Origin of the sequence: Anoxybacillus sp. MB8, assembly GCF_011006755.1 — a bacterium.
GTDB lineage: Bacteria > Bacillota > Bacilli > Bacillales > Anoxybacillaceae > Anoxybacillus > Anoxybacillus gonensis.
Map to the genome: position 1 here is coordinate 1 of NZ_RXXX01000003.1, position 57,671 is coordinate 57,671.

The 57,671-nt window shown below is 42.4% G+C and carries 57 protein-coding genes, 1 tRNA gene and 3 other annotated features (1 of these 61 running past the window's edge); of the genes, 55 read left to right on the top strand and 3 right to left on the bottom strand.

Going from position 1 to position 57,671, the window contains the following annotated elements:
- The 6 genes from EKC99_RS01705 to EKC99_RS01730 all read left to right on the top strand — a co-directional run.
- Nucleotides 1-593: UPF0236 family transposase-like protein (locus EKC99_RS01705; protein WP_205597784.1), on the top strand; the 593-nt coding region annotated here is incomplete at its 5' end.
- Between the two features lie 205 nt (nt 594-798).
- Nucleotides 799-922: a sequence feature (ribosomal protein L20 leader region), on the top strand.
- 25 nt (nt 923-947) lie between these two features.
- Nucleotides 948-1,490 (top strand): translation initiation factor IF-3, encoded by a 543-nt coding sequence (gene infC / locus EKC99_RS01710; protein WP_006323512.1) that lies wholly within the window; start codon nt 948-950, stop codon nt 1,488-1,490.
- A 19-nt stretch (nt 1,491-1,509) separates the two neighbouring features.
- The gene (gene rpmI, locus EKC99_RS01715; protein WP_003397838.1) at nt 1,510-1,710 is read left to right on the top strand and encodes a 50S ribosomal protein L35; all 201 of its coding nucleotides are present in this window, start codon (nt 1,510-1,512) and stop codon (nt 1,708-1,710) included.
- Between the two features lie 18 nt (nt 1,711-1,728).
- Complete coding sequence (gene rplT / locus EKC99_RS01720) at nt 1,729-2,088, top strand: 50S ribosomal protein L20 (protein WP_003397837.1); 360 nt, start codon at nt 1,729-1,731, stop codon at nt 2,086-2,088.
- A 61-nt stretch (nt 2,089-2,149) separates the two neighbouring features.
- A complete protein-coding gene (locus EKC99_RS01725; RefSeq protein WP_042534776.1) occupies nt 2,150-2,638 on the top strand; it encodes a dUTP diphosphatase in 489 nt (162 codons plus the stop codon).
- 55 nt (nt 2,639-2,693) lie between these two features.
- A complete protein-coding gene (locus EKC99_RS01730) occupies nt 2,694-3,779 on the top strand; it encodes a M42 family metallopeptidase (RefSeq protein ID WP_009361818.1) in 1,086 nt (361 codons plus the stop codon).
- A gap of 21 nt (nt 3,780-3,800) precedes the next feature.
- Here the strand turns inward: EKC99_RS01730 and sspI are convergent, their stop codons facing one another.
- Nucleotides 3,801-4,010, bottom strand: coding sequence for a small acid-soluble spore protein SspI (gene sspI, locus EKC99_RS01735; RefSeq protein ID WP_019416728.1), 210 nt, complete (start codon nt 4,008-4,010; stop codon nt 3,801-3,803).
- Nucleotides 4,011-4,094: 84 nt separating this feature from the next.
- Here sspI and msrA point away from each other — a divergent pair, with 84 nt between their 5' ends.
- The 20 genes from msrA to EKC99_RS01835 all read left to right on the top strand — a co-directional run bounded on the left by msrA (nt 4,095) and on the right by EKC99_RS01835 (nt 27,895).
- Nucleotides 4,095-4,619, top strand: coding sequence for a peptide-methionine (S)-S-oxide reductase MsrA (msrA, locus tag EKC99_RS01740; protein WP_026011504.1), 525 nt, complete (start codon nt 4,095-4,097; stop codon nt 4,617-4,619).
- Nucleotides 4,616-5,368: a TrmH family RNA methyltransferase gene (locus EKC99_RS01745; RefSeq protein WP_163150194.1), complete on the top strand. Its 753-nt coding sequence runs from the start codon at nt 4,616-4,618 to the stop codon at nt 5,366-5,368. The genes msrA and EKC99_RS01745 overlap by 4 nt, the downstream gene beginning before the upstream one ends.
- A 69-nt stretch (nt 5,369-5,437) precedes the next feature.
- Nucleotides 5,438-5,673 (top strand) — a binding site (T-box leader).
- Nucleotides 5,674-5,720: 47 nt separating this feature from the next.
- On the top strand, nt 5,721-6,755 hold the full coding sequence (gene pheS, locus EKC99_RS01750; RefSeq protein ID WP_163150197.1) for a phenylalanine--tRNA ligase subunit alpha: 1,035 nt from the start codon (nt 5,721-5,723) through the stop codon (nt 6,753-6,755).
- 15 nt (nt 6,756-6,770) lie between these two features.
- Nucleotides 6,771-9,185, top strand: coding sequence for a phenylalanine--tRNA ligase subunit beta (pheT, locus tag EKC99_RS01755; protein WP_163150305.1), 2,415 nt, complete (start codon nt 6,771-6,773; stop codon nt 9,183-9,185).
- Nucleotides 9,186-9,752: 567 nt separating this feature from the next.
- The gene (locus tag EKC99_RS01760) at nt 9,753-10,199 is read left to right on the top strand and encodes a MarR family winged helix-turn-helix transcriptional regulator (RefSeq protein ID WP_305147653.1); all 447 of its coding nucleotides are present in this window, start codon (nt 9,753-9,755) and stop codon (nt 10,197-10,199) included.
- Nucleotides 10,196-13,318, top strand: coding sequence for an efflux RND transporter permease subunit (locus tag EKC99_RS01765; protein ID WP_163150203.1), 3,123 nt, complete (start codon nt 10,196-10,198; stop codon nt 13,316-13,318). The genes EKC99_RS01760 and EKC99_RS01765 overlap by 4 nt, the downstream gene beginning before the upstream one ends.
- A gap of 365 nt (nt 13,319-13,683) precedes the next feature.
- Nucleotides 13,684-13,959: a cell division protein ZapA gene (gene zapA, locus EKC99_RS01770; RefSeq protein WP_026011506.1), complete on the top strand. Its 276-nt coding sequence runs from the start codon at nt 13,684-13,686 to the stop codon at nt 13,957-13,959.
- A complete protein-coding gene (locus tag EKC99_RS01775) occupies nt 13,952-14,491 on the top strand; it encodes a CvpA family protein (RefSeq protein WP_163150206.1) in 540 nt (179 codons plus the stop codon). The genes zapA and EKC99_RS01775 overlap by 8 nt, the downstream gene beginning before the upstream one ends.
- A gap of 49 nt (nt 14,492-14,540) precedes the next feature.
- Nucleotides 14,541-16,250, top strand: coding sequence for a DNA polymerase/3'-5' exonuclease PolX (polX, locus tag EKC99_RS01780; protein ID WP_163150209.1), 1,710 nt, complete (start codon nt 14,541-14,543; stop codon nt 16,248-16,250).
- A 19-nt stretch (nt 16,251-16,269) separates the two neighbouring features.
- On the top strand, nt 16,270-18,615 hold the full coding sequence (locus EKC99_RS01785) for an endonuclease MutS2 (protein WP_026011507.1): 2,346 nt from the start codon (nt 16,270-16,272) through the stop codon (nt 18,613-18,615).
- Nucleotides 18,616-18,626: 11 nt separating this feature from the next.
- Nucleotides 18,627-19,034, top strand: a complete 408-nt coding sequence (locus EKC99_RS01790; protein ID WP_009361806.1) for a DUF350 domain-containing protein — start codon at nt 18,627-18,629, stop codon at nt 19,032-19,034.
- A gap of 190 nt (nt 19,035-19,224) precedes the next feature.
- Complete coding sequence (locus EKC99_RS01795) at nt 19,225-20,901, top strand: long-chain-fatty-acid--CoA ligase (RefSeq protein WP_163150212.1); 1,677 nt, start codon at nt 19,225-19,227, stop codon at nt 20,899-20,901.
- 96 nt (nt 20,902-20,997) lie between these two features.
- Nucleotides 20,998-21,579, top strand: coding sequence for a fatty acid metabolism transcriptional regulator FadR (locus tag EKC99_RS01800; protein WP_009361804.1), 582 nt, complete (start codon nt 20,998-21,000; stop codon nt 21,577-21,579).
- Nucleotides 21,580-21,615: 36 nt separating this feature from the next.
- Nucleotides 21,616-22,383, top strand: a complete 768-nt coding sequence (locus EKC99_RS01805; protein ID WP_009361803.1) for an enoyl-CoA hydratase — start codon at nt 21,616-21,618, stop codon at nt 22,381-22,383.
- A gap of 15 nt (nt 22,384-22,398) precedes the next feature.
- Nucleotides 22,399-23,172, top strand: a complete 774-nt coding sequence (locus EKC99_RS01810; RefSeq protein WP_009361802.1) for an electron transfer flavoprotein subunit beta/FixA family protein — start codon at nt 22,399-22,401, stop codon at nt 23,170-23,172.
- 16 nt (nt 23,173-23,188) lie between these two features.
- Complete coding sequence (locus EKC99_RS01815) at nt 23,189-24,166, top strand: electron transfer flavoprotein subunit alpha/FixB family protein (protein WP_026011508.1); 978 nt, start codon at nt 23,189-23,191, stop codon at nt 24,164-24,166.
- Between the two features lie 146 nt (nt 24,167-24,312).
- Nucleotides 24,313-24,627: a thioredoxin gene (gene trxA, locus EKC99_RS01820; protein ID WP_009361800.1), complete on the top strand. Its 315-nt coding sequence runs from the start codon at nt 24,313-24,315 to the stop codon at nt 24,625-24,627.
- A 126-nt stretch (nt 24,628-24,753) separates the two neighbouring features.
- A complete protein-coding gene (locus EKC99_RS01825; protein WP_163150215.1) occupies nt 24,754-25,959 on the top strand; it encodes a hypothetical protein in 1,206 nt (401 codons plus the stop codon).
- A gap of 78 nt (nt 25,960-26,037) precedes the next feature.
- Nucleotides 26,038-26,985, top strand: coding sequence for an NAD-dependent epimerase/dehydratase family protein (locus EKC99_RS01830; protein ID WP_163150218.1), 948 nt, complete (start codon nt 26,038-26,040; stop codon nt 26,983-26,985).
- Entirely contained in the window at nt 26,975-27,895 is a 921-nt protein-coding gene (locus tag EKC99_RS01835; RefSeq protein ID WP_163150221.1) for a lysylphosphatidylglycerol synthase transmembrane domain-containing protein, read from the top strand. The genes EKC99_RS01830 and EKC99_RS01835 overlap by 11 nt, the downstream gene beginning before the upstream one ends.
- 51 nt (nt 27,896-27,946) lie before the next feature.
- On the opposite strand, the gene EKC99_RS01840 is transcribed toward EKC99_RS01835, so the two are convergent.
- Nucleotides 27,947-28,114 carry a ribbon-helix-helix domain-containing protein gene (locus EKC99_RS01840; RefSeq protein ID WP_163150224.1) on the bottom strand — a complete coding sequence of 56 codons (168 nt, stop codon included), beginning with the start codon at nt 28,112-28,114 and terminating at the stop codon, nt 27,947-27,949.
- Nucleotides 28,115-28,205: 91 nt separating this feature from the next.
- Between EKC99_RS01840 and EKC99_RS01845 the strand changes: the two genes are divergently transcribed.
- The 7 genes from EKC99_RS01845 (at nt 28,206) to uvrC (ending at nt 36,702) form a co-directional block, all read left to right on the top strand.
- On the top strand, nt 28,206-29,396 hold the full coding sequence (locus tag EKC99_RS01845) for an RNA-guided endonuclease InsQ/TnpB family protein (RefSeq protein WP_163150227.1): 1,191 nt from the start codon (nt 28,206-28,208) through the stop codon (nt 29,394-29,396).
- A 168-nt stretch (nt 29,397-29,564) separates the two neighbouring features.
- On the top strand, nt 29,565-31,007 hold the full coding sequence (locus EKC99_RS01850) for an alkaline phosphatase family protein (protein ID WP_163150230.1): 1,443 nt from the start codon (nt 29,565-29,567) through the stop codon (nt 31,005-31,007).
- Nucleotides 31,004-31,726, top strand: coding sequence for a glycosyltransferase family 2 protein (locus tag EKC99_RS01855; RefSeq protein ID WP_163150232.1), 723 nt, complete (start codon nt 31,004-31,006; stop codon nt 31,724-31,726). The genes EKC99_RS01850 and EKC99_RS01855 overlap by 4 nt, the downstream gene beginning before the upstream one ends.
- Before the next feature lie 76 nt (nt 31,727-31,802).
- Nucleotides 31,803-32,549: a hypothetical protein gene (locus EKC99_RS01860; protein WP_021093824.1), complete on the top strand. Its 747-nt coding sequence runs from the start codon at nt 31,803-31,805 to the stop codon at nt 32,547-32,549.
- Nucleotides 32,550-32,567: 18 nt separating this feature from the next.
- Nucleotides 32,568-33,482 carry an FTR1 family iron permease gene (locus EKC99_RS01865; protein WP_021093825.1) on the top strand — a complete coding sequence of 305 codons (915 nt, stop codon included), beginning with the start codon at nt 32,568-32,570 and terminating at the stop codon, nt 33,480-33,482.
- Between the two features lie 45 nt (nt 33,483-33,527).
- Nucleotides 33,528-34,928 (top strand): glycosyltransferase family protein, encoded by a 1,401-nt coding sequence (locus EKC99_RS01870; RefSeq protein WP_163150234.1) that lies wholly within the window; start codon nt 33,528-33,530, stop codon nt 34,926-34,928.
- Nucleotides 34,921-36,702, top strand: a complete 1,782-nt coding sequence (gene uvrC / locus EKC99_RS01875) for an excinuclease ABC subunit UvrC (protein WP_163150236.1) — start codon at nt 34,921-34,923, stop codon at nt 36,700-36,702. The genes EKC99_RS01870 and uvrC overlap by 8 nt, the downstream gene beginning before the upstream one ends.
- A gap of 3 nt (nt 36,703-36,705) precedes the next feature.
- Here uvrC and EKC99_RS01880 read toward each other — a convergent pair whose 3' ends face one another.
- A complete protein-coding gene (locus tag EKC99_RS01880; RefSeq protein ID WP_021093828.1) occupies nt 36,706-37,143 on the bottom strand; it encodes a YslB family protein in 438 nt (145 codons plus the stop codon).
- 286 nt (nt 37,144-37,429) lie between these two features.
- On the opposite strand from EKC99_RS01880, the gene EKC99_RS01885 reads away from it, so the two are divergent.
- The 22 genes from EKC99_RS01885 to clpX all read left to right on the top strand — a co-directional run.
- Nucleotides 37,430-38,038, top strand: coding sequence for a succinate dehydrogenase cytochrome b558 subunit (locus EKC99_RS01885; RefSeq protein ID WP_006320322.1), 609 nt, complete (start codon nt 37,430-37,432; stop codon nt 38,036-38,038).
- A 27-nt stretch (nt 38,039-38,065) separates the two neighbouring features.
- Nucleotides 38,066-39,826, top strand: a complete 1,761-nt coding sequence (sdhA, locus tag EKC99_RS01890; RefSeq protein ID WP_021093829.1) for a succinate dehydrogenase flavoprotein subunit — start codon at nt 38,066-38,068, stop codon at nt 39,824-39,826.
- On the top strand, nt 39,823-40,584 hold the full coding sequence (gene sdhB / locus EKC99_RS01895) for a succinate dehydrogenase iron-sulfur subunit (RefSeq protein WP_009361787.1): 762 nt from the start codon (nt 39,823-39,825) through the stop codon (nt 40,582-40,584). Before sdhA ends, sdhB begins: the two co-directional genes overlap by 4 nt.
- A gap of 76 nt (nt 40,585-40,660) precedes the next feature.
- A complete protein-coding gene (locus EKC99_RS01900) occupies nt 40,661-41,110 on the top strand; it encodes an acyl-CoA thioesterase (protein WP_021093830.1) in 450 nt (149 codons plus the stop codon).
- Between the two features lie 80 nt (nt 41,111-41,190).
- The gene (locus tag EKC99_RS01905; RefSeq protein WP_032100525.1) at nt 41,191-41,406 is read left to right on the top strand and encodes a helix-turn-helix domain-containing protein; all 216 of its coding nucleotides are present in this window, start codon (nt 41,191-41,193) and stop codon (nt 41,404-41,406) included.
- A gap of 110 nt (nt 41,407-41,516) precedes the next feature.
- Nucleotides 41,517-42,314, top strand: a complete 798-nt coding sequence (gene racE, locus EKC99_RS01910; protein WP_021093831.1) for a glutamate racemase — start codon at nt 41,517-41,519, stop codon at nt 42,312-42,314.
- A 90-nt stretch (nt 42,315-42,404) separates the two neighbouring features.
- Nucleotides 42,405-43,451 carry a GerMN domain-containing protein gene (locus EKC99_RS01915; RefSeq protein ID WP_021093832.1) on the top strand — a complete coding sequence of 349 codons (1,047 nt, stop codon included), beginning with the start codon at nt 42,405-42,407 and terminating at the stop codon, nt 43,449-43,451.
- 93 nt (nt 43,452-43,544) lie between these two features.
- Nucleotides 43,545-44,312, top strand: coding sequence for a ribonuclease PH (gene rph, locus EKC99_RS01920; RefSeq protein WP_021093833.1), 768 nt, complete (start codon nt 43,545-43,547; stop codon nt 44,310-44,312).
- Entirely contained in the window at nt 44,309-44,920 is a 612-nt protein-coding gene (locus EKC99_RS01925; RefSeq protein WP_021093834.1) for an XTP/dITP diphosphatase, read from the top strand. The genes rph and EKC99_RS01925 overlap by 4 nt, the downstream gene beginning before the upstream one ends.
- Entirely contained in the window at nt 44,917-45,429 is a 513-nt protein-coding gene (locus EKC99_RS01930; RefSeq protein WP_163150238.1) for a metallophosphoesterase family protein, read from the top strand. The genes EKC99_RS01925 and EKC99_RS01930 overlap by 4 nt, the downstream gene beginning before the upstream one ends.
- A gap of 80 nt (nt 45,430-45,509) precedes the next feature.
- Nucleotides 45,510-45,583, top strand: a tRNA-Arg gene (locus EKC99_RS01935).
- Nucleotides 45,584-45,846: 263 nt separating this feature from the next.
- Complete coding sequence (gene ilvE / locus EKC99_RS01940; RefSeq protein WP_009361780.1) at nt 45,847-46,749, top strand: branched-chain-amino-acid transaminase; 903 nt, start codon at nt 45,847-45,849, stop codon at nt 46,747-46,749.
- 12 nt (nt 46,750-46,761) lie between these two features.
- Nucleotides 46,762-47,019 (top strand) — a binding site (T-box leader).
- A 66-nt stretch (nt 47,020-47,085) separates the two neighbouring features.
- Nucleotides 47,086-48,804 (top strand): acetolactate synthase large subunit, encoded by a 1,719-nt coding sequence (gene ilvB, locus EKC99_RS01945; protein WP_009361779.1) that lies wholly within the window; start codon nt 47,086-47,088, stop codon nt 48,802-48,804.
- A complete protein-coding gene (ilvN, locus tag EKC99_RS01950) occupies nt 48,801-49,319 on the top strand; it encodes an acetolactate synthase small subunit (protein ID WP_035062890.1) in 519 nt (172 codons plus the stop codon). The genes ilvB and ilvN overlap by 4 nt, the downstream gene beginning before the upstream one ends.
- Before the next feature lie 21 nt (nt 49,320-49,340).
- Nucleotides 49,341-50,366: a ketol-acid reductoisomerase gene (gene ilvC, locus EKC99_RS01955; protein ID WP_021093837.1), complete on the top strand. Its 1,026-nt coding sequence runs from the start codon at nt 49,341-49,343 to the stop codon at nt 50,364-50,366.
- On the top strand, nt 50,353-51,897 hold the full coding sequence (locus EKC99_RS01960; RefSeq protein WP_021093838.1) for a 2-isopropylmalate synthase: 1,545 nt from the start codon (nt 50,353-50,355) through the stop codon (nt 51,895-51,897). Before ilvC ends, EKC99_RS01960 begins: the two co-directional genes overlap by 14 nt.
- 16 nt (nt 51,898-51,913) lie before the next feature.
- The gene (leuB, locus tag EKC99_RS01965) at nt 51,914-53,023 is read left to right on the top strand and encodes a 3-isopropylmalate dehydrogenase (protein WP_021093839.1); all 1,110 of its coding nucleotides are present in this window, start codon (nt 51,914-51,916) and stop codon (nt 53,021-53,023) included.
- 11 nt (nt 53,024-53,034) lie between these two features.
- Nucleotides 53,035-54,450 (top strand): 3-isopropylmalate dehydratase large subunit, encoded by a 1,416-nt coding sequence (gene leuC / locus EKC99_RS01970; protein ID WP_021093840.1) that lies wholly within the window; start codon nt 53,035-53,037, stop codon nt 54,448-54,450.
- A 12-nt stretch (nt 54,451-54,462) separates the two neighbouring features.
- Entirely contained in the window at nt 54,463-55,047 is a 585-nt protein-coding gene (leuD, locus tag EKC99_RS01975) for a 3-isopropylmalate dehydratase small subunit (RefSeq protein ID WP_021093841.1), read from the top strand.
- A gap of 83 nt (nt 55,048-55,130) precedes the next feature.
- The gene (locus EKC99_RS01980) at nt 55,131-56,051 is read left to right on the top strand and encodes a DUF3196 family protein (protein WP_021093842.1); all 921 of its coding nucleotides are present in this window, start codon (nt 55,131-55,133) and stop codon (nt 56,049-56,051) included.
- A 101-nt stretch (nt 56,052-56,152) separates the two neighbouring features.
- Nucleotides 56,153-57,439, top strand: coding sequence for a trigger factor (gene tig, locus EKC99_RS01985; RefSeq protein ID WP_021093843.1), 1,287 nt, complete (start codon nt 56,153-56,155; stop codon nt 57,437-57,439).
- Nucleotides 57,440-57,634: 195 nt separating this feature from the next.
- Nucleotides 57,635-57,671: the 5' end (the start) of an ATP-dependent protease ATP-binding subunit ClpX gene (gene clpX / locus EKC99_RS01990; RefSeq protein ID WP_163150241.1), read on the top strand. 1,226 nt of this gene lie beyond the right edge of the window; the window shows 37 of its 1,263 coding nt (coding positions 1-37); the start codon lies at nt 57,635-57,637; its stop codon lies off the right edge, out of view.

Consider the following 57,671-nt stretch of genomic DNA (forward strand, 5'->3'; position numbering starts at 1 on the left):
GAGGGTACTTTCAACTCGATCGGTTCCATGTGGCGAGAGAGATTCGTCAATTGTTCCGAGGTCATGCAAGATATCGGGTGATTCGAAAGAAATTCGCATCATGGGATGAAGAGGGTGTGTTGCGAGAACTCACAAGTGCCATCGGTACGCTAGAACATGAGGAGAAGGAAAAGCAACTCGAGGCGCTTGTTCGTCGAATCGAGGAGATGCCAGGATGTTTGCGTGACTATCGCATATGGCTGAAGGAAAAAGGGATCGACACGACAAACATGAGAGCGATGGGGAGTGCGGAAGGAACGATGCATGTGTTTGCGAAACGAAGTAAAAACGGTCGAAGTTGGAAAGATGCAGGGATTGAAGCAATGTTGCGAGCGATCGCCGCGATAAAAGATACGTTACTCATTCGGACACGCCGTGGGGTGATGTATGGCGTGGAAGAACGAGAAGAAACGAAACGAGAAACGATCGTGAAAAAGGCAATGAAACGCGTCTCATCTCGAATGAAGGAAGTGATTCGGGACAACATTCCGTATTTCCGTCAGTCTTCAGGAACACCGATTTACGAGGTATTACAAGCATTGAAAGGTTTTTAAAAACACAGATATAGGCACATACCTACAGGATAAGAGAGGATAAAAGCGCTTACATGAAACAAGCCTATAAAACCATATATAACCAATAAAATCGGTCGAGAAAAAAATCTCCCACAAAGTCTTGACTCAAACGATCAATTGACATCAGTTGACAATGTGTTTTGATATATGGTATATATGTTAGAGTAAAAGTAAATACTTGTTTGAACACAAGCAGAAGCACCCGCTTCTCACCTGATCGACGCCGCATGGCTGTTAGCAGGTTTCATGACAAAGAAATGTTGTGAGCGAGACGTGTGGGTGTATTATGCCCACACGTTTTTTGTTATGTGCGTTCTGCTTTAACAAACAAGTTTGAAAAAACCGTGGAGGTGGCTAGTTATTAGCAAAGATTTTATTATTAATGAAAACATTCGGGCACGTGAAGTTCGTTTAGTCGATCCAAATGGCGAGCAGCTTGGGATTAAGACGAAGCAAGAAGCGTTAGAAATTGCAGCGCGTTTAAATTTAGATTTAGTGATGGTTGCGCCAAATGCGAAACCGCCAGTATGCCGCATTATGGACTATGGCAAATTCCGCTTCGAGCAACAAAAGAAAGAAAAAGAAGCGCGCAAAAAGCAAAAAGTAATTAACGTAAAAGAAATTCGCTTAAGCCCAACGATCGAAGAACATGACTTCAACACAAAATTGCGCAACGCACGGAAGTTCCTTGAAAAAGGAGATAAAGTAAAAGCGACGATTCGCTTTAAAGGACGTGCGATTACGCATAAAGAAATTGGTCAGCGCGTGCTTGATCGATTTGCTGAGGCGTGCGCGGATATTGGTACGGTTGAGACGGCTCCGAAAATGGACGGCCGCAGCATGTTTTTAGTGCTAGCACCGAAAAACGACAAATAACAAAAGGGAGGAACACCTTATGCCAAAAATGAAAACTCACAAAGGCTCAGCGAAGCGTTTCAAAAAGACAGGAACAGGTCAATTAAAACGTTCACACGCATTCACTAGCCACTTATTTGCAAACAAAACACAAAAACAAAAGCGTAAACTTCGTAAAGCAACGCTTGTATCAAAAGGCGATTTCAAACGCATTCGTCAATTGTTAGATAACGTAAAATAATTTTAGGAGGGAAATGTTATGCCACGTGTAAAAGGCGGTACAGTCACACGCAGACGTCGTAAAAAAATTCTTAAACTTGCAAAAGGATATTTCGGTTCAAAACATCGTTTATATAAAGTTGCAAATCAACAAGTAATGAAATCGTTAATGTATGCGTATCGCGATCGTCGCCAACGCAAACGCGACTTCCGCAAACTTTGGATTACGCGCATTAACGCTGCAGCGCGCATGAACGGTCTTTCTTACAGCCGTTTAATGCACGGATTAAAGCTTGCAGGAATCGAAGTAAACCGCAAAATGCTTGCTGATTTAGCAGTAAACGATGCAGCAGCATTCACACAACTTGCCAACATCGCAAAAGAAAACTTAAACAAATAATAAAGGAAATGACCATTCTCCCTTGAGGGGATGGTCATTTTTTATAAGAGGGGGAGAAAAAATGGATATAAAAAAATTATTTTCTATGCAACGGCAATTAGATGAGCGAATTGAAACGGAGCGTGGTTTGCGCGGTGAACGTTTAGTGGAGCGCAAGTTGTTAGCTCTTCTTGTTGAAATTGGAGAACTTGCGAACGAAACGCGTTGCTTTAAATTTTGGAGTTCGAAGCCGAAAGCGGCAGAAGAAACAATTTTAGAGGAATATGTAGACGGCCTTCATTTTATTTTATCGCTCGGGCTTGATCTTTCGCTTCATGAGCATGTAAAATGGCCGCATGTGCAAGAAAGTCATCCGCTCGTTGAACAGTTTTTACACGTATTTGAAGCCGTTCAGACGTTTCGCGAAAAGATGGATGAACAAGCATACGATCAATTAGTGTATGCGTATGCACAGCTCGGTCATGCGCTTCAATTTAATGCTGAACAAATTGAGAGAGCGTATGTCGCAAAAAACGAAGTGAACCATGAGCGACAAAGTCACAATTATTAACAACTGTCAAAATGTTTAGTATAATGAATGTTGTACATAGAGAGGAGTGACATACGTGAAGAAATTAGATGAAACGTTAACGATGTTGAAAGCGTTAACGGATGCAAAAGGTGTTCCGGGCAATGAACGGGAAGTACGTGAAGTAATGAAATCGTACATCGCTCCATATGCAGATGAAGTCACGACGGATCGTCTCGGTAGCTTAATTGCAAAAAAAGTAGGAAAAGAAAACGGACCAAAAGTGATGATTGCGGGTCACTTAGATGAAGTCGGTTTTATGGTCACCCAAATTGATGAAAAAGGTTTTATTCGTTTCCAACCGCTTGGCGGGTGGTGGGGCCAAGTGATGCTCGCTCAACGCGTGACAATCGTCACAAAACAAGGTGATATTACAGGCATCATCGGCTCAAAACCGCCACATATTTTACCTGCTGAAGCGCGAAGAAAACCGGTGGAAATAAAAGATATGTTTATCGACATCGGAGCTTCTAGCCGTGACGAAGCGCTTGCTTGGGGCGTGCGCCCTGGCGATGCGATTGTGCCATATTTTGAATTTACAGTGATGAACAATGAAAAAATGTTGCTTGCGAAAGCATGGGATAACCGCATCGGTTGTGCGATTGCGATCGATGTGTTGAAACAATTAAAAGACGTCGAGCATCCAAACGTTGTATACGGCGTTGGCACAGTACAAGAAGAAGTCGGCTTGCGCGGTGCACGAACATCTGCTTTTGCGATTGAACCAGATATTGCATTTGCGGTTGATGTTGGTATCGCGGGCGATACGCCGGGCGTGTCAGAAAAAGAGGCGATGGGGAAACTTGGCGCTGGCCCGCATATCGTTTTATACGATGCAACGCTCGTTTCACATAAAGGATTGCGCGAATTTGTCATTCATGTTGCGGAAGAAATGAACATTCCATATCGCTTTGATGTGATGCCAGGTGGCGGAACAGACGCAGGTGCGATCCATATGACAATGCGTGGCGTTCCAGCATTGACAATCTCCATCCCAACACGGTACATTCACTCCCATGCAGCGCTTCTTCATCGTGATGACTACGAACAAACAGTAAAACTATTAGTCGAAGTCATTAAGCGACTGGATGAAGAGAAAGTAAAAGAAATTACGTTTGATTAAAAATAGCCTTCGCATGGAAGGCTATTTTTTTACTGCTTCTTCTAATGTGGCAAGCATCGATTGTTTTTGTTCATCTGTTGCATGATTCCATAATGCTTCAAACAAGACACCAAGACCAGGCAAATATTTTTCTTCCCCTTGTTGAATCGCATCGACGATCGTATGTTCTAACTGGTCTTTTGAGCTGTTTGCGACGTTTGCCATCACGGCACCACGTAAGTTGAAGTCCATTGTTTTCACTCCATTCTTTATGTATTGCGTACGTAGTTTTTGCTATAATGGTAACTACTATTCATTAAAAGAGGAGAGAGAAAGATGGAAAAAGCAACATTTGCTGGAGGTTGTTTTTGGTGCATGGTCACTCCGTTTGAAGAGCTTGATGGCATTTATGGCATCGTTTCTGGATACACCGGCGGTGATGTGGAAAATCCGACATATGAACAAGTGAAAACAGGGACGACAGGGCATTATGAAGCGGTGCAAATTACGTTTGATCCGAGTGTGTTTCCGTACGAAAAATTGTTAGAGTTATATTGGTGTCAAATTGATCCGACGGATGATGGCGGGCAATTTCATGACCGCGGTCCGCAATATCGAACAGCTATTTTTTATCATAATGAGCGACAAAAAACATTAGCGGAGCAATCGAAAAAACAACTAGAAGAAAGTGGACGTTTTTCCAAACCGATTGTCACCAAAATCTTACCTGCGACAACGTTTTATCCAGCAGAAGACTATCATCAAAATTACCATAAAAAAAATCCGAAGCACTATAAAGAAGACCGTGCTGCTTCAGGTCGCGATGAATTTATTGCGAAACATTGGGGGAACAACGAGTGAAACGAATTGAATCACCGAAAAATGAGCGAGTGAAGCAATGGAAAAAACTTTTAACGAAAAAAGAGCGCGACAAAACCGGGCTGTTTCTCATTGAAGGATTTCATTTAGTAGAAGAGGCGGTCAAAAGTGGTGTTCATATCGAAGAACTGATTGTTGCGGAGCATGCGGTCATCCCAGCAAGCTGGGACATTGCCCATATTCCGATGACGATCGTGACCGATGATGTGATGAAAGCAATTAGCGACACGGAAACACCGCAAGGCATCGCAGCGGTATGCAAACAATTGCATTGGAACGTCGACGATGTGCAAACAGCATTGTTCATTGATGCCGTTCAAGATCCAGGGAATGTAGGGACGATCATTCGCACCGCAGATGCCGCAGGAGTAGACGTCGTTGTTGTTGGTGAAGGGAGCGCAGACGTATACAATGCAAAAGTCATTCGTGCGACGCAAGGCTCACTGTTTCATTTTCCTGTTATAAAAGGAGACATCGGACAATGGATGGCTCGCTTTCAAAATGAACATATTCCGATTTATGGCACATCGCTTCAAAATGGGGTAGACTATCGTTCTGTCGCTCCTTCGTCATCATTTGCATTAATTGTTGGCAATGAAGGAAGCGGAGTGAGTGAGCAATGGCTAAAACAGACGACAGCGAATTTATATGTGCCGATTTATGGAAAAGCGGAATCATTAAACGTCGCCATTGCGACAGGCATTTTACTGTATCATTTACAGAAAAAATAAACGTATGTTTGCATGATTACCTTGCACCTGATGGCACATTTGCTTATAATAAATGAAGAATTTCATGATGAAAAGACGATGATCGAGAAGAGTAGCTTGCCGATCGCCATTCAGGGAGAAAACGCCATAGACTGCGAGCGTTTTTATGGTAGAAGCAAGTGAATTCACCTCGGGAGTTGGCGCTTGGACCATTTTGCACATGCAAAATGTAAAGGCGTTCCGGTGGAAGCCGTTATCTGAATGAAGTGAGCTATGCGAACGGCATAGCTAACAAGGGTGGTACCGCGAGTGCACTCGTCCCTTATGTGAGGGGCGAGTTTTTTTTATTTATATAGATCAGAGGAGGGTTTTTATGAAGGAGCGGTTACAACAGCTTCAACAAGAAGCACTTGAAAAAATTGAACAGGCAAACGATTTAAAAGCGCTCAATGACGTGCGCGTCGCATATCTCGGCAAAAAAGGCCCAATTACAGAAGTGCTGCGCGGCATGGGGGCATTGTCTCCTGAAGAGCGTCCTGTGATGGGAGCGCTTGTGAACGAAGTGCGCGAAGCGATTCAAACAGCGCTTGAAGCAAAGCAAACAACGCTTGAACAAGCAGAAGTCGAGAAAAAACTAGCAGCGGAAGCGATTGATGTGACACTTCCAGGACGCCCGATTAGACGCGGGAATCATCATCCGTTGACGCGCGTTATTGAAGAAATTGAAGATTTATTTATCGGCATGGGCTATACGATTGCCGAAGGACCGGAAGTCGAAAAAGACTATTACAACTTTGAAGCGCTCAATTTGCCAAAAGGTCATCCTGCGCGCGATATGCAAGATTCCTTTTATATTACAGAGGAAATTTTATTGCGTACGCATACGTCACCTGTGCAAGCGCGCACGATGGAAAAGCATCAAGGACGCGGTCCGGTAAAAATCATTTGCCCAGGAAAAGTGTATCGCCGCGACAACGACGATGCGACACATTCGCATCAATTTACGCAAATTGAAGGGCTTGTCGTTGATGAACATATTCGCATGAGCGACCTAAAAGGAACGTTGCGCGAGTTTGCTCGCAAAATGTTTGGTGAAGACCGCGACATTCGTTTCCGCCCGAGCTTTTTCCCATTTACTGAGCCGTCGGTCGAAGTTGATGTGTCATGTTTTAATTGCGGCGGACACGGATGCGGAGTATGTAAAGGTACTGGCTGGATTGAAATTTTAGGTGCTGGGATGGTTCATCCGAACGTGCTGGAGATGGCAGGATTTGATTCAAAAAAATATACAGGCTTTGCGTTCGGGATGGGGCCAGAGCGTATTGCGATGTTGAAGTACGGCATTGATGATATTCGTCATTTTTATCAAAACGATGTTCGTTTCTTGCAACAATTTCATCGGGTGTAAAAGGAGGTTGGCATGATGTTTGTTTCATATAAATGGCTACAACAATATGTTGATTTAACAAATATTACGGCAAAAGAATTGGCTGATCGCATCACAAAAGCAGGCATTGAAGTGGAAAGTGTTGAGGTGCGCAATAAAGGAATACAAGGTGTCGTCATCGGACATGTACTTGAGCGCGAACAACATCCGAATGCTGATAAATTAAGCAAATGTTTCGTTGATATCGGTGAAGGAGAGCCGGTGCAAATTATTTGTGGGGCACCGAACGTCGCAAAAGGACAAAAGGTTGCCGTTGCGAAAGTTGGTGCGGTATTGCCTGGCAATTTCAAAATTAAACGCGCCAAATTGCGCGGTGAGGAATCGAACGGCATGATTTGTTCGTTACAAGAACTTGGCGTGGAATCAAAATTAGTGCCGAAAGAATACGCTGATGGCATTTTCGTTTTCCCAAGCGATGCACCGGTCGGAGCTGATGCGTTAGAACTACTTTACTTGGATGACGAAGTGTTAGAACTTAGTTTAACCCCAAACCGTGCCGATTGTTTAAGTATGATTGGCGTTGCTTATGAAGTAGCGGCTATTTTAGGACGGAGCGTGAAGTTGCCGGCAATCGAACTTCACGAAAACAGCGAAAGCGTTTATGATTACATTTCCGTACGCGTCGACGCGCCAGAAGACAATCCGTTATATGCGGGACGTATTGTGAAAAACGTGAAAATTGGTCCATCTCCGCTTTGGATGCAAGCGCGTTTAATGGCAGCCGGCATTCGACCGCATAATAACGTCGTTGATATTACGAACTATATTTTACTTGAGTACGGCCAGCCGCTTCATGCGTTTGATTACGACCGCCTCGGTTCAAAAGAAATTGTCGTTCGCCGCGCGAAAGCAGGTGAAACGATTGTGACGCTCGACGATGTAGAGCGGACGCTGACAGAAGAGCATCTTGTCATTACAAACGGCAAAGAGCCTGTCGCTTTAGCCGGTGTGATGGGCGGCGCGAACTCGGAAGTAAAAAATGACACAACGACCGTGTTTATTGAATCCGCGTATTTCGCAAGCTCGATTGTTCGCCAAGCGGTCAAAGATCATGGGTTGCGCAGCGAGTCGAGCACACGTTTTGAAAAAGGCATCGACCCAGCGCGGACAAAAGAAGCGCTTGACCGCGCGGCGATGTTAATGGCGGAATATGCTGGCGGTGAAGTCGTTGGCGGCGTGGTGGAAGTGAACACACTGCAACGAAAAGAGGTCGTTGTCACGATTACACTAGACCGTATCAATAACGTGCTTGGCACAACCATTACGAAAGAAGAAGTGGCAGGCATTTTAACGAACTTGCAATTTACGTTCACAGAAGATAACGGAACGTTTACGATTGCTGTTCCATCGCGCCGCCGCGATATTGCGATTGAAGAAGACATCATTGAAGAAGTGGCGCGTCTTTATGGCTATGACAACTTGCCAGCAACTCTTCCAGTCGGGGAAGCAAACCCAGGCAAGCTCACACCATACCAAGCAAAGCGTCGTAAAGTACGCCGTTATTTAGAAGATGCGGGCTTGTTCCAAGCAATTACGTACTCGCTCACAAACGAGGCGAAAGCGACGATGTTTGCGCTTGAAACGGCGGAACCGATCCGTCTTGCTCTTCCAATGAGTGAAGAACGAAGCGTCTTACGGCAAAGTTTAGTGCCACACTTGCTAGAAGCTGCAAGCTACAACCGCGCTCGCCAAGTCGAAAACGTAGCGCTATACGAAATCGGTTCGGTATATTTAGCAACGAATGCAAACGAGTTGCCAAACGAAAAAGAGCGGTTAGCCGGCGTCTTGACAGGAGTATGGCATGCGCATGTATGGCAAGGAGAGAAAAAAGCGGTCGACTTCTACGTTGCAAAAGGCATTTTAGACGGTTTATTTGCGCTGCTAGGATTAGAGAACCGCGTGGAATACAAGCAAGCCAAACGCGAGCACCTTCACCCAGGGCGTACAGCAGAAATTTTATTAGATCATAAGACAATCGGTTTTGTCGGTCAGCTTCATCCGGTCGTACAAAAAGAATTTGATTTAAAAGAAACGTATGTGTTTGAACTGGACATTGAAGCGTTACTGAAAGCGGAAGTAGATGACATTCGCTATACAGCGATTCCGCGCTTCCCATCCATTACGCGCGATATTGCGCTCGTCGTCGATGAGCATATTGTTGCGGGTGAGTTGCAAAAAGCAATTATTGCCGCGGGCGGAGAACTATTAAAAGACGTATCGATTTTCGACGTCTATAAAGGAGACCGCCTTCCTGAAGGCAAAAAATCAATTGCCTTTGCACTCCGTTACTACGACCCAGCGCGGACATTAACAGATGAAGAAGTAACAAACGTTCATGAACAAGTGATCAAAGCGGTCGAACAACAATTCGGCGCCACATTGCGCGGATAAAACGAATCCCCCATCTGATGCATAAGCATAGGATGGGGGTTTTTATGTCCTCATCGAATGGATGAGGGCGTTTTTGGCTAGTCCGCCAAAATTGGCGGGGTTCCGACACAAGTTGGCGGTGAAAGAGAGAGAAAATGGAGGTATAATGAGGTTGAATAGGTAAAATATATAAGGATGGTTAAAATGGAGTTTCTATACCTAATTACTCTACCGATAATTGGTTCTTTGTGGTTTTTAAATTTCACGATTTTTTTTAAAAGATTAAACAGCAATGGAAATACACGCAATCAAACAATATTAGGTGTTCTGTTAACCTTTATTTTTATTTTTGTATTTGCGTACGGTTACTTGGCAACACATTACTGAATAGTTACTTTTAATTCATTAACCCGTGGTGTTAGTTGAAGCAACACGGGAATTTTATTGAAATTTTTTAATATATTTTTACGATTGAATTAAAAAACAGAACCATATCATCGATCCCTTCATCATTGACTGTTTTGTATTTCATAGTTATATTATTAAATAGTTAAACAGTTGAACTATTTTGACAGGAGGCATGAAGTGTTGGAGAGAAGCATACAACAATTGATTGAGCGCTATTTGTCCGTTTCGTTTCTCGTGAATAAACGAGGGGCGGCGCTGATGAAATGTGAGTTAGATGATGTGACGCCCGATCAATATTATTTATTGCGCTACATATATAAGCGAGGAGTGTGCACATCAACGGAATTGGCGGACGTGTTTGCGGTGAATAAAAGCGCCATTACTGCGATGACAAATCGTCTTGTTGAAAAAGGAATGATTGAACGAGGGAGAGGGGGAGACGACCGTCGTGTTATTGCGCTTTCGCTGACGGAAAAGGGAAGGAAATGGCTTGAAGAAACAGAACAAAACGTGTATGAACTTGTGGAAGCAATTATGACGAAACTTTCACATGAAGAAATTGAACAGTTTATTCAAACGTATGAAAAGCTAGCGATGATTTTACAAGAAATGGGGGAAAGCAAATGAAAGCGATCATTCGCGGAAAGTGGGCCGTTTTGCTTCTTTGGATGTTAGCAGCCGTCGTACTGATGATGACTGCACCGAATATGGGGGAACTTGTGCGCGAAAAGGGGCAAATTACCGTTCCAGACGGCTACTCGTCTTCGCTTGCTAGCGAGCTACTAAAAGAAGTACAAAAACAAGAAAAGAAAGAAGGGGAAATGAGCGCTGTTCTCGTATTTCATCGAAAAGATCGCTTGCAAGATGAAGATTGGAAAGAAATCGAGAAAGCTGTAGAGCAACTGAAGGCGAAAAAAGAATCGCTCGGTTTAATGCAAATCGTTTCGCCACTTGATGATCGCACGCTAAAAGAAAAGCTCGTTTCAAAAGATGAAACAACGGCACTCATTTCGCTTCAATTAGAACGAAACAAACGTACAGCAAAAGAAATAAGCACAGCGCTTTATGAGGCGATCGAGCATATTGATGTGCCGCACTATTACACAGGTAGTTGGATGATTGATGAAGATGTTGTACAAAGTTCACAAGAAGGGTTGAAAAAAACAGAAGGCATTACTGTTGTTTTTATTTTAGTTGTGTTATTTCTCGTATTCCGTTCGCTCGTCGCTCCATTTGTGCCGTTGTTAACGGTCGGATTGACGTATGTTGTGTCGCAATCGATTGTCGCTTTTCTCGTCGACCGCGTCGATTTTCCGCTTTCTACATTTACCCAAACGTTTTTAGTCGCCGTTTTATTCGGGATTGGCACAGACTATTGCATTTTATTGCTTAGCCGTTTTAAAGAAGAACTAGCGAAACGAGAAGACCGGACAGAAGCGATTATTGCGACATATAAAACAGCAGGAAAAACGGTTATTTTTAGCGGATTGGCGGTGATGATCGGCTTCGCATCGATTGGATTATCGACGTTTAAATTGTATCAGTCCGCCTCCGCCGTTGCGGTTGGTGTCGTTGTGTTACTTGTTGCGCTTGTTACGCTTGTGCCGTTTTTTATGACTACACTTGGCGAAAAGCTGTTTTGGCCAATGAAAGGTGCACTTGAACATAAGCCGAGCAAATTATGGGATGTGGCAGGTCGCTTTTCTTTCGCACGACCACTATGGGCGCTCGTGATCGTAGCTATCATTACGTTGCCGATTTTATTTACGTATGACAGCAAACTTTCTTTTAACTCGATGGCGGAAATTGGAGATCGTTATCCTTCCGTCAAAGCGTTCAACATCATTTCTTCTCACTTTAGCGAAGGGGAAGCGATGCCTACGAAAATCGTCATGAAAAACGACGAAGCGATGAATGACGAGCAATATTACTACTTAATTGAAAAAATTAGCCGTGAAGTTGTAAATATTGATGGTGTGGACGCTGTTCGTTCGGTGACGCGCCCACTTGGAGAGCCGATCGATCAATTGTTTGTGACAAAGCAAGCGGAACAGTTAAAAGATGGATTAGGAAAAGGAGCAGACGGCATCGGACAAATTCGTTCCGGTTTAAGCGAAGCGAGCAGTGAAATGGCCAAGTCAGCCCCGAAACTAGAGCAGGCAACGGGCGGCATTCGTGAACTCGTCAACGGAACGACGAAGTTGAAAACGGGAATGAACGATTTACAACAAGCATTGAAGCAATTAGAAGATGGCGTGCGAAGTGGAGCGCTCGGTGCGGCTGATTTAGAAAAAGGATTGCAGACGATACAAATGAATATGAAAAAGCTGCATGATGGAGCGAATGAGTTACGAAACGGATATGAGCAAGCAACGAGCGGATTGCGTCAACTAAGCGAACAATATAAACAAATGGAAGCAGGACTTACTGCGATTGCCAAACAATTGCCTCTTCTTTCTCAGTCGCTGAATCGTATGGAAGAACGGCATGCGAGTTTGCGTGAAGACGCGGAGTATGCACATGTGAAGCAAGCGATTGAGCAAATCAGTGTGCAAATGAATACACTCTCTTATACGTTTGTTCAAGTGAATGATGCGCTACAACGAATTCAACTCGGTTTGCAACAAGCGAATGAATCGTTTGCGACAGTAACAAATGGACAACAGGCGCTCGTGAATGGAATGGATGAAGTCATCGTTGGACTCGGAAAGCTTCGATTAGGATTAGAGCAAGCGGCAGATGGCCAAGGACAAATTGTTCAACGACTGCCAGAAGTGACAAATGGACTAGCGAAAGTAAATGAAGGACAACAGCAATTGCTTACAGGTTTTTCACAACTCAATGGTCAAATGGATCAACTCATCTCGGGATTAAATCAAAGCGTCGATGGATTGCGACAAGTAGAAAATGGACTACAGTCTGCAAAGCAGTACGTTTCTGACTTAGCGAATGCACCAGATGAAGAAATGGCAGGGTGGTATATGCCGCCACAATTGTTAACGAGCGAGGAATTTGCTCAAGCAAAGGAAGCGTATATGTCGAAAGACGGAAAAGTAGTGACGTTCGACGTTGTTTTTTCGTCCAATCCATATGAAACAGAAACGATGGAAAAAATCGCAGAAGTGAAAGAAGCGATCGCTCGGGCAGTGAACGGTACGAAACTTGAACATGCGAAAGTAGGCGTTGGTGGCGTGACAAGCATATACTCAGATTTACGCGACGTTTCTGCCGACGATTATGCGCGCACGTCATTATTTATGCTTATAGGGATTGCGATTATTTTAATTGTTCTCCTTCGTTCGTTCATTATGCCGGCGTACTTAATGTTATCGCTTATTTTAACGTATTATACGTCGATGGCATTCACCGAACTTGTATTTGTCAATATGCTTGGATATGAAGGAGTGAACTGGGCTGTTCCGTTTTTTGCGTTCGTTATTTTAATGGCGCTTGGCATTGACTATAGCATTTTCTTAATGGATCGCTTTAATGAATATCGCGACAAAACTGTTCAAGAAGCGATGCTTGAAGCGATGCGTCACATGGGAACAGTCATTATTTCCGCAGCGGTCATTTTAGGAGGAACGTTTGCGGCGATGTATCCATCAGGTGTGCTATCATTATTGCAAATTGCGACGATTATTTTAACAGGCCTTTTCTTATATGCGCTGATCGTTTTGCCGTTATTTATTCCGGTGATGGCGAAAACGTTTGGACGGGCGAATTGGTGGCCATTTATGAAGTAAGAGCGGGTGTCGATGCCCGCTTTTTTTGTGATATAATGTAAAAAATAGTTTCTGCAGTGAAACGAAGTGAGAAAAATGAATATGTCTGAACTAAACGATTGGATTTTTTCACGCAAAGGAAATGTGGAACGAGATATGTTACATCGTTGAAGAAACAACAAAAGCATGACTTTTGTTGTTGGGTAGCTGTCAACCTGCCCGGATGCAACCCAAAATGAAGGAAGGAGGATGCTGTCCGCTTGCACTTCTGGGGAGTTGCAAGCCCACGATTTTAGTCGTTGGGTAGTTGATATATCTGCAAGTCGTGGTAAGATAAAAGGTAGAATTTTGCCGAAACGGGAGATCGGATGAATGGGGGAAACGGTTTGAAGGAGCAGCAAAAAACGCGCATTACAGTAGATATATACGGGCAACAATATTCGATCGTCGGAACAGAAAGTTCAAGTCACATTCGTCTCGTTGCGTCAATTGTTGATGACAAAATGCGTGAAATTAGTGCGAAAAATCCGACGCTTGATACGAGTAAGCTCGCCGTACTAACGGCTGTCAATATCGTTCATGAATATATTAAACTAAAAGATGAATACGATCGTCTTTTGCGAAAAATGAATAAAGAAAAGGATGATGACAGCGATGATTGATTTGCTCATTTGTTTCATCCTTCTCATGGGTCTAATGATTGGATTGAAACGAGGATTTATTTTGCAATTTATTCATATGACAGGTTTTTTTATCGCGTTTATCGTTGCGTATAAATATTACGACCAACTAGCGCCACGGCTGAAGTTGTGGGTGCCGTATCCGAGCTTCGGCGATGGTGAGGCGATGAAATTGCTCATTGAAAGCACCAATTTAGATGAAGCATATTATCGTGCGATTGCCTTTGCTGTTTTGTTTTTTGTTACGAAAATCGTGATGCAAGTGATCGGTTCAATGTTAGACTTCGTCGCACAGTTGCCGCTTTTAAAAAGCGTAAACTGTTGGGCAGGCGGGGCGCTTGGATTTATGGAAGTGTATTTGCTTTTATTCGTGCTTTTATACGTGAGTGCCCTTGTTCCTGTGGCTGCGATTCAACAACCGCTCCACGACTCATTTATCGCTAGTTTAATCGTCAAGCATACACCGATTTTATCCGACTTTGTGAAGCATATGCTCGTGCAATATATGGCGTAAAAACTTCTCCGTTTGAGAGAAGTTTTTTCGTCGAAAGGAAGGGAATAAAATGGAAAAAAGTAAAAAAGAAGCGATTCGTTTGCTTGAAACAATCGCTTTATATATGGAGATCAAAGGAGAAAATCCGTTTAAAGTGTCCGCCTTTCGCAAAGCAGCTTCAGCGTTAGAACGGGATGAACGTGCCTTAACAGATATTGCTGATTTTACATCGATTGCAGGCATTGGGAAAGGAACAGCAGCCGTTTTACAACAATGGTTACAGACAGGAACGAGCGATGTGCTTGAACAGTTAAAAAAAGAAATTCCTGAAGGATTGTTTCCGCTTTTAAAATTGCCGGGACTTGGCGGGAAAAAAATTGCTAAGCTGTATCATGAGTTACGCGTGACCGATATCGAAACATTAAAAGAGGCATGTTTAGCTCAACGCGTGCGACAATTAAGCGGTTTTGGCGCAAAAACAGAAGAAAACATTTTAGCTGCGCTCGCTAATCTCCATGCGCGCCCTGAGCGGTTGCCGATTGCGTTTATGCTTGAAGTGGCTTTAGATGTCGAACGTCAGCTTGCGAAGATGGAAGGGATTGTTCAGCTTTCGCGGGCGGGCAGTTTGCGCCGTGTATGCGAGACGATAAAAGATTTAGATTTTATTATTGCAACAAACGATGATTCGCTTGTTCGTGAGCAGTTGTTGCAACTTGAACATATTCATGACGTTGTTGCAAACGGTGAAACGAAAGTATCGTTGCAGTTAACGTATGAGTATGTTGTCAATGTTGATTTCCGCATCGTTTCTCCTGAACATTTTGCTACGACGCTTCATCATTTTACTGGTTCAAAAGATCATAATGTGCGCATGCGTCAGTTAGCGAAAGAACGTGGTGAAAAAATTAGCGAGTACGGCGTCGAGCATATACAAACAGGTGAAGTGAAAACATTTGCGACAGAAGAGCAATTTTTTGCTCATTTTCATTTGCCGTTTATTCCTCCAGAACTGCGTGAAAGTGGACAAGAAGTCGATGCATATGATGGGACGCCGCTCCTTTCTTTATCCGATATACGCGGCGATTTACATATGCATACGACATGGAGCGACGGTGCGTTTTCGATTCAACAAATGGCGGAAGCATGCCGTAAAAAAGGGTATCGTTATATGGCGATTACCGATCATTCGCAGTTTTTAAAAGTAGCAAATGGGTTAACTGTCGAACGATTAAAACGGCAACAAGAAGAAATTGCTCGCCTGAACGAACAATACGATGACTTTGTTATTTTATCTGGCATTGAAATGGATATTTTACCAGATGGAACGTTAGATTTTTCTGATGATATATTACAAACTGTTGATTTTGTTATCGCTTCCATTCATTCCGCTTTTTCACAACCAGAAGAAACGATAATGAAACGTCTAAAAGAAGCGCTAATGAATCCATACGTTCATATGATTGCTCATCCGACTGGACGGTTAATTGGCGAGCGAAGCGGATACGCTGTAAACATAGAACAATTGTTACAGCTTGCGAAAGAAACAAATACGGTGCTAGAACTAAATGCTAATCCACATCGCCTCGATTTAACGTACACCTATTTACAAAAAGCGCAACAGCTTGGTGTCAAAATTGCGATTAACACGGATGCACACAATATTCGTATGTTGGATGATATGGAACTCGGTGTTGCATTCGCACGTAAAGGGTGGATTCGCAAAGAAACGGTCATAAATACATGGGATGTCGACCAACTCATGTCTTTTTTGCGAAAATAAACAGCAGGAGGGTTACTTTGTGCACGTAAAAACGTTACACATTGTTGAGTTTGATAAAGTAAAAGCACAACTTGCGGAATATGCGTCTTCCTCGTTAGGAAAAGAAAAAGTTGTGGCGCTTATGCCGTCATCATCTGTTGAGGAAGTTGTGCGTTGGCAAGAAGAAACAGATGAAGCAGCAACGGTTCTTCGTTTGCGCGGTCACGTGCCGCTAGGTGGCATATTTGATGTACGTCCACAAACGAAGCGTGCAAGCATCGGGGGAACGCTTAGCCCACATGAACTTCTTGATATCGCAAGCACGATGCGAGCAGCACGGCAGTTGAAAAAATTTTTAGAAGGGACCGAGGCAGAGCTTCCGCATATGATGGCATATGCCGAGCAAATCGTTCCGCTTGTTGAGCTTGAGCAACATATATATCGTTGTATTGATGAAAGCGGGGAAGTGCTTGATGAAGCAAGCGATCGGCTTCGTTCGTTGCGCCACCAACTACGCACGATTGAAGGGCGAGTGCGCGATAAGTTAGAAAGTATTATTCGCTCATCATCGGCTCAAAAAACATTGTCTGATGCGATAATTACGATTCGTAACGATCGGTACGTCATTCCGGTCAAACAAGAATATCGCCATACGTATGGCGGCATTGTACACGATCAGTCCTCATCGGGCGCGACGTTATTTATTGAACCGCAATCGGTTGTAGAATTAAACAATGAACTGCAACAATTGCGTGTCAAAGAAAAACAAGAAATTGAACGGATTTTAAGTGAATTATCTGCCTCTGTGGGAGAGCAGGCGACAACGATTGTTGAAAACGTGGCATTGCTCGCACAGCTTGACTTTTTGTTCGCTAAGGCAAAATACGCTAAAGCGATCAAAGCAACGAAGCCAGCGATCAATGAGCGTGGATATATTCGCCTCATTCAAGCTCGTCATCCGCTTATTCCACCTGATCAAGTCGTTCCAAACGATATTGAACTAGGGAGCGACTATACGACAATGGTAATTACAGGACCGAATACAGGAGGAAAAACGGTCACGTTAAAAACGATTGGCTTGTTTACTGTCATGGCGCAAGCTGGATTGCAAGTACCCGCTTTAGACGGATCGCAGCTGGCCGTATTTCGTTCGGTGTATGCCGATATTGGAGATGAGCAATCGATTGAACAAAGTTTAAGTACGTTTTCTTCTCATATGGTCAATATTGTTGAGATTTTAAAACAGGTGGACGAGCATAGCCTCGTTTTATTTGATGAGCTTGGTGCAGGAACGGATCCACAAGAAGGTGCAGCGTTAGCCATTGCTATTTTAGATGAAGTGCATAACCGTGGTGCGCGAGTGGTAGCGACAACGCACTACCCTGAATTAAAAGCATATGGCTATAATCGTCGTGGTGTGATAAATGCAAGTGTTGAATTTGACATCGAAACGTTAAGTCCGACGTATAAACTATTGATCGGTATTCCTGGTCGAAGCAATGCGCTTGATATTTCTCGACGGCTCGGATTAGATGAACATATTATTGCGCGCGCACGAACGTATATTAGTGCGGAAAACAATGAAGTCGAAAATATGATTGCTTCTCTAGAGCAAAGCAAAAAGCGGGCAGAAGAAGAGTGGGAGCAAGCAGAAAAACTTCGTCAAGAAGCGGAACAGCTGCGAAACGAATTACAACAGCAGTGGAACGAATGGCATGAACAACGCGATCATTTGCTAGAAAAAGCGAAAGAAGAAGCAGAATTCATTGTGAAAAAAGCGATGAAAACCGCAGAAGAAGTCATTCAAAACCTTCGCGAGATGCAAAAACAACAAGCGATCGCGATGAAAGAACATGAACTCATCGCTGCGCGTAAAAAGCTAGAAGAAGCTATACCGCAAATCGACACGAAAAAGAAAAAGCGAGTGCAAAAAGAAAAGCAACCTTTACAACCTGGTGATGAAGTGAAAGTCACTCATCTCAATCAAAAAGGGCAGTTAATTGAGAAAGTATCCGATAAAGAGTGGCTTGTGCAAATCGGTATTTTAAAAATGAAAGTGGATGAAGAAAATTTGCAGTATGTAAGCAGTCCAACACCAATGGAGACAAAGCCGATTGCGACGGTGAAAGGACGCGATTATCACGTTCCGCTTGAGCTAGATTTGCGTGGTGAACGATATGAAGATGCGTTGCTTCGCGTTGAAAAATATATTGATGACGCAGTATTAGCAGGATACCCACGCGTGTCCATTATTCACGGAAAAGGAACAGGCGCACTTCGAAAAGGAGTGCAACAATATTTGCAAAATCATCGTTCGGTGAAAAGCATTCGGTTTGGTGAAGCGACCGAAGGGGGAACAGGCGTCACCATTGTCGAATTACAGTGACGGGAGGAACTATGAGCGCTTTTTGGGAAAATGAGATGATTCATATTGCTGCCAATTTTAGTGTCGTCATTTTATGTTTAGTTTTATTTTTAGCCATTTTTGAGCTTGTGACGAAATATAAAAATTGGGAAGAAATTAAAAAAGGAAATATGGCGGTAGCGATGGCGACAGGCGGAAAAATATTTGGTATTGCGAATATTTTTCGTTATTCAATCGATCATCACGATTCACTGTTAACGATGATCGGTTGGGGGATTTATGGCTTTGTCTTGTTGTTAGTCGGTTATTTTATTTATGAGTTTTTAACACCGAAGTTTAACATTGACGACGAAATTGCCAACGATAATCGCGCGGTAGGATTTATTTCGATGGTCATTTCTATCGGTTTGTCGTTTGTCATCGGAGCAAGTATACGGTGAGAGGAGAAAGAAATGGAAACGTTAGCGAAAGTATTGCTTGTATTGTGCGGTGTGTTTTTGCTTATAGGTGTCATATACCTCACATTTTTTGCATAAAAGGTGTCAGTAGGCACCTTTTTATTTTTTGATACAAAAATTTCAGAAAATATTATAAAATATAAATAATCTTATAGAAAAAGGGGGAAACAAAATGGAGAAGCCATGGCTAGCGTTATATCCTCAGCAAGTTCCTCATTCGATTGATTATCCGCGCAAGCCGTTGCAACAATTTTTGCAAGAAGCAGCGGAGCAGTTTCCGCACAAAACAGCGATTCACTTTTTAGGAAAGGAGTTGACGTACAAAGAAATATATGAGCAAGCATTGAAGTTGGCGTCGTATTTACAGCAGCTCGGTTTAGAAAAAGGCGATCGCGTATCGATTATGTTGCCAAACTGCCCTCAAGCGGTCATTAGCTATTATGCCGTTTTGTTTGCAGGTGGCATTGTTGTACAAACAAATCCGCTATACACCGAACGGGAGTTGCAATATCAGTTAAATGACAGCGGTGCAAAAATCATTATTGCTCTTGATTTACTTTATCCGAGAATCATAAAAGTGAAAGCGCATACAAATGTTGAACATATGATCATTACAAGCATAAAAGATTATTTGCCGTTTCCGAAAAACGTATTATATCCGTTTGTACAAAAGAAACAAACAGGAATGATTGTGCGCGTCAAACATGAAGGGGATTGCCATTTATTTACGAAAGCATTATCGCTAGCAAGTGGAAAAGTACAAAAAGTGGATGTTCATCCGATCGAAGATGTTGCGCTGCTTCAATATACAGGGGGGACGACAGGATTTCCGAAAGCAGCGATGCTTACACATTATAATTTAACAGCGAATACGCTCATGTGCGCGAAATGGATGTATAAATGTGAACGTGGCAACGAATCGATTCTCGGAGTGCTTCCGTTTTTCCACGTATACGGGATGACTGCGGTCATGAACTTATCCATTATGGAAGGATATAAAATGATTTTATTGCCAAAGTTTGATGTCGAAACGACGTTAAAAACGATCGAAAAACAGCGACCAACGCTATTTCCGGGCGCGCCAACGATTTACATCGCGCTACTGAACCACCCGAGTTTGGAAAAATATGACTTATCATCGATTAAAATATGCATTAGCGGTTCAGCTCCACTTCCAGTTGAAGTGCAAGAACAATTCGAAACGGTAACAGGCGGAAAAATTATTGAAGGATACGGTTTAACAGAAGCCTCTCCGGTGACGCATTCTAATTTTATTTGGGATGGAAAACGAATCAAAGGAAGTATCGGTGTGCCTTGGCCAGATACAGAGGCGATGATCGTTTCATTGGAAACGGGCGAACGAGCAAATGTGAATGAAATCGGAGAAATTGTTGTTCGTGGACCGCAAGTGATGAAAGGATATTGGAATCGTCCAGAAGAAACGGCTGCGACGCTTCGGGACGGATGGTTATATACAGGTGACTTAGGCTATATGAACGATGAAGGATATTTCTTTGTTGTAGACCGGAAAAAAGATATGATTATTGCAAGCGGTTATAACGTATATCCGCGCGAAGTAGAAGAAGTGTTGTATGAACATCCGAAAGTGCAAGAAGCGGTCGTCATTGGTGTACCTGATGCTTATCGCGGTGAAACGGTAAAAGCGTTTATTGTGCTGAAAGAAGGGGAACAGTGCACGGAAGAAGAGCTTGACCAATTTATGAGAAGTAAATTGGCGGCATATAAAGTGCCACGCATTTATGAATTTAGAAAAGAATTGCCAAAAACAGCAGTCGGGAAAATATTGCGCCGTGCGCTTGTTGAAGAAGAAAAAGAAAAGCAAAAATAACCTTTGTACGTTTTTTCTTGACACGCTTTTGGCCTCTCTTTAAAATAAAAATATGAATGATTGTTCATTCATATTTTTGAAAGGGAGAATGCAAAGTTGAAACGCGATAAACCGAAGTTTAAACAAATTATTGATGCAGCTGTGATCGTCATTGCTGAAAACGGCTACCATCAAGCTCAAGTCTCAAAAATTGCGAAACAAGCAGGTGTAGCGGATGGTACAATCTACTTGTATTTTAAAAATAAAGAAGATATTTTAATTTCGTTGTTTCAAGAAAAAATGGGCTATTTCATTGAAAAAATTGAAGAAGAAATAGAAGGAATTTCGAGTCCGTCGGAGAAATTGTTCTTGTTGATTCAAAAACATTTTCAAATGTTAGCGGCAGATCCGCATTTAGCAATCGTTACCCAATTGGAACTTCGCCAATCGAATAAATCGTTACGTCTGAAAATTAATGAAATTTTGAAAGGATATTTAAAAGTAGTTGATCGCATTGTACAAGAAGGGATTGACAAAGGGGAATTTCGTTCAGATTTAGACGTACGCCTTACGCGTCAAATGATTTTCGGAACCATTGACGAAATGGTGACAACGTGGGTAATGAATGAGCAAAAATATGATCTTGTCGCATTAGCAAAGCCGGTTCATCAATTGGTAACGAAAGGTTGTTGTGTATAAACAACAACCTTCCGATATATACGAAGGAGGGGGAACATGTTTTCCGTTCAACAAGAGGGGTATGTGACGATTTTGACATTTCATCGCCCGCCAGCCAATGCCTTAGCCTCTTCTGTTTTGAAAGAGCTTTCAGAACGGCTTGATGCATTAAAAGAAGATGATCAAGTACGCGTGATTGTTCTTCATGGGGAAGGAAGATTTTTCTCAGCTGGTGCGGATATTAAAGAATTTACAGCGATTGATGCGAGCGAACAAGCAGCTGAACTCGCTCGTGCAGGGCAACAAGTGATGGAGAAGATTGAACAGTTTCCGAAACCGATTATTGCGGCCATTCACGGTGCTGCACTTGGTGGAGGGTTAGAGTTGGCTATGAGTTGCCATCTGCGCATCGTATCTGAAACGGCCAAACTTGGTTTGCCAGAATTACAGCTTGGCATTATTCCTGGATTTGCAGGTACGCAGCGTTTGTTACGCCATGTCGGTATGGCAAAAGCGTTAGAAATGATGTGGACAAGCGAACCGATGACAGGAGTAGAAGCGGTTCAATGGGGGCTAGCAAATCAAGCGGTGCCAGAAGAACAGTTGCTTCATACAGCAAAGCAACTTGCACAAAAAATTGCACAAAAGAGCCCGATTTCTGTTCAAGCGGTATTGCAGCTTGTTAATGAGGCAAGAACAAAAACGTTCCACGAATGTGTGGAAAAAGAGGCGCAGCTTTTTGGGCAAGTATTTGTCACGGAAGATGCGAAAGAAGGCATTTCTGCATTTATTGAGAAACGGACACCACAGTTCCGAGGAAAATAAGAGGGGGAGAGAAACATGAATATTTTCGTATTAATGAAACGTACGTTTGATACGGAAGAAAAAATTGTGATTCAAAATGGGAAAGTAAGTGAAGAAGGTGCGGAATTTATCATTAATCCGTACGATGAATATGCAATTGAAGAAGCTATTCAAGTACGCGATCAACACGGTGGAGAAGTGACAGTCGTTACAGTTGGAAACGAAGATGCGGAAAAAGAGCTTCGCACAGCGCTTGCGATGGGAGCAGATAAAGCGGTGCTTATTAACATTGAAGATGATGTAGAAAACCGCGATCAATATACAACGGCAAAAGTGCTTGCGGAATATTTAAAAGATAAAGAAGCTGATTTAATTTTAGCAGGAAATGTAGCGATTGACGGTGGTTCCGGTCAAGTTGGCCCACGCGTTGCGGAATTGTTAGGCATTCCTTATGTAACAACAATTACGAAATTAGAAATTGATGGAAGTAATGTGAAAGTGGTGCGCGATGTTGAAGGGGACGAAGAAGTGATTGAAACATCGTTACCGTTATTAGTGACGGCACAACAAGGTTTAAATGAACCACGTTATCCATCATTGCCGGGGATTATGAAAGCGAAAAAGAAACCGCTTGAGGAATTAGAGCTTGATGATTTGGATTTAGAAGAAGATGATGTCGAAGCGAAAACGAAAACAATTGAAATCTTTTTGCCGCCGAAAAAAGAAGCGGGGAAAATTTTACAAGGGGACATTTCGGAGCAAGTAAAAGAACTCGTTTCACTTCTTCATACAGAAGCAAAAGTTATTTAATAGGGGGATGGGGATTATGGCAAGAAAAGTGTTAACATTAGCAGAAGTGCGCGACGGAGCGTTGCGCAACGTATCGTTTGAAGCAATTGCTGCGGCGAAAACGATCGCGGAAGGCGGAGAGGTTGTTTCTGTCGTTGTCGGAGCGAGCGTTCGCTCATTAGCGAATGAACTCATTGCTTACGGTGCAGACCGTGTCATTGTTGTCGAGCATGAAAAATTAGCGGCTTATACACCAGACGGGTATGCTCAAGCATTGCAAGCGGTTGTCGAGCAAGAGAAGCCAGAAGGAATTGTATTCGGACATACAGCGCTTGGAAAAGATTTATCGCCAAAACTTGCTGCAAAATGGCAGTCTGGGCTTGTGTCCGATGTTGTTGCTGTTGAAGAAACGGGAGGAAATATCGTCTTTACGAGACCAATTTATTCTGGTAAAGCGTTCGAAAAGAAAATTGTTACAGACGGTTTCATGTTTGTTACCGTTCGTCCGAATAACATTGCTCCACTTGAGAAAGATGAAACGCGCACAGGTGCAGTTGTTGACGTGCAAGTAGATATAAAAGATTTACGCACAATCGTTCGTGATGTTGTACGAAAAACAGCGGAAGGTGTCGATTTGTCAGAAGCGAAGGTGATTGTTGCTGGGGGCCGTGGCGTCAAAAGTGCCGAAGGATTCGAGCCGTTGAAAGAGTTAGCCAACTTGCTTGGCGGTGCGGTTGGGGCATCGCGTGGAGCATGCGATGCAGGATATTGCGATTATTCTCTTCAAATCGGTCAAACGGGAAAAGTCGTTACGCCAGACTTATATATTGCATGCGGCATTTCTGGGGCTATCCAACATTTAGCAGGTATGTCTAACTCGAAAGTAATCGTAGCGATTAATAAAGATCCAGAAGCAAATATTTTCAAAGTAGCAGACTACGGCATCGTCGGTGACTTATTTGAAGTCGTTCCGCTTTTAATTGAGGAGTTTAAAAAATTAAAAGTACATTCATAAGGCAGAGCATGATGCTTTGCCTTTTCTTTTCAGCATATTTTTTGACGACAAGGAAATAGTAGAAGCGAAGCAAAAGATTGGCGTAATGAATACGTTCAATGGTATACTATGTGCATGGAACTGAAATGTTTAAGGAGGAATGAAACATGGCAATTGTAAATGCAACAGATCAAACGTTTGTGAATGAAGTAAAAGAAGGAGTTGTGCTCGTTGACTTTTGGGCACCTTGGTGCGGACCTTGCAAAATGATTGCACCTGTATTAGAAGAAGTAGACCGCGAACTTGGCGGCAAAGTGAAGGTCGTGAAAGTAAACGTCGATGACAACCCAGAAACAGCTGGTAAATTTGGCGTTATGAGCATCCCAACGTTATTTGTCTTTAAAAACGGCGAAGTTGTCGACAAAACGGTTGGTTTCCAACCAAAAGAAGCGCTTGTTGGTCTTTTAAGCAAACATTTATAATCGACACGCCTCGGAGAAATCCGAGGCATTTTTTTTGAAATTTTATATTGACATTGAAAATCGTTCTCTACTATAATGATAACGGTTAATGATAATCGTTATCAAAAAAAGGGGGATACATACGAAATGAAAAAACGTCAATTAAAAGCTGTATTTGCCATGTTTTTATTAGCAGGTGGAGTGCTTGCAGGTTGCGGACAACAAAAAACAGAAACGACAGAGAAAAAGGAAGAAACAAAAGTAGAGGAAAAACAAGAAGAGCAACAAGCTGAAACCGAGCAAGCAGAAGAGCAAGTAAACGTTCAAACGTTCATTGATGCTTATAAAGCGATCAAAGCTGAAACAGAAAAGGCGAAAGAAGGACAACCAGTTGATTGGAGCCTTGTAGAAAAAACATATACAGAGCAACTGCAAAAGCCAATTAACGAACTAGATGGTACATTTGCTCAAACGATTGAAGCAGCGATTCAAGGTGGAAAAAGTGGAGAGCTAAATGTACATCCAGCGCGCCAAATTGTAGATAAAGTGACGCAGTCATATTTTTATCAGTTGCAAAAGAAATTGCAAAAAGACGTTGTAGCTGCACTTGAAGCTGGCGACCAACAAAAAGCGACAACATTGTTCGAACAAATTAAGTTGCTAGCAGCGGAAATTTTCGTCCCAACAGCGATGAAACGTGATGAATATTATCAATTAACAGGAGAATCTAGCCTTGAACAAAGCATTAACGCTGGTTTAGCAGCACAAGAAGAAGCGTTAAAAGCAAACAACGTAGATGATTTTAAAGTGTACATTCAGTTAACGGATAAGTCGATTTATCGTAGCTACTATTTAGCATCAAAATCATATGCTGAAAAAATTGAAGCTGGTGTCAAAGAAGGAAAGGCAGAAGATGAGCTAAAAGGTCAACAAGCTGAAGCATGGGGCTTTTTACAAGCGATCAAAGGCTCTTTAGCTGAAGGAGATGAAGCTGCGACAACTCGCTTAGATGAAATTTTATCATTAAATAATGACTACAAAAACATTAAAGCAGAAGAAGTAGGTGCATTATATGCAAAAGCGTTGTTTGGCAAAATGAAAGGCTATCATGAAAAAGCACCGGCACAGTTAGACGAAAATAACGTTGTCGAAGCAAAAGCAAAAGCGTTAGAAGGAAACATGTTCTTAAAAGCGATTGAATTAGATGTGAAAGCAAAATTAGGTGAACAAAAAGCTGCAGAAGTGTTTGCTACGGCAGAAAAATGGTACAACGCTATTGCAGAGAACAAAAAAGATGAGGCAGCTCAACATAGCAAAGCTGTGCTTGATGCTGTTGGTGCGATCATTGAATAAATAAAAGAGCCGCGCATACCACGCGGCTTTTTTATTGTGATACAATAGTAGCGCATAAACGATGAGGGAGTCGAACAAATGGCAAAAGTATGTATCACAGGTGGAGCAGGATTTATCGGTAGTCATCTCGGAAAAAAAATACTTGAACTTGGACATGAACTCGTTGTCATCGACAACTTCCACCCATATTACTCAACGTGTCGGAAACAGAGCCAGCTTCAACAAATAAAAGACGTCGGTTTTTTTCATTTTTATCATGTAGATATTTTACAGTCAGATGCACTCAAGCAAATTTTTTTACATCATCGCCCGAATGTTGTGTTTCATTTAGCGGCGTTGCCTGGTGTGCAGCCTTCATTAGCAGCGCCTCTCACGTACATTGATTATGATGTAAAAGGAACGGTAAACGTATTACAAGCAGCAGGAGAGGCGGAGGTTGAACATGTGTTATTCGCCTCTTCTTCGTCTGTGTATGGTGACCGGGCATTTCAGCCATTAAAAGAAGAGATGGCGAATGGACAAGTCGTTTCCCCGTATGCAGCGGCAAAATATAGTGCGGAATCGTTTTGTCATGCGTACGCACATATGTATGGGTACACGATGACGATTTTTCGTTATTTTACTGTATACGGACCGTGGGGACGGCCGGATATGGCGATTAGTAAATTTATTCGTCAATTGTTGCGCCACGAGCCGATTACCGTTTACGGTGAACATACCGCTCGCGATTATACGTTTATTGATGACATTGTTGACGGAATGATTCGAGCGCTAGAGCGAAAAGGAACAAGTGATGTGTTTAATCTTGGAGCTGGTCAACCGGTGACGATGAATGAGTTGCTTGCGGAGTTGCGCATCCATTTTCCACATATGCGCATTCATTACGAACCTTCTCGGCTTGGCGATGTCGTCGCTACATGGGCAGATATTACGAAAGCGAAAGAACAGCTCGGATATAAGCCGCATGTATCGTTACGAGAAGGCTTAGCAAAGACGATTGAATGGGCGAAGCAATATGAAAAATAAACAAATCGACATCGTTATACGGCTCATTAGTTTTGTATGTATAGCCATATTTATATGGATGACCGTTCAACATTTTAATGCACAACTGTTGCTTAATCTTATGCATAAGCTTGTTTCGCAACCGGGGCACGCAAGTTATATGTTCATGATGTATGGGCTTGCCTTCGTTTTGCGTGCAATGGCATGGAAATGGTATTTGCCTCAGGCTCGCTTTCAAACGTGTGTCGATGGATTATTTGCTAGTTTATTTATTAATCACATTTTTCCGATTAAAGTGGGCGATGTTGCCCGCATTGGGATATGTGCAAGGAGAGATCGCATTCCTTTTACGATTGTTGCCGAATCTGTTATTATATTACGCCTTCTCGACTTGATCGTTTTGTTTTTCTTTGCTTTTTTTGGTGCAATCGTTTATATGCACACCGTTATCCGTTCCGCCATGATTTTCCCCCTCATTTTTGGCGGGCTCGTTGTTTTGTTTTTTGTCCTTCGACGCATCGATTTGTCATGGTTACAAAAACATAAACAACATTGGAACATGATATGGAAAAGCCGTCGCTTTGTGCCAATTGTTGTTGCTATTGTGTTCAGTTGGATATGTGAAGCTGTCGTTTTGTTTGAAATGGCGAAAATGGTTGCCTTTCCACTTTCATTTGCTCAATCGTTATGGGTAAATAGTATGACCGTTGGAGGACAAATATTTCAAATGACTCCAGGAGGATTAGCTACGTATGAAGCCGTTATGGCATTTGCGTTAACGCGCATTCATCCGTATTGGGAACAGGCATACGCCCTTGCGTTAGTGACACATTTGTTTAAATTTTCATTTTCTTATGTCGTCGGACTATATGTATGGTTTCGCACCCCGACATTATGGACATTCGTTCGAAAGGAGGGTGTAAACAGTTAATGAAATTTTATAAATTTTTATAAAACATATACAACATTTATAAAGTCCCACCTATTTGGTAGAACTTGTGTATTTGATAATCAAATCTTGTAACGCTTCATCAAGCAATTTCGATTTAGGAATTTTCGTTTCTTTGCTTAACTTTTCAAACGCTTCATAGATTTTTACATCTACTGCGTTTGAAATAGGTTTTCTGTTTTTAAGACCACGATTATTCATAACATCACCTCCTAAAGTATTATATAACTACATTCAAATACTTGCAACTACTTGTAGTTTGCAGTAAAGTAATATGTAGGAGGTGATATTTGTGATTAAAACCTACAAAGTCATGCTTCTGCCCAACAATAAGCAACAGACAAAACTTTTTCAATGTGCAGGCGTTGCCAGATGGGCGTACAATTTTGCATTAGCGCAACAGCAAGAGAATTACAAACAAGGCGGAAAGTTTTTGAAAGACGGTGAAATCAGAAAAAAGCTAACGAAGTTGAAACAAACGAAAGAGTATCATTGGCTCAATCTATTCTCAAACAACATTACGAAACAAGCGATTAAAGATGCGTGTATTGCCTACAAAAACTTTTTTGAAGGACGGACGAAATTCCCGAAATTTAAAACGAAAAAACGAACACGCCCGAGTTTTTATCAAGACACCGCTAAAATCAAAGTGACCGACACACACGTAAAATTAGAAAAACTCACCCCGTCCAAGAAGAAAAACAAACAAAAGTTCAATTGGATTCGTTTGGCGGAACGAGGACGTATTCCATATGGAAAACAGGTGAAATACGTCAATCCACGAATCGTGTTTGATGGACTTCATTGGTTTTTGACAATTGGTGTAGAAGAAGTCGAACAGAAACATGACGCATACACCGAAGGCATTGGGGTGGATGTAGGAATTAAATCTCTTGCAACTGTCAGCAACGGTATGACGTTTTCTAATATCCATCACATGCCTAAAGTTAAAAAGCTTGAAAAACAAATCAAAAGACTACAAAGAAAGCTGTCACGAAAATACGAAATGAACAAAGTTCAAACCGAAGGAGGTGAATTCCGTTACAGCAAAACGGAAAACATCAAGAAACTTGAATTCCTTCTTCTGAAAAGGCGACGAAGGCTAAAGAACATACAGCTAAACTATACCCATTACATCACAACAACGTTGGTGAAAACCAAGCCAGCGTATGTCGTGATGGAGGATTTGAATACAAGTGGGATGTTGAAAAACAAAAAGTTATCAAAAGCGATTCAACAACAAACATTCCACGAGTTCAAACGACAAATGGCGTACAAATGTGCATGGCATGGAATCCAGTTTATACTCGCAGACCGATTTTATCCTTCAAGTAAAACGTGTAGTCGATGCGGTCATGTAAAAGAGAAACTTTCTCTATCCGAACGAATGTACCGATGTGAAACTTGTGGGATAGAAATAGATCGGGATTTCAATGCAAGTATAAACCTTAAAAACTATGTTCAATCCATCGCACAGCACTAAACGCTAGCTATGGATATGTACCCATACGTTAGTGGGGAATTTAAGCCTTCGGAGCGTCAAACAAACGAGAGTAGCTTTGGCGAAATCGGACGTGATGAACAAGGAAGGAAACATAGATTTTTATAAGTTTCTTATAAAGTCTTATAAGTTTTCTGTAACGGACGCAGCATGAAAAAAGCATCGAAGTTTGAAAAAATAGCGGCAAGATGCTGGAACTTATTAAATGAAGGAAAACCATTTACTCCGATTTTTGTCATCGGAACGATGGTTCTTTTCCATTTATTTGATGGCATCACGTTGGAAGAAGGGGAAAAGTTATTTTATAGTTTCTTGCTTACCATTCCTCTTTTCGTTTTGTACTACGTATATGACTATCCGTTATTTTTACGTAACTATTTATGGATTCCGTACGTCATGTTTTTAATGATTTGGTCTTTCGTTCCGACGAGCTTACTTTTGCTTGCTGTCAGTCTCTACTTCTTTTTTACCGTCTTCTTTTGGGGGACGTTATATTATCATTTACGCATTGGAACAACGTGGTTGAATTTCACTCGTTTTTGGAAACTCGTATTAAAAAATAGTGACTCTACGAGCGGAAATGCGCAAGAGCAATTACCGAAAGTGTTGCTTCTTCTTTCGATGTGGGAATACGGGATGCAACATGATGTACATGTTCCGTCATTCATTGCTTTTTACGCATTTGTTTTTATATGGTCATTTATTTTACATCGCTATTTATTTGACTGGAAGCCGAAAGTGATCGGTCATTATACGAACAATGTGCCTCCAAATGATAAGCCGTTGAGCGATCGCGTCATCGTCCTCGTGATTGATGGAATGAGAAAAGATCGTTTTGAACAAGCAAACGCTCCATTTTTAAAATCGCTCCGTGCCAATGGAACAGATTTTACACAAATGGAAACAGTATATCCTGCTCGGACGGTCGTTTGTTTTACGTCGATGCTTACAGGAACGTATCCGTTTGAACACGGTATTCGTTCAAATATGGTATGGAAGCTAGGTATTCGAGTAGAAAGCATTTTTGATTCACTTCGAAAAGTAGGGAAAAAAGGAAAAGTGCTCGGTATCGCTCATCTTGTCGATTCCCTAGGAAATGATGTCGAAACAGTTACAGCTGTCATGCATAACGATGTGGCAGATCGTAACATTATGGAGCGGGCGAAACAAATCATGGCCGAACAAGATTTACATTTATTCGTCGTTCAATTCATTGGAACGGATCAAACCGGTCATAGTCGCGGTGTACATTATGATGAGTATGTGCAAAAAATTGAAGAAGTTGATCGGTTCATTCAACAATTTGTTGAGTGGTTGCATGAGCAAGGGAAAATGGACAACACGACGCTCATCGTTTGTGCAGATCATGGACAAGCAGATGGCATTGGTGGACATGGCCATTTAGATGAAGGAGAACGATACGTTCCATTTTTTATGTACGGTCCGATGATCGAAAAAGGAAAGCGGATTGATGAAAAACATAGCCTCGTTTCCCTTGCCCCAACGATTGCTTATTTGTTAGGGGCTCCATATCCGAGCCATAGCCGTGGCCCTGTGTTAGTCGAAGCGCTGAAGAAAGAGGGAAAAAGATGAAAGTCGTTGTATTTTTGCCTGCACATAACGAGGAGGAAGCGATTGGAGAAGTCATTCGTCGTATTCCGAGACAAATTCAACCGAATATAAACGTATACGTATTAGTGATTGACGACGGCTCAACGGATCGTACGGTTGACGTCGCTAAGCAGGCGGGAGCTGATTTCATTTATCGACACGAACGAAATCGTGGGTTAGGGGCAGCTGTACGTACCGGTTTACAACAATGCATCGAACTTGAAGCCGACATCGGTGTCATGATTGATGCAGATAATGAATATCCACCAGAGCAAATCCCAGATCTCATCATGCCTATTTTATGTGGAGAAGCGGATTATACGATGGGTTCTCGCTTTCTAGGAACGATTCATGGGATGAAATGGCATCGCCGCATCGGAAATTATATGTTTACGTTGCTTCAATCCATTTTATTAAAAACATGGATTTACGATGGTCAATCAGGCATGCGGGCTTTTTCACGTGAGGCGATGGAAGAAGCGGAAATTATTCATGATTACAACTACGCTCAAGTATTGACGTTAAATTTAGTTCGCAAAGGATTCCGCTTAAAAGAAGTGCCGATTGTATATCAAGTGAGGACAACAGGTCAGTCGTTTATTAAGTTTACAGCTTACTTAAAACACGTTCTTCCTGCGATCGTGAAAGAAATGTGCCGTCCGGTAAAACGAAAGTATATGCGCTCTGTTCAACAACGCTAGAGAGAGATTCTCTAGCATTTTTTCTTGACAACAATCATGATAATTATTATCATTATCATCGAAGGAGGAGATCGGAGTGAAAAAGTTTTTATTTTTTTGTTTATCAATGATATTAATTTTTACTTCAGCCCCTATGTCTTCGTTCGCTTACTCATACGGTGATCCGAACGAAGAAGCGGTTGCTGAAGCGTATAAAGAGATGGTCGCGAAAGCGCAAGAGGGAAAGTTCGATGAAGTGAAGGCAATTTATGAAACGGTGCAAAAAGAAATTGATATGCATATGGGTCCAGAACCGTCTGCGATTATTTTAGAGGCGATTGAAAATAAAGATGAGGATACGATCGTTTCAGCAATGCAAAAAGTGCTTGTGTTAAACGTTGCTCGTCGTTTAGAAAATGTAGAAAAAAACTTTGATAATTACGATACGAGCAAACGTTTATTAGCGAAAGCATTTGCTACATATAAAGCTCTTTCCCCGATTGTACAACAAAACGATGCCGAGTTAGATGAAAAATTAAAACAACAGTTCGATGTTGCCCTTCAATCGCTCGGAAATCCGGGATTGTTTGGAGTAGGAAAGAAAGAATCGAACATCAATCAATTTAAAGAAAGCAAGCAAACGATTTTGAAAGCGTTGCAAGATCAATTTGAATTAGAAAATATTGAAACGGGTCATTTTACTGAAGAAGATTTAGATCGATTAGCAGCGGCAAAAAAGACGGAATGGACGGATTTGTCGGATGTGAAAAACTGGATTCCGATTATTGCTATTATCGCTGTTATTGTTGCGGTTGTCGTGTATGCCGCGAGAAAACGGAAGTAAAGAAAGGGGGCGCGTGCGTTGGAAGTTCAAGCACTGCTCATTACGTTTCGTGAAGCGTTAGAAGCGCTATTAATTGTTGGAATTATTACATCGTATTTGAAGCGCATTGATCAATCACGTTATGTGAAATATGTTTGGCTTGGCGCAGGGCTAGCTGTGTTTGCAAGCGCGATTGTCGCATTATTATTCCAAGTCGTGCTAACTGGTTTTTCCACGATGGCAAGCGAAATATATTTAAAGGTGAGCATCATCTTCATTTCTTCCATCTTGCTGACGCAAATGGTATTTTGGATGGCAGAAAATAGCAAAGATATAAAAAGTAGTATGGAAGGAAAAATGAGCAAATACGTGTCTAAAGGGGACGTATTTGGTATGGTGATGCATTCATTTTTAGTTGTATTGCGCGAAGGAGTGGAGACGGTCTTTTTCTTCGCTGCCATTACAGGTGGAAACATCGGAGCAGCGGTACAAGGATGGGGAGCCATTACCGGTTTAACGATCGCTGCTATTGTCAGCTACATGTTCTTTAAAGGAACGATGCGCGTACCGTTAAAAACGTTTTTTAAAGTCACAGGTGCATTTATCATTTTGATTGCAGCAGGATTGCTTGTACAAGGCATTTCGATGTTGCAAGATTTAAAAATTATCGGTAGCGTCATGCCGCACGTGTACGATATTACATGGTTTATGCCGGAACATCCGATTGACCATGAACATTTCGTGCGTGACACAGGACAAGAACCGATTCTTTCTGGCGACGTCGGTATTTTCTTCAAGGCGTTATTCGGTTATTCATCGATGCCATCACTTGAAGAAGTGTTAGCATATATTGGTTATTTCGTCGTCATTTATTTACTTGTGAAAACACGTTATGGTGCGAAAGAAGAAAAAAACGAAAAAAATGAGAAGGTGCTTGAACAACAAGTGATGTAAAGTACAAGGGGAGCCTTGTACTTTTTTACTTAGGAGGGTTTTATTGTGCGAATCGTTTCAATCATCGTGCTGTTTACCGTATGCGCATCGTATTTCGTCTATGCTAGCCCATTTGCAGCAACGTGGGATGAAGTGGACTTTGCTCTCGCCCTCGATCGATATGATTTACTTGCGATGCAACCACATTTTCCAGGATATCCGTATTTTATTTTTGGCGGGATGCTCATTCATTCGTTTGTTGACAATGCTGCTAAAGCGCTTGCGATTTGGAATGGATTACTCATGACGAGTGCGATAATTCCAATTTATTTGCTTGCTAAAACATACGTAGAAAAAAAGTATGCGCTCTTCATGACAGCACTCGTCCAATCGCTTAGCTACGTCATGTTAATCGTTTCACAACCGATGTCGGAGGGGAGTGCTCTCGCTCTTTTATGGTGGTATGTGTGGAGTTTAGAACGGGCGCTTCACTCGGATCGTGTTCATGTGCAATGGCTACCGTTATTATTATTTAGCATCATGCTTGGTATTCGCTTATCGTACATTCCTTTTGGGGTTGGTATATTATATGTTTGGTGGAAGCGGAGGTATCGTTTGACACAGCTTTTGTTATACAGTTTGGTAGCGGTTGCGTTTCAATTCATTTGGATAAGTGCAGTAGCTGCAACGGAAGGAGAAGGTTTTTGGCAGCTTGCCTTTTCATTCGTAACAGGGCATTTTACACAATGGGGAGGAACGGTTTCAACGGATGAGGCACCGTTTTGGCAGCGAGTATATCTCCTTATTTTTTATAATATCATTTGGACAGGCATGGCAAAGCAGTCTGTATGGCTACTTAGTTGTTTTGCTATTTTGTTCTTTATGACGTGGAAGCATATATTTCTTCCCAATTTATATCGTTTACTTTTATTGACGTATTTTCTTTGGGCGCTATTTGCGCAAAATATTGAAAAACCGAGGCATATATTGCCGATTGTCATCATCGTTTCATTCTTTTTGTTTGTAAGCGCCCTTCAGTCAACATCGCGCATGCGCCTCATCGTTATGCTCGTTTTACTCGTTTCTCAAACGGTAATCGGCATACAAGGGGTAAACAATCAAGCGACACAGTTGCCAGCGACGTATCAGTTGGCGTATGATTTTGAACAGAAAGAACAACCGTTTATTTTATTTACGTGGGAAGAGACGCGTGTTCTTGAGTATTTACGTGTTTCTTTTCCTCATGAACGTGTGTTTTCATTTCATGTTTTTCAACGTGACAAAGCCGCATTTTCACATGCGAAAGTGTATGTGACTGATCATGTCGTCAAAGGGTTTCAAGCGCAAGGGATAGACGTTCGTCCATATATTCGCCCGATTCGGACGTATGAATCGAGCTTATTATCTGATCCTGTATATGGGCGCATCACAGTATATGAATGGCGAGAGGAGGGAAACCGTGAATGAGCGATTAAAAGAAAAGTTAGCGATTTTGCCCGATCAGCCGGGCTGCTATTTAATGAAAGATGCACACGGAACAGTCATTTACGTTGGAAAAGCGAAAGTGTTGAAAAATCGTGTTCGATCTTATTTTACAGGCACACATGACGGAAAAACACTTCGCTTAGTGAATGAAATTGCTGATTTTGAATATATCGTGACATCTTCCGATTTAGAAGCGCTTATTTTAGAAATGAATTTAATAAAAAAATACGATCCGAAATATAACGTCATGTTAAAAGACGATAAAAGCTATCCATTCATTAAAATTACCGGTGAAACACATCCGCGTCTGATCATTACTCGGACGGTGAAAAAAGATAAAGGGAAATATTTCGGTCCGTACCCAAACGCCCAAGCGGCACATGAAACGAAAAAATTGCTCGATCGTTTATATCCGTTAAGAAAATGTGAGAAGATGCCGAAAAAAGTTTGTTTATATTATCATATGGGACAATGTTTAGGACCGTGTGAATATCACGTACCGGAAGAAGAAAATAAACAAATTGTTGAACAAATTACGCGCTTTTTAAACGGCGGCTATAAAGAAGTCAAAGAGACATTGACAGAAAAGATGATGGAAGCAGCGGAACAGTTACAGTTTGAGCGGGCGAAAGAATACCGCGACCAAATTTCGTATATCGAAACATTAATGGAAAAACAAAAAATGATTTTACACGATTTCGTTGATCGCGACATTTTTGGATATGCGTACGATAAAGGATGGATGTGCGTACAAGTATTTTTTATTCGACAAGGGAAGCTCATCGAACGAAACGTGTCGATGTTTCCGCTGTACCAAGAGCCGGAAGAAGAATTTTTAACGTTTTTAGGTCAATTTTACAGTAAACATTATCATTTAAAGCCACGCGAAGTTGTATTGCCACGAGAAATCGATGGGGAAATGGCGGCGAAATTGCTCGATGTGAACGTTACACAGCCGAAAAGCGGCAAAAAGAAAGAACTTGTTGATTTAGCTTGTAAAAATGCGCACATTGCGCTGCAAGAAAAGTTCTTTTTAATTGAACGTGACGAAGAACGAACGATTCGCGCGGTTGAACGGCTAGGTGAAGCGCTCGGGATTCCGACACCTCATCGGATTGAGGCGTTTGACAATTCAAACATTCAAGGAACAGACGCTGTTGCCGCCATGGTCGTATTTATTGACGGAAAGCCGGAAAAAAAAGAATATCGTAAATATAAAATAAAAACGGTGCAAGGGGCAGATGATTACGAGTCGATGCGCGAAGTCATTCGCCGACGCTATACTCGTGTATTACGTGAACGTTTACCGCTCCCTCATCTCATTGTTGTCGATGGAGGAAAAGGGCAAATACAAGCCGCAAAAGAAGTGTTGGAATGCGAACTTGGGTTATCAATTCCGATCGCTGGGTTAGTGAAAGACGAGAAACACCGAACGTCCCATTTCCTTTTTGGTGATCCACCGAGCATCGTTTCATTAGAGAAAAATAGTCAAGAGTTTTATTTGCTGCAGCGCATTCAAGAAGAAGTGCACCGGTTTGCGATTACATTTCATCGGCAAGTTCGTTCAAAATCTGCGTTTCATTCCATTCTCGATCAAATTCCGGGAGTTGGTGCAAAAAGAAAACAAGCGCTATTGCAACATTTCGGATCGATTAAAAAAATGAAAGAGGCAACGGTTGAACAGCTTCAAGAAGCGAACATTCCAAAACATGTGGCACAAAAAATTTACGAAACGCTTCAAACGTACGAAAGCTGACCGTCATCGGTCAGCTTCATCTTTTCGGTCCCATTTGACTGTGAATAAAACGGTTTTAGCGCGCCGCTTTTGCTGTTCAAACGCTTCTGTGACATATCCTTTTTGCTGTTCAAACTGTTGGGCAAGAAAGCCCGCCTCAAGTTGAAATGTGCACTCTTCACTATAATCGAACCGCATCGCAACGAGCGGTCCTTCTAATCGAAGTTCACATTGATCTTTTTTCTCTTCAAGCAACGATAAATTTCCCCAACCCGCTTGTTCAAAAAAAGCAATGACATCATCGATTGTAGCTAGCGGGTATTTTCTCGCTAAATCTTTTCCTGCCCAATACAAAATAAATGGCGTTTCTTTTCCGAACAAATTTGGCAACAATTCTTGCCGAAATAAAAAGTCGCTAAAAGCAGAAATATTCATTTGTTTCCACTGTTCATGCCCGCTCACGTTCAATTCCCCTCTCTATTTTTTCATTATAGCGCACAACAACATGAAAAACAGTATTGACTTTTCTTTTATTTCGGACTTCACTAGAAGTATAGTTGTTTTAAAATTTTAAATGATTGAACATTTCGTGAACACCTTTTCTTGACGCTCCTACATTCTGGGAGTACAATGAATGTGACAATGATCAATGGAAATGGAAGTGTTTACACTTCTATTGTTCATTGTCTAGTAGATGCGGATGGGAGCTCATAGAAAAGGAAGATGACAATTTCAAGGGGGGTTATGTATGGCACAAAATCGAGAGTTTTTTTATCGTCGACTCCATTCATTGCTCGGAGTCATTCCAGTCGGGCTGTTTTTAACACAGCATTTAGTTGTTAACCATTTTGCAACAAGAGGAGCAGACGCATTTAACAAGGCGGCCGCTTTTATGGAGCAGCTACCGTTTCGTTACTTTTTAGAAATTTTCGTTATTTTTCTTCCGCTATTATTTCATGCCATCTATGGGCTATATATCGCATTTACGGCACAAAACAATGTCAGTCGTTACGGATATTTTCGTAACTGGATGTTTATGTTGCAACGCTTAACGGGGATTATTACGCTCATTTTCGTCGTCTGGCACGTATGGGAAACGCGCGTTCAAGCTGCATTTGGTGCGGAAGTGAACTATGATATGATGGCGAACATCGTTGCGAACCCGTTTATGCTTGCATTTTATATTGTTGGAATCGTTTCTGCGGTATTTCACTTTGCAAATGGGCTATGGTCGTTTTTTGTTAGCTGGGGTATTACAGTGACTCCTCGTTCACAACAAATTTCTACATACGTGACAATGGGGATTTTTGTCGCGCTTTCGATCGTTGGTATACGCGCGATTTTAGCATTCGTTTAATCCACAACATTGAAGGAGTGAGGAGACATGAGTAAAGGAAAAATTATCGTTGTTGGTGGAGGTCTTGCCGGCTTAATGGCAACAATTAAAATTGCCGAAGCAGGCGTAAAAGTAGATTTATTTTCATTAGTTCCTGTGAAGCGGTCTCACTCTGTTTGTGCACAAGGTGGCATTAACGGTGCGGTCAATACAAAAGGAGAAGGGGACTCTCCGTGGGAACACTTCGATGATACAGTATATGGTGGGGACTTTTTAGCGGATCAACCTCCAGTAAAAGCGATGTGTGAAGCGGCCCCAGGCATTATTCATTTGCTTGATCGCATGGGTGTCATGTTCAACCGTACGCCAGAGGGATTGCTTGATTTCCGTCGCTTTGGTGGAACGCAGCATCACCGTACTGCATATGCAGGGGCAACGACAGGACAGCAGCTTCTTTACGCGCTTGATGAACAAGTGCGCCGTCACGAAGTCGCTGGTTTAGTGACAAAATATGAAAGTTGGGAGTTTTTAGGTGCTGTTTTAGATGATGAACAAGTATGTCGCGGAATTGTCGCACAAAACTTGACAACGATGGAGATTAAAGCGTTCCCAGCAGATGCGGTCATCATGGCAACAGGTGGTCCAGGGATTATTTTTGGGAAGTCAACAAACTCCATCATTAATACCGGTTCAGCAGCATCGATCGTATATCAACAAGGTGCATATTATGCAAACGGAGAGTTTATCCAAATTCATCCGACAGCTATTCCGGGCGATGATAAGCTTCGTTTAATGAGTGAATCAGCGCGTGGAGAAGGCGGACGAGTTTGGACGTATAAAGACGGAAAACCGTGGTATTTCTTAGAAGAAAAATATCCGGCTTACGGAAACCTCGTTCCACGCGATATTGCGACGCGTGAAATTTTCCATGTGTGTGTCGACTTAAAGCTCGGTATTAACGGCGAAAACATGGTTTATTTAGATTTATCGCATAAAGATCCGAAAGAGCTTGATATTAAGTTAGGTGGCATTATTGAAATTTATGAAAAGTTCATGGGTGAAGATCCAAGAAAAGTACCGATGAAAATATTCCCAGCTGTCCACTATTCAATGGGTGGATTATGGGTTGATTATGATCAAATGACAAACATTAAAGGATTGTTTGCGGCAGGCGAGTGCGACTATTCGATGCACGGCGCTAACCGTCTCGGTGCGAACTCGTTATTATCTGCGATTTATGGTGGAATGGTAGCTGGTCCAAAAGCAGTTGAATATATGAAAGGGCTTGAAAAATCAGCAGATGCAATGCCTTCTTCGTTATATGAACGCTATTTAAAACAAGAACAAGAAAAATGGGCGCAAATTATGGCGATGGACGGCACAGAAAACGCCTACGTCTTGCATAAAGAGCTTGGTGAATGGATGACAGATAACGTCACAGTCGTTCGTTATAATGATAAACTATTAAAAACAGATGAAAAAATTCAAGAATTGCTTGAGCGTTATAAGAACATTAACATTAACGATACAGCGAAATGGAGCAACCAAGGTGCGTCGTTCACACGTCAGCTTTACAACATGTTGCAGCTAGCTCGCGTCATCACGCTTGGCGCTTACAACCGTAACGAAAGCCGTGGAGCGCACTATAAACCAGAGTTTCCTGAGCGAAACGATGAAGAATGGTTAAAAACAACGATGGCAAGCTTCACGCCAGACGGGCCATCATTCCACTATCGCGAAGTGGATACATCACTCATTAAACCGCGCAAGCGCGACTATACGAAAAAGAAAGGGGAAGTGAAATCATGAGCGAAAATAAAACGATTCGGATTATTGTCACAAGACAAGACCGTCCGGATACAGCCCCTTACGAAGAAGAGTTTGTCATTCCGTATCGTCCGAATATGAACATTATTTCGGCGCTCATGGAAATTCGGCGCAATCCGGTCAATGCGAAAGGGGAAAAAACGACGCCTGTTGCTTGGGAAATGAACTGTTTAGAAGAAGTGTGTGGCGCTTGTTCGATGGTGATTAACGGCAAGCCGCGTCAATCGTGTACGGCGCTTGTTGATCAGCTTGAACAGCCGATTCGTTTAGAACCGATGCGCACGTTCCCTGTCATTCGCGACTTGCAAGTCGACCGTAGCCGCATGTTTGATTCGTTGAAAAAAGTAAAAGCATGGATTCCAATCGATGGAACGTACGACTTAGGTCCAGGACCGCGCATGCCAGAGCGCAAACGGCAATGGGCGTATGAGCTATCTAAATGTATGACGTGCGGTGTATGTTTAGAAGCTTGTCCGAACGTGAATAGTAAATCAAACTTTATCGGTCCAGCACCGCTTTCGCAAGTGCGTTTATTTAATGCTCACCCAACAGGAGCAATGCATAAAGCGGAGCGTCTTGAAGCGATTATGGGTGATGGTGGATTAGCGAACTGCGGAAATTCACAAAACTGCGTGCAATCTTGCCCGAAAGGCATTCCGCTCACAACGTCTATTGCGGCATTGAACCGCGCAGCAACGATTCAAATGTTCCGCAATTTCTTCGGTAGCGATGAAGTGTAACAAAAAGGTCGGCTCTTAAAGAGTCGGCCTTATGTTTCTGATGTTAGCTAAATTTTTGTAGAGGGGGAGAGGGAAGGTGAAAATCTCTTATATTGACGATATGAAAGAATGGGAACAACGTTTTTCTTTTTTTCATCCGGTGCGCGTTCGCTTTTCAGAAACAGATATGTTTGGCCATCTAAACAATACCGTTCCTTTTGTATATTTTGAAGAAGCGCGCATCGCATTTTTTGAACATCTCGGCTTTATGAACGATTGGTTAGGGAAAGAACATGATGCCATTCCGGTTGTGGCGAATTTACAATGCGACTTTTTACAACAAGTATATTTTGGTGAGCAGCTACATATCGGTGTAAAAGTCGCACACATCGGTAACTCTTCTGTCGATTTACATTACGTTGGGAAAAAACAAGATGGAACGATTGCATTTACAGGGCGTGGGACGATGGTGCAAATGTCAAAAACGACAGGAAAAGGAGTCGCTTGGGACGAAAGCGCACGTGCGCGATTAGCTGAAAATATGTAACCGTTATTTCCCTTCTTGCATACGATATGTTGACTAAATATATACCCATCCGTTTCGGTCTGGTAAAAGCAAGGAGGGTTATCCACTTGAATCAAAAGCCGCTGCTCACAAAAAGAGAACGAGAAGTATTCGAGCTGTTGTTGCAAGACAAGACGACGAAAGAAATTGCTAGTGAACTGTTCATTAGCGAAAAAACAGTTCGGAATCACATTTCGAATGCAATGCAAAAGCTTGGGGTAAAGGGGCGCTCACAAGCTGTTGTTGAATTGCTTCGAATGGGAGAACTTGAACTATAAAGAGAACCGGCTCGCCTTTTTAGTTTAGGCAAGCCGGTTTTCTATTGATTTGATGTGTGTTATAATGAAAGATGTTTTGTCATACATCAACAAAGAATGAGGCGAATACATTGGAAAGACCGATTGGAGTTATTGATTCAGGCGTTGGTGGATTAACCGTTGCAAGAGAAATGATGCGCCAACTACCAAAAGAACAAATTGTATATTTAGGAGACACAGCACGCTGTCCGTACGGACCGAGACCACGGGAAGAAATTCGACAATTTACATGGGAAATGACGAACTATTTGCTTGGATATGACATAAAAATGCTCGTTATTGCATGTAACACAGCAACTGCTGTCGCACTAGAAGAAATTCGCGATACGCTCAACATTCCCGTGATCGGTGTCATTCATCCTGGCGCTCGTACCGCGTTAAAAATTACAAAAAACTATCATATCGGTGTCATCGGCACGATCGGAACGGTGAAAAGCAGCGCGTACGAACAAGCGCTAAAATCCATTAATAGTGATGTGAAAGTAGAAAGTTTAGCTTGTCCAAAGTTTGTTCCTTTAGTGGAAAGCGGACAGTTTGAAGGGGAAGAAGCAAAGCAAATTGTCGCCGAATCGCTTCAACCGTTAAAAGATCGACCGATTGATACGCTCATTTTAGGCTGTACACATTATCCGCTTTTAAGTCCACTGATTCAACAATATATGGGGGAGCACGTGAAACTTATTTGTTCTGGCGATGAAACAGCGCGGGAAGTGAGCACGATTTTGCATCATAGCGATTTGCTTTATACGGGGAATAAACGTCGCGAACATATATTTTTAACGACTGGACCGAAAGAAATGTTTCAACAAATTGCTTCGAAATGGTTCGGTCATCCAATTGAACATGTCGAAACGATCCAATTATTTTAAAATCCTTCGCATATGCCGAAGGATTTTTTGTTCTACTTTTTTGGACGGCTCGTATACATAGTAGTACAAACCGTGTGAGGAGGGGAGTCCATGCGCCGCGTATGGATCATTGTAACAATGTTTGTTTTTATTCTGTCAGGATGTGGGCTGTTTGGAGGTGAAAAAGCAACAAAGGAAATTGATCCGCCAAAAGATGTAACGTATATAGAAGACGAGCAAGCGTTGCAAGAAAAAGAAGCAGCACAAAAAGAACAAGCGACAGAAACCGTTCAACGCGAATTGTACTTAATTGATAAAAACGGCTTTGTCGTTCCACAAACGTTTGCCTTGCCAAAAACAAACGCAGCTGCAAAACAAGTACTCGAATATTTAGTAGAAAATGGTCCAATTTCAGAGCTGTTGCCAAACGGATTTCGTGCCGTTCTTCCAGCTGACACCCAAGTGTTAAGCGTCAATTTAAAACAAGATGGCACGCTTGTTATTGATTTTTCGAAAGAATTTGCGAATTATCGTCCAGAAGATGAAAAGCGAATTTTACAAGCAATCACATGGACAGTGACGCAATTTGATAATGTGAAACGTGTAAAAATTCGGATGAATGGCCATGACCAAAACATGATGCCGGTCAACGGAACGCCAATTAGCGACGAACTAAGTAGAGATGACGGAATTAACATTGAAACGAACGGTGTTGTCGATATTACGAATACGCATCCGGTCATCGTCTACTTTTTAGCGCAAGACGGGAAACAAACGTATTATGTACCGGTAACGAGACGCGTACCGAATAGCGAACAAGATGAGTTAGCCGCAGTTGTGAATGAACTGATTAAAGGACCGAGCTACGGTTCTGGGTTATTAAGCGATTTTCAAGCGGATGCAAAATTGTTAGAAGCGCCAAAATATGAAAATGGAAAAGTGACGTTAAACTTTAACGAAGCGATTTATGGCAGCGTGGAGAAAAACGTTGTGTCGACGCATGTGCTCAATTGTTTAGTGTTGTCGTTAACAGAACAGCCAGGAGTGGAGAGCGTTGCCATTACAGTGAACGGAAAAGCGGAATTAGTTGATGAAAGTGGCAAACCGTTATCCGAACCGGTAACAAGACCGCAAAATGTGAACACAGGTAGTTTTTGAAACCAATTTTTTGCTATACTATATAAAGATTCATCGTCGAGAGGCAGTGTTCCTGCCTCTTATTTCGTGAACATACATTGAGGAGGATTTTTTGTGAGAGTAGATGGTAGAACAAATGAAGAGCTTCGTCCCGTACATATTGAACCGAACTATTTAAAACATCCAGAAGGCTCGGTGCTCATTGCAATTGGCGATACGAAAGTCATTTGTACAGCAAGCATCGAAGATAAAGTTCCACCGTTTATGCGTGGAGGTGGAAAGGGATGGATTACTGCGGAGTATGCGATGATTCCGCGCGCAACCGAGCAACGAAACATTCGCGAAGCAAGCAAAGGAAAGTTGTCAGGGCGAACGATGGAAATTCAACGGCTTATTGGCCGGGCGCTTCGTTCTGTTGTTGATTTGCAAAAATTAGGGGAAAAAACGATTTGGATTGATTGTGATGTCATTCAAGCGGACGGTGGAACGCGCACAGCGTCAATTACAGGGGCATTTGTCGCCATGACGTTGGCGCTTGGAAAAATGGTCGAAGAAAAAAAAATACCGACGCTCCCGATTACAGATTTTTTAGCTGCCACATCAGTCGGAATAGATGAAGAGCATGGCATTATTTTAGATTTAAATTACGTTGAAGATTCAAAAGCACATGTCGATATGAATATTGTCATGACAGGCTCGGGGCGCTTTGTTGAAATTCAAGGAACAGGGGAAGAAGCGACATTTTCATACGAGCAGTTGCTCGATTTATTAACGGTTGCTGAAAAAGGCATTCACGAGCTGATTGCTCGACAAAAAGAAGCGCTCGGTTCCCTTGCGGAACAAATTATGCAACATCGTTCGGAAGGGGAAGAAGCAAAGTGAAGCGGATGATCATTGCTACAAAAAACAAAGGAAAAGTAGCCGAGTTTCAACAATTGTTTGCGAAAAAAGGAATCGACGTTCGTTCGCTTCTTGACTACGATGACATACCGGATGTTGAAGAAACGGGAACGACGTTTACAGACAATGCGATATTAAAAGCAACGACGATTGCGAATATGCTTCATGAAGTCGTCATTGCAGATGATTCTGGTTTAATCGTCGATGCGCTAAACGGTGAGCCGGGCGTGTACTCGGCTCGCTACGCTGGCGAGGGAAAAGACGATCAAGCAAACATTGAAAAAGTGCTTACAAAGTTACAAGGTGTGCCTTTTGAACAACGAACCGCCCGTTTTCATTGCACGTTAGCTGTTGCAAAACCGAACGGGGAAACAACGACGGTAGACGGTGTGTGCGAAGGCTATATTACAGAAGAGCCAATAGGTGAGAACGGTTTCGGGTACGACCCGATTTTTTACGTGCCTGAAAAACAACGAACGATGGCCCAATTAACAAAAGAGGAGAAAAATGAAATAAGCCATCGGGCAAAGGCGTTACAACATCTTTTGAGCATATGGGACAAGCTGTTTGAAAAGGGGAATGAGTCGTGAACGTATTAATCATAAGCGATAGCCACGGATTAACAACTGAATTACAAACAATCGTTTCACGTCATAAACAACATGTCGATGCAATCATTCATTGCGGTGACTCGGAGTTGATGAGCGATCATGAAGCGTTGCAACATATGCTTGTTGTGCGAGGAAATTGCGACCATGAACGTCGTTTTCCAACCGATCTTGTTGAAGATGTGAACGGTGTTCGCTTTTTCATTACACATGGTCACTTGTACAACGTCAAAATGACGCTCATGAACCTATATTATAAAGCAAAAGAAGTCGGGGCACGCATCGTTTGCTTCGGTCACTCGCACATTGCAGGATGTGAACAAATCGATGACGTCCTTTTCATTAATCCAGGAAGCATTTATTTACCGCGTCTGCGTCGTGAAAAAACATATGCTATGCTTCATATAGACGAAACAAACATAACCGTACATTTTTACAACATCGACGGCCAACTCCTTCATGATGTAACGAGCATATACAAAACACAATAGGGGCAAGAAAATTCCGCCGCCCCTATTGACTTTTTTCATAAACATCATTACAATAACAATTGTCCAAACCAAGATCATATGTCCCAGTAGCTCAGCTGGATAGAGCAACGGCCTTCTAAGCCGTCGGTCGGGAGTTCGAATCTCTCCTGGGACGCTAGTAATCCCCTTGCACAAGCAAGGGGCTTTTTTATTAGTCAAAAAATGTTCAAAATTTTTTATACCCTTTCTTTTCCTTGATATATCAATTATGTAAGCGGATACATAACATTTTAACTAATCGAAATAATCAAAAAATTCGATGAAATAGTATTGACTCTTTTGGTAAATGGTCGTATGATAATTTTCAAATAAATCTAACAAAAGTCGCAATCAACATAAGAAGCAAGAGACGGCGAACAGGGGAAGAGGGGAAAAACATTGAGTGAACAGTGGATTTTTCTGAACGATGAATTTGTCACAAAAGAAAATGCGAAAATCTCTGTATACGATCACGGTTTTCTTTATGGGGATGGGGTGTTTGAAGGCATTCGCGTGTACAGCGGCAACGTGTTTCGCATGAAAGAACATATTGACCGCCTATACAATTCAGCGAAATCTATTTTATTGAACATTCCGTACACAAAAGAAGAATTAACAAATATTATCGTCCAGACGGTGCAAAAAAACGGCTTTGAAGACGCTTATATTCGCGTGGTCGTGTCGCGCGGTGTCGGTGACCTTGGACTTGATCCATACAAATGTCCGAAGCCACAAGTAGTCGTCATCGTTGAACCGTTGGCAATCTTCCCAAAACATTTATATGAAACGGGCATTGAGGTCGTTACTGTAGCAACGAGACGAAATCGACCAGATGTACTAAGTCCGAAAGTAAAATCGTTAAACTATTTAAACAACGTATTAGTGCGAATTGAAGCGCATTTAGCAAACGTCAGCGAAGCGCTCATGCTCAACGACCAAGGATATGTCGCTGAAGGCTCAGCAGATAACGTATTTATCGTCAAAAACGGCGTGTTATATACACCACCAGGATATGTCGGGGCACTTGAAGGCATTACGCGCGATGCGATCATGGACATCGCTAAAGACCTCGGCTATGTCGTTAAAGAGGAACCGTTCACTCGTCATGATGTGTACACGGCAGACGAAGTATTTTTAACAGGAACCGCAGCAGAAGTCATTGCGGTCGTCAAAGTCGATGGTCGTGTCATTGGCGACGGTGTACCGGGCGAACATACAAAACGATTGTTAGAAGAGTTTCGCAAACGAGTCGTTTCAGAAGGCGTAAAAGTGTATGCTACACAAAATGTGAATGCAGGATGACAAGTAAATAAGAAAAAAGCGTTGAAGAGGATAAGTAGCTAGCGGGTCGGGCATCTACAGAGAGCCGGGGAAGCTGAAAACCGGTGATGTCTCCGTTAGTGAACTCCCCTCGGAGCGCCGTCTTGAACGATTCGTTCTAGTAGGGACGGACGGGTGCACGTCACTCGTTATTAAAACGAGCGCTGCGACGATCGTCGCGTGCTCCTGAGGTGGCTTTGCCACGAAGAAGGGTGGTACCGCGGGAAGGATGCAAGCCTTTTCGCCCCTTTGGTCCACGTGGACCGATGGAGGGGTGAGAAGGCTTTTCTTATTTCACATTTTTTTAGGGGTGAAAAAATGGCAGCGAATATGAAAGTGAAAGAAAGAGTAGCAAAAAAGCAAACGTTATGTGGGGCGCTCATGTTAATTGAAGCGCTCAAAGCAGAAAACGTGAAAGTGATTTTCGGGTATCCGGGAGGTGCTGTGTTACCGATTTACGACAAGCTTTATGAATCAGGCGTATTCCACGTGCTAACACGTCACGAACAAGGCGCCATTCATGCAGCGGAAGGATATGCTCGCATTTCAGGAAAACCTGGTGTCGTCATCGCTACATCTGGACCGGGTGCGACAAATATCGTGACAGGTTTAACAGATGCAATGATGGATTCCATTCCGCTCGTCGTCTTTACAGGGCAAGTGGCATCAAATGTCATCGGTTCAGATGCCTTCCAAGAAGCGGATGTGTTAGGAATTACAATGCCTATTACAAAACATAGTTACCAAGTACGCGACATACACGAGCTGCCAAAAATCATTAAAGAAGCGTTTCATATTGCAACAACGGGGCGCCCAGGTCCTGTATTAATCGATATTCCAAAAGATATGGCCGTTGCTGAAGCGGAGTTTGATTACGAACAAGACGTACAGTTGCCGGGTTATCAGCCGACAACAAAACCGAACCATTTGCAAATTCGCAAGCTTGTTGAAGCCGTTAGCCAAGCAAAACGCCCGGTCATTTTAGCTGGAGCAGGTGTTCTCCATGCGAACGCCCATGAACAGTTAAAACAATATGCCGAACAACAAAATATTCCTGTGATTCATACGCTTTTAGGACTTGGTGGATTTCCTGCCGACCATCCGCTATTTCTCGGAATGGCAGGAATGCACGGAACGTACACAGCAAATATGGCATTGTATGAGTGTGATTTGCTCATTAATGTCGGCGCAAGATTCGATGATCGGGTGACTGGAAATTTAGCGCATTTTGCACCAAAAGCAACGGTCGCTCACATCGATATCGATCCAGCAGAGATTGGAAAAAATGTGCCAACAAAAATTCCGATCGTTGGGGATGCGAAAGAAGCACTCATTCAATTAATTGAACAAAACGGAAAGCGACCAGATGTATCAGAGTGGCTGAACAAGTTAAACGAATGGAAACGCGAATATCCGCTCATGTACAAACGCGAACCAGGCGTACTCAAACCGCAGCGGCTCATTGAAATGATTCACGAATATACAAACGGTGAAGCGGTTGTGACGACAGATGTCGGTCAACATCAAATGTGGGTCGCCCAATATTATAAATTTAAACAGCCACATCGTTGGGTTACATCCGGTGGGCTTGGAACGATGGGATTCGGCTTGCCAGCGGCAATTGGCGCTCAATTGGCACAACCAGAAGCGACGGTTGTAGCGATCGTTGGTGACGGTGGGTTTCAAATGACATTACAAGAGCTATCGGTTATTCAAGAGTTGAATTTGCCAATTAAAATTGTCATCGTGAACAATCAAGCGCTCGGTATGGTGCGTCAATGGCAAGAAATTTTTTACGAAAAAAGATATTCTCATTCACTCATTCCGAATCAACCGGATTTCGTTCGGTTAGCGGAAGCATACGGCATGAAAGCGATGCGCGCAACGACGGAAGAAGAAGCAGAATACGTATTGAAAGAAGCATTTGCGACAAATGCACCAGTTTTACTTGATTTTCATGTTCATCCAGGGGAAAACGTCTATCCGATGGTAGCTCCTGGGAAAGGACTTCATGAGATGGTGGGGGTGAAATGGTGAAGCGAATTATTACAATGACAGTAAACAACCGTCCGGGTGTATTAAATCGCATTACAGGTTTGTTTACGAAGCGACATTACAACATTGAAAGCATTACAGTTGGTCATACGGAAACAGAAGGTGTTTCACGCATGACGTTTGTCGTCAATGTAGATGATGAGCGCATTGCTGAACAAATTACAAAACAATTAAACAAACAAATTGATGTGTTAAAAGTTGTCGATATTACCGATCAAGCGATTATCGTTCGAGAGCTTGCTTTAATTAAAGTAGCGGTTACACCGGCGACGCGTGGCGAAATTTATACATTGATTGAACCGTTTCGTGCAGCGATTGTCGATGTGGCCCGCGATAGTCTTGTCGTTCAAGTAACAGGTGAGCCAGAAAAAATTGATGCGCTCATCGACTTATTGAAGCCATACGGATTAAAGGAAGTTGCAAGAACAGGAACAACAGCGTTTCCGCGCGGTTCACAACGCGCATCATCAACAAATAAATCACTATTCATCATTTAAATTAAAGGAGAGGATTTTATTATGGTAAAAGTATATTACAATGGCGATGCAAACGAAGCTTACATTCAAGGGAAGAAAGTAGCGATTATCGGATACGGATCTCAAGGTCATGCCCACGCGCAAAACCTTCGCGATAGCGGCGTTGATGTTATCATTGGATTAAGAAAAGGGAAATCGTGGGAAAAAGCAGAACAAGATGGATTTGTCGTCTTGCCAGTGGATGAAGCGACAAAGCAAGCGGATATTGTAATGATTTTACTTCCAGACGAACATCAGCCGAAAGTGTATAAAGAAGAAATTGCACCAAACTTACAGCCGGGAAATGCGCTCGTGTTTGCACACGGGTTTAATATTCATTTTAACCAAATTGTCCCACCGAGCGATGTGGATGTCTTTTTAGTTGCACCGAAAGGACCAGGTCATTTAGTTCGTCGCACATATACAGAAGGAGCAGGTGTACCAGCGTTAATTGCTGTATATCAAAATGTAAGCGGCGAAGCGAAAGAAATAGCGCTCGCGTATGCAAAAGCGATCGGTTCGGCTCGAGCAGGCGTGATTGAAACGACATTCAAAGAAGAAACAGAAACGGATTTATTTGGTGAACAAGCGGTTCTTTGCGGCGGGTTGACTGCCCTTGTCAAAGCAGGATTTGAAACGCTCGTTGAAGCGGGATATCAACCGGAAATCGCATATTTCGAATGTTTACATGAGTTAAAACTCATTGTTGATTTAATGTACGAAGGCGGTTTGGCAGGCATGCGTTATTCTATTTCTGATACAGCACAATGGGGTGACTTTGTTACAGGTCCACGCATCATTAACGACGCAGTAAAGGCAGAAATGAAAAAAGTGCTCGAAGACATTCAAACAGGGAAGTTTGCAAAAGGTTGGATTTTAGAAAATCAAGCGAATCGTCCGGAGTTTAACGCGATTAACCGCCGCGAAAACGAACATTTAATTGAAGTTGTTGGCCGCGAATTACGTAAAATGATGCCGTTTGTCAACGCTAAACAGAAAGATGTGGTGACGGTCGGTGCGAAAAATTAACATTTTTGATACGACGTTGCGTGACGGAGAGCAGTCTGCAGGCGTCAATTTAAACTTGCATGAAAAGCTAGAAATTGCTCGGCAGTTAGAACGCCTCGGTGTAGATATCATCGAGGCGGGATTCCCTGCCGCATCAAAAGGTGATTTCCAAGCCGTTCAAGCGATCGCTCAAACCGTTCGCAACTGTTCGGTTACAGGTCTTTCTCGCTCTGTTCAGTCCGACATCGATGCGGCGTGGGAGGCGTTAAAAGACGGAGCGGAACCACGATTACACGTATTTATCGCAACGTCACCTATTCATATGCAATATAAATTGCGCATGACACCAGAACAAGTGATTGAAACAGCCGTTGAGTCTGTTCGTTATGCGAAAAAATATTTTCCGATTGTACAATGGTCAGCAGAAGATGCATGTCGAAGCGATCTTCCGTTTCTTGCGACGATTATCGAACGAGTGATCGAAGCAGGAGCGAACGTCATTAATATTCCAGATACAGTCGGCTATATTACTCCGAAACAATATGGCGACATATTCTCTTTTTTAAAGAAAAATGTTCGGAATATTGAAAAAATTAGCTTGTCTGCTCATTGTCACGATGATTTAGGAATGGCTGTCGCCAATTCGCTTGCGGCTATTGAAGCGGGAGCGACACAAATTGAAGGAACGATCAATGGCATTGGCGAGAGAGCAGGAAACGCTGCAATTGAAGAAGTGGCGGTGGCGCTTTATATTCGCAAAGACTACTATCAGGCTGAGACGCGCTTGAACTTGCAAGAGATTAAACGAACGAGCAACCTCGTAAGCAAGCTAACAGGAATGATTGTTCCACCAAATAAAGCGATTGTCGGTAAAAACGCTTTTGCCCATGAATCAGGCATTCACCAAGACGGAGTATTAAAAGAAAAAACAACGTATGAAATTATATCTCCGCAACTTGTTGGCGTGCAATCGAATTCGATGGTGCTCGGAAAACATTCGGGACGCCATGCGTTTCGCACGCGCATTCAAGAGCTTGGTTATGCGTTAACAGAAGAAGAAGTGAATCGTTTATTCGTTCGCTTTAAAGATTTAGCAGATAAAAAGAAAGATATTACCGATGATGATTTAATTGCCCTTATTTTAGATGAAAAGCTAGATACGTATAAAAACTTTTACCAATTATGTTCGATTCAAGTGCAGTACGGGACAAATCAAATTCCAACAGCCGTTGTTGTACTGAAAGATGGAGAAGGAAACGACATTCAAGAAGCGGCAACGGGAGCTGGTAGTGTCGAGGCGCTATATAACGCTTTAGAAAAAGCGCTGCAATTGCCGGTGACGTTGCTTGACTATCGCATTGAATCCGTTGGAAGCGGACGTGATGCTTTAGCGCAAGTATATGTGAAAGTATCGCTCGATGGGAAAGAAGCAAGCGGACGTGGAACGGCACAAGATGTGCTAGAAGCATCAGCCAAAGCATATATTCACGCCGTCAATCGTATGTTTGTCATTGGAAAAATGAAAGAAGAACAAGCGCTTGCCGCGCAATAACGAAGGGGGATGTCTTATGTATCGTATCGCTGTGTTACCTGGGGATGGCATTGGAAAAGAAGTGACAAAAGGAGCGGTAAAAGTTTTGCAAGCAATTGGTGATCGTTTCGGCCATACGTTTCATTTTTCATACGGTTTGATCGGTGGAGAAGCGATCGACCGTGAAGGAACACCGCTTCCAGAACAAACGCTTCAAATGTGCAAACAAAGCGATGCGGTATTGCTTGGTGCTGTTGGTGGACCGAAATGGGACAGTCATCCGCCGCACGTTCGTCCCGAAAAAGGACTGTTGCAAATTCGGAAAGAAATGAACTTATTTGCAAATATTCGCCCGGTGACGTTTTATAGCAGCTTATCAGCTTCTTCACCATTAAAATCACATGTGATTGAAGGAGCCGACTTTGTTATCGTTCGGGAGTTAGTCGGAGGCTTATATTTCGGAAAACCGAGTGAACGGCGTGTGGAAAAAGGAGAAGAAACGGTTGTTGATACGTTGTTTTATAAACGAGCAGAAATCGAGCGCATCATTACGTTTGCTTTTACACTTGCACAAAAGCGAAAGAAAAAAGTAACGTCTGTTGATAAAGCGAATGTGTTAGAGTCAAGTCGCATGTGGCGCGAGGTAGCTGAACAAGTCGCTAAACGTTTTCCAGACGTTCAACTGGAACATATGCTTGTCGATAATGCCGCTATGCAGCTCGTTCGTTCTCCCAAACAGTTTGACGTCATTGTAACAGAAAATATGTTTGGCGATATTTTAAGCGATGAAGCATCGATGTTAACAGGATCGCTCGGCATGCTTCCGTCGGCAAGCTTGTCTGTTGACGGACCGGCATTATACGAACCGATTCACGGTTCGGCTCCAGACATTGCTGGACAAAATAAAGCGAATCCGCTTGCAACGATTTTATCGGCGGCGATGATGCTTCGTTTATCGTTCGGATTGACAGAAGAGGCCGATGTCATCGAACGAGCTGTTAAGCAGGTGTTGGATGCTGGGTATCGTACTGCAGACATTGCTCAACAAGGTGATTGTGTATTATCGACGACAGAAATGGTCGAAAAGGTAAAAGATGCTATTTTAGACGATGTAGCAATTGAACGAATTATGCAAGTGTATGTGTAGGAGGGATTGAGGTGGCGCCAAAGACGATTATTGAAAAAATTTGGGATGAGCACGTTGTATACCGTGAAGATGGAAAACCGGATTTATTATATATTGACTTACATCTCGTTCATGAAGTGACATCGCCGCAAGCGTTTGAAGGATTGCGTCAAAAAGGAAGAAAAGTGCGCCGCCCAGATTTAACGTTTGCGACGATGGATCATAACGTTCCAACAATCAATCGATTCGTCGTTGAAGATGAAGTGGCAAGAAATCAAATGACGGCATTGGAGCGGAACTGTCGTGAGTTCGGCGTTCCGCTTGCCGATTTAAACAGTCCAGAACAAGGCATTGTACATGTCATCGGTCCGGAACTTGGATTGACGCAACCGGGAAAAACAATCGTGTGCGGGGATAGTCATACGTCAACACATGGCGCTTTTGGAGCGTTAGCGTTCGGAATCGGCACGAGTGAAGTCGAACATGTGTTGGCGACGCAAACGTTATGGCAACACCGTCCAAAAACGATGCAAGTGAACGTCACAGGCACGTTGGCACCAGGTGTATCAGCAAAAGACGTCATTTTAGCGATTATCGGAAAGTTTGGTGTTGATTTCGGAACGGGGTATGTGCTTGAGTTTACGGGTGATGTCATTCGTCGTTTGTCGATGGAAGAGCGGATGACGATTTGTAACATGTCGATTGAAGCAGGCGCGCGCGCAGGGTTAATTGCTCCGGATGATGTAACGTTTGCATATTTGCGCGGGCGAAAATATGCTCCAAAAGGAGAAGCGTTTGAACAGGCAGTTGAAAAGTGGAAACAGTTATGCACAGATGAAGGAGCGGTATATGACCGTGTTATTCATATGGATGGAAGTGAAATCGCTCCAACCGTTACATGGGGGACAACGCCTGCGATGAGTTCTCCGATTGATGGAACCGTCCCTTATCCAGAAGAGTTCGCGACCGAAACGGAGAGAAAGGCAGTTCAGTTAGCCTTGCAATATATGGGGCTAAAGCCAGGAACGAAAATGACGGATATTGCTGTTCAACATGTGTTTATCGGATCGTGTACGAACTCACGCATAAGCGATTTAAGAGAAGCGGCACGAATTGTGAAAGGAAAAAAAGTTGCACCGGGCGTGAGGGCGCTCGTCGTTCCGGGCTCGCAACAAGTGAAAAAACAAGCGGAAGAAGAAGGAATTGCTCAAATTTTTATTGATGCAGGTTTTGAATGGCGTGATTCTGGCTGTAGCATGTGCCTTGGCATGAATCCGGATACTGTGCCAGCAGGTGAGCATTGTGCTTCAACGTCAAACCGCAATTTTGAAGGGCGGCAAGGAAAAGGAGCGCGCACGCATCTCGTTAGTCCAGCGATGGCAGCTGCGGCTGCGATTTACGGACATTTTGTTGATGTGCGCACATTGTATAAAGAAGCGGTACGATAGGAGGAGAACGCGTTGGAACCATTCATTATTCATAAAGGAAAAGTAGCTGGTTTAGATCGTGCCAATGTGGATACGGATCAAATTATTCCGAAACAATTTTTAAAACGAATTGAGCGCACAGGATTTGGCCAATTTCTTTTTTATGATTGGCGCTATCTTCCAGACGGGACGCCAAACCCGCATTTTGAGTTAAATCGCCCTGAAAATGAAGGAGCAACGATTTTAGTCGCAAATGAAAATTTTGGTTGCGGATCATCGCGTGAACATGCACCTTGGGCGCTTGCTGATTACGGATTTCGTGCTGTCATTGCTCCTTCTTTTGCGGATATTTTTTATAACAATTGTTTAAAAAATAGTTTACTTCCAATTAAACTTCCAAAAGAAGATGTCGTGTATTTATTAAAACAAGCGGAGCGGTCAGATTATGAGCTGACTATTTCCCTTGAACAACAAGTCGTTTTTGATGACGAAGGATTTACAAGCGCGTTTGATATTGACCCGTATCGAAAACAGCTTCTTTTAAAAGGTTGGGATGAAATCGACTTAACTTTCGTTTATGAACCATATATTATCGCCTATGAAAAAGCACGCTCTTGACGATTCGTCGAGGGCGTTTTTCGTTGAGTTTGGTCAAAAACATTGTTAAACTAAAAGGCAAATGTAAACGAAGGTGAACGAATATGAAAAAACGAAAAGTCGTTCCGCATCCATATGTAAAAGAGCGGTTGCTAACAGAAGGGATGAATGCGTTAAAAGAAAAGCGATATAAAGAAGCGTATACGTATTTAACACAATTAAAAGAGCTGCAACTTCACGATGATGATGTAGAAATGGCACTTGTCGTCTGTTTATTTGAAATGGGACATGTAGAAGAGGCAAAAGAAAGATGTGAGCAACTGTTAGAGCGCGGCAGAGGGGATTGGACGGTATACATTTCTATGCTCGTTCATTTACAACAATACGATGAAGTTGTCGCAGTCATTCATAAACTCCAGCGAAAAGGAATCGATTGCACGCCTTTTTTACCACTTTTACAGTTTAGTGAAAAAATGATTCGGTCTCAGCACGAACAACGGGCAAAACAATACGAAGCGATTTTCGAAAGCGATCAATGGCCGAAACAACTACGCACCCTTCACCAATTAGATTCGCGCATCGTTCCACACCTTGTTTCTATTTTTTCTCGTTATTTACATGACGAAATGAAACATCCAATTGTAAAAACGACGATGTTATGCATATTAAGGAAAGAACAAGTGATGGAGCCGATGACTGTAAAAAAATTTGGACAAACGATGACGGTCGTTCCAGCCGAACTCGACGAACAAATACAAAAGCGTTGGATAGAACAAGTGCTTGATATCGTCGAACAAACATGGGCGACACAAAATCCAACGATGTATGAATGGTGCGAACAAATATGGTTTCGTTACATGGTTGTGACATACCCGTTTCTTCCAGAAGGCTCAGCACAACAATGGGCGACTGCATTATACACATATGTTGAGCAATGTGAAACGGGAAAAACGGTATGGACAAATCCGCTCGTTGCCAAACTTTATGAAGCGGAAAAATTGTGGCTCTCTGTTGAAAGTATATAATTGTATGGTATAATATAATGGTTGTATTACACATAAAACCGTGTATGCCTACATATATGTAGTTCATTTACATGAATTTTTGAAGTTGGAGGGAAATAAACATGTCGGCGAAATGGGAAAAACTCGAAGGCAATCAAGGCGTTCTTACAGTAGAAGTAGACGCTGAAAAAGTGAATGAAGGATTAGATGAAGCGTTTAAAAAAGTAGTGAAAAAAGTACAAATTCCAGGATTCCGTAAAGGAAAAATTCCTCGCTCTTTATTTGAAAAACGTTTCGGCGTTGAATCGTTATACGCAGATGCGTTAGATATTTTATTGCCAGAGGCATACGCAAAAGCTGTTGAAGAAACAGGCATTGAGCCAGTCGATCGTCCAGAAATCGACGTCGAGCAAATGGAAAAAGGAAAAAGCTTAATTTTCACTGCAAAAGTGACTGTGAAGCCAGAAGTGACGCTTGGTCAATACAAAGGTCTTGAAGTAGAGAAATTAGATGATACAGTAACTGACGAAGACGTCGAACAAGAATTAAAACGTTTGCAAGAGCGTCATGCGGAGCTTGTTGTGAAAGAAGAAGGAACAGTAGAAAACGGTGATACAGTTGTCATCGATTTCGAAGGATTCGTTGACGGTGAAGCGTTTGAAGGCGGAAAAGCAGAAAACTATTCTCTTGTTATCGGTTCAGGTACATTCATCCCAGGATTTGAAGAGCAATTAATCGGCATGGCGGCTGGGGAAGAAAAAGACATTGAAGTGACATTCCCAGAAGAATATCATGCAGAGCAATTAGCTGGTAAACCAGCTGTGTTCAAAATTAAATTGCACGAAATTAAAGCAAAACAACTTCCTGCGCTTGATGACGAGTTTGCGAAAGACGTAGATGAAGAAGTAGAAACATTAGATGCGCTAAAAGAAAAAATAAAAGAGCGCTTAACAAAAGAGAAAAAAGAAGAAGCAGAAGCGGCACTTCGCGATGCGGTTGTTCAAAAAGCAACAGAAAACGCACAAATGGACATCCCAGAAGTGATGGTGAAAAACGAAACAGACCGTATGCTTCGCGAGTTTGAGCAACGTTTACAAATGCAAGGGTTAAACCTTGACTTATACTATCAATTCTCTGGACAAGATGAAGCGGCACTTCGCCAGCAAATGAAAGAAGAAGCAGAAAAACGTGTTCGTGTCACATTGACGCTTGAGGCGATCGTAAAAGCAGAAAACATTGACGTAACAGAAGAAGAAGTAGAAAAAGAACTAGAGGAAATGGCGAACCTTTACAGCTTATCGGTCGATAAGTTAAAAGAACTTTTAGGTACATTAGATGGCTTAAAAGAAGACTTAAAAATGCGCAAAGCAATCGATTTCCTTGTTGAAAACAGCAAAGTTGTTGCATAATGAGAAGAGAAAGAACAAGGTGCATCACGTGCCTTGTTCTTTCCACATATAGTTGCAGTAATGAAAGTTTTCTAACTTTTCGTGCACATTTACGTTTTTATTGGCATACTTTTAAAGATTTATGATAAAATGACGAATACATAACGTTTTTTCTTTTCGTGTACATATGATAGTAGGGAAATAAGGGGTGAAATCATGTTTAAATTTAATGATGAAAAAGGGCAGTTGAAAT

What these genes read in the sequence shown, in the direction of transcription:
- rpmI (WP_003397838.1), top strand. Translation starts at nt 1,510, where the DNA reads ATGCCAAAAATGAAAACTCACAAAGGCTCAGCGAAGCGTTTCAAAAAG.
- rplT (WP_003397837.1), top strand. Translation starts at nt 1,729, where the DNA reads ATGCCACGTGTAAAAGGCGGTACAGTCACACGCAGACGTCGTAAAAAA.
- EKC99_RS01725 (WP_042534776.1), top strand. Translation starts at nt 2,150, where the DNA reads ATGGATATAAAAAAATTATTTTCTATGCAACGGCAATTAGATGAGCGA.
- sspI (WP_019416728.1), bottom strand. Translation starts at nt 4,010, where the DNA reads ATGGACTTCAACTTACGTGGTGCCGTGATGGCAAACGTCGCAAACAGC.
- msrA (WP_026011504.1), top strand. Translation starts at nt 4,095, where the DNA reads ATGGAAAAAGCAACATTTGCTGGAGGTTGTTTTTGGTGCATGGTCACT.
- pheS (WP_163150197.1), top strand. Translation starts at nt 5,721, where the DNA reads ATGAAGGAGCGGTTACAACAGCTTCAACAAGAAGCACTTGAAAAAATT.
- pheT (WP_163150305.1), top strand. Translation starts at nt 6,771, where the DNA reads ATGTTTGTTTCATATAAATGGCTACAACAATATGTTGATTTAACAAAT.
- EKC99_RS01765 (WP_163150203.1), top strand. Translation starts at nt 10,196, where the DNA reads ATGAAAGCGATCATTCGCGGAAAGTGGGCCGTTTTGCTTCTTTGGATG.
- EKC99_RS01775 (WP_163150206.1), top strand. Translation starts at nt 13,952, where the DNA reads ATGATTGATTTGCTCATTTGTTTCATCCTTCTCATGGGTCTAATGATT.
- polX (WP_163150209.1), top strand. Translation starts at nt 14,541, where the DNA reads ATGGAAAAAAGTAAAAAAGAAGCGATTCGTTTGCTTGAAACAATCGCT.
- EKC99_RS01790 (WP_009361806.1), top strand. Translation starts at nt 18,627, where the DNA reads ATGAGCGCTTTTTGGGAAAATGAGATGATTCATATTGCTGCCAATTTT.
- EKC99_RS01795 (WP_163150212.1), top strand. Translation starts at nt 19,225, where the DNA reads ATGGAGAAGCCATGGCTAGCGTTATATCCTCAGCAAGTTCCTCATTCG.
- EKC99_RS01805 (WP_009361803.1), top strand. Translation starts at nt 21,616, where the DNA reads ATGTTTTCCGTTCAACAAGAGGGGTATGTGACGATTTTGACATTTCAT.
- EKC99_RS01810 (WP_009361802.1), top strand. Translation starts at nt 22,399, where the DNA reads ATGAATATTTTCGTATTAATGAAACGTACGTTTGATACGGAAGAAAAA.
- EKC99_RS01815 (WP_026011508.1), top strand. Translation starts at nt 23,189, where the DNA reads ATGGCAAGAAAAGTGTTAACATTAGCAGAAGTGCGCGACGGAGCGTTG.
- trxA (WP_009361800.1), top strand. Translation starts at nt 24,313, where the DNA reads ATGGCAATTGTAAATGCAACAGATCAAACGTTTGTGAATGAAGTAAAA.
- EKC99_RS01825 (WP_163150215.1), top strand. Translation starts at nt 24,754, where the DNA reads ATGAAAAAACGTCAATTAAAAGCTGTATTTGCCATGTTTTTATTAGCA.
- EKC99_RS01830 (WP_163150218.1), top strand. Translation starts at nt 26,038, where the DNA reads ATGGCAAAAGTATGTATCACAGGTGGAGCAGGATTTATCGGTAGTCAT.
- EKC99_RS01835 (WP_163150221.1), top strand. Translation starts at nt 26,975, where the DNA reads ATGAAAAATAAACAAATCGACATCGTTATACGGCTCATTAGTTTTGTA.
- EKC99_RS01840 (WP_163150224.1), bottom strand. Translation starts at nt 28,114, where the DNA reads ATGAATAATCGTGGTCTTAAAAACAGAAAACCTATTTCAAACGCAGTA.
- EKC99_RS01850 (WP_163150230.1), top strand. Translation starts at nt 29,565, where the DNA reads ATGAAAAAAGCATCGAAGTTTGAAAAAATAGCGGCAAGATGCTGGAAC.
- EKC99_RS01855 (WP_163150232.1), top strand. Translation starts at nt 31,004, where the DNA reads ATGAAAGTCGTTGTATTTTTGCCTGCACATAACGAGGAGGAAGCGATT.
- EKC99_RS01885 (WP_006320322.1), top strand. Translation starts at nt 37,430, where the DNA reads ATGGCACAAAATCGAGAGTTTTTTTATCGTCGACTCCATTCATTGCTC.
- sdhA (WP_021093829.1), top strand. Translation starts at nt 38,066, where the DNA reads ATGAGTAAAGGAAAAATTATCGTTGTTGGTGGAGGTCTTGCCGGCTTA.
- sdhB (WP_009361787.1), top strand. Translation starts at nt 39,823, where the DNA reads ATGAGCGAAAATAAAACGATTCGGATTATTGTCACAAGACAAGACCGT.
- EKC99_RS01915 (WP_021093832.1), top strand. Translation starts at nt 42,405, where the DNA reads ATGCGCCGCGTATGGATCATTGTAACAATGTTTGTTTTTATTCTGTCA.
- ilvB (WP_009361779.1), top strand. Translation starts at nt 47,086, where the DNA reads ATGGCAGCGAATATGAAAGTGAAAGAAAGAGTAGCAAAAAAGCAAACG.
- ilvC (WP_021093837.1), top strand. Translation starts at nt 49,341, where the DNA reads ATGGTAAAAGTATATTACAATGGCGATGCAAACGAAGCTTACATTCAA.
- leuB (WP_021093839.1), top strand. Translation starts at nt 51,914, where the DNA reads ATGTATCGTATCGCTGTGTTACCTGGGGATGGCATTGGAAAAGAAGTG.
- EKC99_RS01980 (WP_021093842.1), top strand. Translation starts at nt 55,131, where the DNA reads ATGAAAAAACGAAAAGTCGTTCCGCATCCATATGTAAAAGAGCGGTTG.
- tig (WP_021093843.1), top strand. Translation starts at nt 56,153, where the DNA reads ATGTCGGCGAAATGGGAAAAACTCGAAGGCAATCAAGGCGTTCTTACA.